This window comes from Stenotrophomonas sp. B1-1 (assembly GCF_010894375.1).
Taxonomy (GTDB): Bacteria; Pseudomonadota; Gammaproteobacteria; order Xanthomonadales; family Xanthomonadaceae; genus Stenotrophomonas.
Window position 1 is genome coordinate 1 of the sequence record NZ_JAAIUZ010000024.1, and the last position, 57671, is coordinate 57671.

The 57671-nt window shown below is 67.0% G+C and carries 57 protein-coding genes (1 of these 57 running past the window's edge); 51 read left to right on the forward strand and 6 right to left on the reverse strand.

The features are described 5' to 3' along the window. Nucleotides 1-111: 111 nt before the first annotated feature. On the reverse strand, nt 112-438 hold the full coding sequence (clpS, locus tag G4G00_RS17320) for an ATP-dependent Clp protease adapter ClpS (protein ID WP_108749599.1): 327 nt from the start codon (nt 436-438) through the stop codon (nt 112-114). A gap of 111 nt (nt 439-549) precedes the next feature. On the opposite strand from clpS, the gene G4G00_RS17325 reads away from it, so the two are divergent. The 7 genes from G4G00_RS17325 (at nt 550) to G4G00_RS17355 (ending at nt 5576) form a co-directional block, all read left to right on the forward strand. Further along, nucleotides 550-1044: a hypothetical protein gene (locus tag G4G00_RS17325; protein WP_164275316.1), complete on the forward strand. Its 495-nt coding sequence runs from the start codon at nt 550-552 to the stop codon at nt 1042-1044. Between the two features lie 19 nt (nt 1045-1063). Next, nucleotides 1064-1507, forward strand: coding sequence for an NUDIX hydrolase (locus G4G00_RS17330; RefSeq protein ID WP_164275391.1), 444 nt, complete (start codon nt 1064-1066; stop codon nt 1505-1507). Beyond that, nucleotides 1504-2646 (forward strand): tRNA 2-thiouridine(34) synthase MnmA, encoded by a 1143-nt coding sequence (gene mnmA, locus G4G00_RS17335; protein ID WP_164275319.1) that lies wholly within the window; start codon nt 1504-1506, stop codon nt 2644-2646. The genes G4G00_RS17330 and mnmA overlap by 4 nt, the downstream gene beginning before the upstream one ends. Further along, complete coding sequence (hflD, locus tag G4G00_RS17340; RefSeq protein WP_164275322.1) at nt 2643-3257, forward strand: high frequency lysogenization protein HflD; 615 nt, start codon at nt 2643-2645, stop codon at nt 3255-3257. The genes mnmA and hflD overlap by 4 nt, the downstream gene beginning before the upstream one ends. Before the next feature lie 222 nt (nt 3258-3479). After that, complete coding sequence (locus G4G00_RS17345; RefSeq protein ID WP_164275325.1) at nt 3480-4670, forward strand: methyl-accepting chemotaxis protein; 1191 nt, start codon at nt 3480-3482, stop codon at nt 4668-4670. A 5-nt stretch (nt 4671-4675) separates the two neighbouring features. Beyond that, entirely contained in the window at nt 4676-4981 is a 306-nt protein-coding gene (locus G4G00_RS17350; RefSeq protein WP_240336183.1) for a hypothetical protein, read from the forward strand. 67 nt (nt 4982-5048) lie between these two features. Further along, entirely contained in the window at nt 5049-5576 is a 528-nt protein-coding gene (locus G4G00_RS17355; RefSeq protein ID WP_164275328.1) for a hypothetical protein, read from the forward strand. Nucleotides 5577-5707: 131 nt separating this feature from the next. On the opposite strand, the gene G4G00_RS17360 is transcribed toward G4G00_RS17355, so the two are convergent. Then, nucleotides 5708-8446, reverse strand: a complete 2739-nt coding sequence (locus G4G00_RS17360; protein ID WP_108753058.1) for an EAL domain-containing protein — start codon at nt 8444-8446, stop codon at nt 5708-5710. A gap of 133 nt (nt 8447-8579) precedes the next feature. On the opposite strand from G4G00_RS17360, the gene G4G00_RS17365 reads away from it, so the two are divergent. Continuing rightward, nucleotides 8580-10682 (forward strand): PAS domain-containing sensor histidine kinase, encoded by a 2103-nt coding sequence (locus G4G00_RS17365; protein WP_164275330.1) that lies wholly within the window; start codon nt 8580-8582, stop codon nt 10680-10682. Between the two features lie 3 nt (nt 10683-10685). Further along, nucleotides 10686-12461 (forward strand): EAL domain-containing protein, encoded by a 1776-nt coding sequence (locus tag G4G00_RS17370; RefSeq protein ID WP_108749587.1) that lies wholly within the window; start codon nt 10686-10688, stop codon nt 12459-12461. A gap of 75 nt (nt 12462-12536) precedes the next feature. Here G4G00_RS17370 and G4G00_RS17375 read toward each other — a convergent pair whose 3' ends face one another. From G4G00_RS17375 to flgA, 4 genes are all read right to left on the reverse strand, one after another. Continuing rightward, entirely contained in the window at nt 12537-13754 is a 1218-nt protein-coding gene (locus G4G00_RS17375; protein WP_108749586.1) for an ATP-binding protein, read from the reverse strand. A 92-nt stretch (nt 13755-13846) separates the two neighbouring features. Beyond that, nucleotides 13847-14185: a flagellar protein FlgN gene (locus G4G00_RS17380; protein ID WP_108749585.1), complete on the reverse strand. Its 339-nt coding sequence runs from the start codon at nt 14183-14185 to the stop codon at nt 13847-13849. Continuing rightward, nucleotides 14182-14487: a flagellar biosynthesis anti-sigma factor FlgM gene (gene flgM, locus G4G00_RS17385; RefSeq protein WP_108749584.1), complete on the reverse strand. Its 306-nt coding sequence runs from the start codon at nt 14485-14487 to the stop codon at nt 14182-14184. The genes G4G00_RS17380 and flgM overlap by 4 nt, the downstream gene beginning before the upstream one ends. A 75-nt stretch (nt 14488-14562) precedes the next feature. Then, nucleotides 14563-15210 carry a flagellar basal body P-ring formation chaperone FlgA gene (gene flgA, locus G4G00_RS17390; protein WP_205515576.1) on the reverse strand — a complete coding sequence of 216 codons (648 nt, stop codon included), beginning with the start codon at nt 15208-15210 and terminating at the stop codon, nt 14563-14565. A 236-nt stretch (nt 15211-15446) separates the two neighbouring features. On the opposite strand from flgA, the gene G4G00_RS17395 reads away from it, so the two are divergent. The 42 genes from G4G00_RS17395 to G4G00_RS17600 all read left to right on the forward strand — a co-directional run. Next, a complete protein-coding gene (locus tag G4G00_RS17395; RefSeq protein ID WP_025879111.1) occupies nt 15447-16391 on the forward strand; it encodes a chemotaxis protein in 945 nt (314 codons plus the stop codon). Between the two features lie 205 nt (nt 16392-16596). Beyond that, nucleotides 16597-16992, forward strand: coding sequence for a flagellar basal body rod protein FlgB (gene flgB, locus G4G00_RS17400; RefSeq protein ID WP_075075988.1), 396 nt, complete (start codon nt 16597-16599; stop codon nt 16990-16992). Nucleotides 16993-16995: 3 nt separating this feature from the next. After that, a complete protein-coding gene (flgC, locus tag G4G00_RS17405; protein ID WP_108749581.1) occupies nt 16996-17403 on the forward strand; it encodes a flagellar basal body rod protein FlgC in 408 nt (135 codons plus the stop codon). 23 nt (nt 17404-17426) lie between these two features. Further along, nucleotides 17427-18110, forward strand: a complete 684-nt coding sequence (locus tag G4G00_RS17410; RefSeq protein WP_108753053.1) for a flagellar hook capping FlgD N-terminal domain-containing protein — start codon at nt 17427-17429, stop codon at nt 18108-18110. A 32-nt stretch (nt 18111-18142) separates the two neighbouring features. After that, complete coding sequence (gene flgE / locus G4G00_RS17415; RefSeq protein ID WP_108753052.1) at nt 18143-19366, forward strand: flagellar hook protein FlgE; 1224 nt, start codon at nt 18143-18145, stop codon at nt 19364-19366. Nucleotides 19367-19398: 32 nt separating this feature from the next. Beyond that, nucleotides 19399-20148 (forward strand): flagellar basal body rod protein FlgF, encoded by a 750-nt coding sequence (locus G4G00_RS17420; RefSeq protein WP_049461065.1) that lies wholly within the window; start codon nt 19399-19401, stop codon nt 20146-20148. A 103-nt stretch (nt 20149-20251) separates the two neighbouring features. Beyond that, nucleotides 20252-21037, forward strand: coding sequence for a flagellar basal-body rod protein FlgG (gene flgG / locus G4G00_RS17425; RefSeq protein ID WP_049461063.1), 786 nt, complete (start codon nt 20252-20254; stop codon nt 21035-21037). A 22-nt stretch (nt 21038-21059) separates the two neighbouring features. Continuing rightward, nucleotides 21060-21752, forward strand: coding sequence for a flagellar basal body L-ring protein FlgH (flgH, locus tag G4G00_RS17430; RefSeq protein ID WP_108753051.1), 693 nt, complete (start codon nt 21060-21062; stop codon nt 21750-21752). 44 nt (nt 21753-21796) lie between these two features. Then, nucleotides 21797-22897, forward strand: coding sequence for a flagellar basal body P-ring protein FlgI (locus G4G00_RS17435; protein WP_199911427.1), 1101 nt, complete (start codon nt 21797-21799; stop codon nt 22895-22897). A gap of 1 nt (nt 22898) precedes the next feature. Beyond that, nucleotides 22899-24095 carry a flagellar assembly peptidoglycan hydrolase FlgJ gene (gene flgJ, locus G4G00_RS17440; RefSeq protein WP_164275336.1) on the forward strand — a complete coding sequence of 399 codons (1197 nt, stop codon included), beginning with the start codon at nt 22899-22901 and terminating at the stop codon, nt 24093-24095. Between the two features lie 8 nt (nt 24096-24103). Then, nucleotides 24104-25981, forward strand: coding sequence for a flagellar hook-associated protein FlgK (gene flgK / locus G4G00_RS17445; protein ID WP_108771608.1), 1878 nt, complete (start codon nt 24104-24106; stop codon nt 25979-25981). Then, nucleotides 25981-27183 carry a flagellar hook-associated protein FlgL gene (gene flgL / locus G4G00_RS17450; RefSeq protein WP_164275339.1) on the forward strand — a complete coding sequence of 401 codons (1203 nt, stop codon included), beginning with the start codon at nt 25981-25983 and terminating at the stop codon, nt 27181-27183. Before flgK ends, flgL begins: the two co-directional genes overlap by 1 nt. Nucleotides 27184-27589: 406 nt before the next feature. Continuing rightward, a complete protein-coding gene (locus G4G00_RS17455) occupies nt 27590-28816 on the forward strand; it encodes a flagellin (RefSeq protein ID WP_164275342.1) in 1227 nt (408 codons plus the stop codon). Nucleotides 28817-28888: 72 nt separating this feature from the next. Further along, the gene (locus tag G4G00_RS17460; RefSeq protein WP_164275345.1) at nt 28889-30130 is read left to right on the forward strand and encodes a flagellin; all 1242 of its coding nucleotides are present in this window, start codon (nt 28889-28891) and stop codon (nt 30128-30130) included. Nucleotides 30131-30229: 99 nt separating this feature from the next. Continuing rightward, complete coding sequence (locus tag G4G00_RS17465; protein WP_164275348.1) at nt 30230-31477, forward strand: flagellin; 1248 nt, start codon at nt 30230-30232, stop codon at nt 31475-31477. Between the two features lie 439 nt (nt 31478-31916). Next, a complete protein-coding gene (fliD, locus tag G4G00_RS17470; protein WP_164275350.1) occupies nt 31917-33332 on the forward strand; it encodes a flagellar filament capping protein FliD in 1416 nt (471 codons plus the stop codon). Between the two features lie 129 nt (nt 33333-33461). Then, nucleotides 33462-33878, forward strand: coding sequence for a flagellar export chaperone FliS (gene fliS, locus G4G00_RS17475; RefSeq protein ID WP_164275353.1), 417 nt, complete (start codon nt 33462-33464; stop codon nt 33876-33878). Then, nucleotides 33875-34168: a hypothetical protein gene (locus G4G00_RS17480; protein ID WP_164275356.1), complete on the forward strand. Its 294-nt coding sequence runs from the start codon at nt 33875-33877 to the stop codon at nt 34166-34168. The genes fliS and G4G00_RS17480 overlap by 4 nt, the downstream gene beginning before the upstream one ends. Then, entirely contained in the window at nt 34165-34743 is a 579-nt protein-coding gene (locus tag G4G00_RS17485) for a PilZ domain-containing protein (protein WP_164275360.1), read from the forward strand. The genes G4G00_RS17480 and G4G00_RS17485 overlap by 4 nt, the downstream gene beginning before the upstream one ends. Before the next feature lie 91 nt (nt 34744-34834). Then, entirely contained in the window at nt 34835-35467 is a 633-nt protein-coding gene (locus G4G00_RS17490) for a response regulator transcription factor (RefSeq protein ID WP_049460605.1), read from the forward strand. 329 nt (nt 35468-35796) lie between these two features. Continuing rightward, the gene (gene rpoN / locus G4G00_RS17495; protein ID WP_108761952.1) at nt 35797-37206 is read left to right on the forward strand and encodes an RNA polymerase factor sigma-54; all 1410 of its coding nucleotides are present in this window, start codon (nt 35797-35799) and stop codon (nt 37204-37206) included. A gap of 14 nt (nt 37207-37220) precedes the next feature. Further along, entirely contained in the window at nt 37221-37598 is a 378-nt protein-coding gene (locus tag G4G00_RS17500; RefSeq protein WP_049460600.1) for a response regulator transcription factor, read from the forward strand. Next, nucleotides 37595-39103, forward strand: coding sequence for a sigma-54 dependent transcriptional regulator (locus tag G4G00_RS17505; RefSeq protein ID WP_164275362.1), 1509 nt, complete (start codon nt 37595-37597; stop codon nt 39101-39103). Before G4G00_RS17500 ends, G4G00_RS17505 begins: the two co-directional genes overlap by 4 nt. A gap of 178 nt (nt 39104-39281) precedes the next feature. Next, nucleotides 39282-39698 carry a hypothetical protein gene (locus tag G4G00_RS17510; RefSeq protein WP_164275365.1) on the forward strand — a complete coding sequence of 139 codons (417 nt, stop codon included), beginning with the start codon at nt 39282-39284 and terminating at the stop codon, nt 39696-39698. A gap of 419 nt (nt 39699-40117) precedes the next feature. Further along, complete coding sequence (gene fliE, locus G4G00_RS17515) at nt 40118-40483, forward strand: flagellar hook-basal body complex protein FliE (RefSeq protein WP_108749563.1); 366 nt, start codon at nt 40118-40120, stop codon at nt 40481-40483. 12 nt (nt 40484-40495) lie between these two features. Beyond that, a complete protein-coding gene (gene fliF / locus G4G00_RS17520; RefSeq protein ID WP_164275368.1) occupies nt 40496-42142 on the forward strand; it encodes a flagellar basal-body MS-ring/collar protein FliF in 1647 nt (548 codons plus the stop codon). A 7-nt stretch (nt 42143-42149) separates the two neighbouring features. Beyond that, complete coding sequence (fliG, locus tag G4G00_RS17525; RefSeq protein ID WP_108751550.1) at nt 42150-43136, forward strand: flagellar motor switch protein FliG; 987 nt, start codon at nt 42150-42152, stop codon at nt 43134-43136. Next, on the forward strand, nt 43133-43774 hold the full coding sequence (locus G4G00_RS17530) for a FliH/SctL family protein (RefSeq protein ID WP_108753037.1): 642 nt from the start codon (nt 43133-43135) through the stop codon (nt 43772-43774). Before fliG ends, G4G00_RS17530 begins: the two co-directional genes overlap by 4 nt. Then, the gene (locus tag G4G00_RS17535) at nt 43771-45153 is read left to right on the forward strand and encodes a FliI/YscN family ATPase (RefSeq protein WP_108749560.1); all 1383 of its coding nucleotides are present in this window, start codon (nt 43771-43773) and stop codon (nt 45151-45153) included. The genes G4G00_RS17530 and G4G00_RS17535 overlap by 4 nt, the downstream gene beginning before the upstream one ends. A gap of 3 nt (nt 45154-45156) precedes the next feature. Continuing rightward, on the forward strand, nt 45157-45624 hold the full coding sequence (gene fliJ, locus G4G00_RS17540; protein WP_108749559.1) for a flagellar export protein FliJ: 468 nt from the start codon (nt 45157-45159) through the stop codon (nt 45622-45624). Continuing rightward, on the forward strand, nt 45624-46811 hold the full coding sequence (locus tag G4G00_RS17545; protein WP_164275371.1) for a flagellar hook-length control protein FliK: 1188 nt from the start codon (nt 45624-45626) through the stop codon (nt 46809-46811). Before fliJ ends, G4G00_RS17545 begins: the two co-directional genes overlap by 1 nt. Nucleotides 46812-46961: 150 nt before the next feature. Next, nucleotides 46962-47477 (forward strand): flagellar basal body-associated FliL family protein, encoded by a 516-nt coding sequence (locus tag G4G00_RS17550; protein ID WP_164275374.1) that lies wholly within the window; start codon nt 46962-46964, stop codon nt 47475-47477. Nucleotides 47478-47487: 10 nt separating this feature from the next. Beyond that, nucleotides 47488-48492: a flagellar motor switch protein FliM gene (gene fliM / locus G4G00_RS17555; RefSeq protein WP_108749556.1), complete on the forward strand. Its 1005-nt coding sequence runs from the start codon at nt 47488-47490 to the stop codon at nt 48490-48492. Beyond that, complete coding sequence (gene fliN / locus G4G00_RS17560) at nt 48489-48824, forward strand: flagellar motor switch protein FliN (protein WP_108753035.1); 336 nt, start codon at nt 48489-48491, stop codon at nt 48822-48824. Before fliM ends, fliN begins: the two co-directional genes overlap by 4 nt. After that, a complete protein-coding gene (fliO, locus tag G4G00_RS17565; RefSeq protein WP_108749554.1) occupies nt 48821-49228 on the forward strand; it encodes a flagellar biosynthetic protein FliO in 408 nt (135 codons plus the stop codon). The genes fliN and fliO overlap by 4 nt, the downstream gene beginning before the upstream one ends. 1 nt (nt 49229) lies before the next feature. Beyond that, on the forward strand, nt 49230-50006 hold the full coding sequence (fliP, locus tag G4G00_RS17570; protein WP_108753033.1) for a flagellar type III secretion system pore protein FliP: 777 nt from the start codon (nt 49230-49232) through the stop codon (nt 50004-50006). Nucleotides 50007-50075: 69 nt separating this feature from the next. Further along, nucleotides 50076-50345 (forward strand): flagellar biosynthetic protein FliQ, encoded by a 270-nt coding sequence (locus G4G00_RS17575; RefSeq protein WP_005413254.1) that lies wholly within the window; start codon nt 50076-50078, stop codon nt 50343-50345. A gap of 13 nt (nt 50346-50358) precedes the next feature. Next, complete coding sequence (gene fliR / locus G4G00_RS17580) at nt 50359-51150, forward strand: flagellar biosynthetic protein FliR (RefSeq protein WP_108749552.1); 792 nt, start codon at nt 50359-50361, stop codon at nt 51148-51150. Nucleotides 51151-51318: 168 nt separating this feature from the next. Continuing rightward, on the forward strand, nt 51319-53436 hold the full coding sequence (locus tag G4G00_RS17585) for a bifunctional diguanylate cyclase/phosphodiesterase (protein WP_108753031.1): 2118 nt from the start codon (nt 51319-51321) through the stop codon (nt 53434-53436). A 243-nt stretch (nt 53437-53679) separates the two neighbouring features. Next, complete coding sequence (locus tag G4G00_RS17590) at nt 53680-55512, forward strand: AAA family ATPase (protein ID WP_164275377.1); 1833 nt, start codon at nt 53680-53682, stop codon at nt 55510-55512. A 2-nt stretch (nt 55513-55514) separates the two neighbouring features. Further along, on the forward strand, nt 55515-56168 hold the full coding sequence (locus G4G00_RS17595) for a 4Fe-4S cluster-binding domain-containing protein (protein WP_108753029.1): 654 nt from the start codon (nt 55515-55517) through the stop codon (nt 56166-56168). 4 nt (nt 56169-56172) lie between these two features. Continuing rightward, nucleotides 56173-57671, forward strand: partial view of an AAA domain-containing protein gene (locus G4G00_RS17600; protein ID WP_108753028.1) — the beginning only. 4825 nt of this gene lie beyond the right edge of the window; the window shows 1499 of its 6324 coding nt (coding positions 1-1499); its start codon is at nt 56173-56175; its stop codon lies beyond the right edge, outside the window.

Here is a 57671-nt window from a genome sequence, read left to right on the forward strand (position 1 = left end):
CCGAGCATGCTGAAAGTGGGTCAAGCCTGCTTCCAGCAGACTTGACCACGAACATAGGATCTCGACTCTACGGGGGCGTTGCGGCAGTCGAGCAAGCTCGACTCTACGGGCTCAGGCCTTTTCCATCGTGCACAGCAGCGGGTGCTGGTTCATGCGCGAGTACTCGTTGACCTGGGCCACCTTGGTCTCGGCCACTTCGCGGGTGAACACCCCGCAGACGCCGCGACCGCGGGTGTGGACGTGCAGCATCACCTGGGTGGCCTTGTCCAGGTCCATGGTGAAGAACTGCTGCAGTACATCCACCACGAAATCCATCGGGGTGTAGTCGTCGTTGAGCAGCATGACCTGGTAGAACGGCGGCGGCGCCACTTCCGGGCGCGCGGGCTCCACGGCAAGGCCGTGCTCGTGGTGGGAATCGGGGGAAGACTCGCGGGGCATCCGCCTATTATAAGCGCTGGCGGCCAGCCGCGTCGGCCTGCCGCAGAATGGACGACACGCACCGGCACCGTCACAATTACCGCCTTCCCCAACGTGTTTCACAGGAATTTCATGAAAAGGATCCTTCTGCCCGCCCTGCTGATCGCCCTGGCCACCCCGGCCATGGCCGCCGCGGCCAACGCCGCCGGCAACAGCACGGCCAAGGCCGATGCCGCCATCGGGCGCCACCTGGACAAGTTGGGCTATACCTACGAAGTTGACGAAGACGGCGATTACCAGATGGTGTTCGACGTGGAAGGCGACCGTACCCAGATCGTGTACGTGCGCTCGGCCGTGGAAGATTTCGGCACCCACAACATCCGCGAGATCTGGTCGCCGGGCTACACCGGCAAGAGCAAGCAGTTCCCGGCCGAGGTGGCCAACCGGCTGCTGGAAGATTCGCAGGACGCCAAGATGGGCGGCTGGGTGAAGCAGGACACGACCGCGATGTTCGTGGTCAAGATCGATGCCGATGCCAGCACTGAGCAGCTGAGCGATGCCATCGACGCGGCGATCCGTACCGCCGATGCGATGGAACTGGAACTGACCAAGAAGGACGACCTCTGAATTGAATACCCCGCAGGACATGCGCTGGGCACCCCACGCCACCGTCGCCACCGTGGTGGTCGATGGCGGCCGCGTGCTGCTGGTGGAAGAAACCATCGAGGGCCGCGCCGTGCTGAACCAGCCGGCGGGCCACCTGGAACCGGGCGAGAGCCTGGCCCAGGCGGCGCTGCGTGAAACCCGGGAAGAAACCGGCTGGACCGTGGCGCTGACCGATTTCATCGGCTGCTACCAGTGGACCGCCGGCGACGGCACCGTGTTCCTGCGGTTCTGCTACGCCGCCCGCCCGTTCAGCCATGATCCGGCGCAACCGCTGGATACCGGCATCGACCGTGCCCTGTGGATGACCCCCGATGAGCTGCAGGCCGCCAGCGAGCGCCTGCGCAGCCCGCTGGTCTGGCGCGTGCTGGCCGACTACCTGGCCGGCCAGCGCCACCCGCTGCACCTGGTGCAGGAGGTCGCATGAGCAGCCCACGGGTGATGGTCGGCGTGTCCGGCGGCGTGGATTCGTCGGTGGCCGCCTGGCGGCTGGTGCAGCAGGGCGAGGCCGTGGCCGGTCTGTTCATGCAGAACTGGGCCGACGATGGCAGCGGCGACTGCCGCGCCGAGGATGACCGCCGCGACGCGGTGGCAGTCTGCGGCCTGCTGGGCATCCCGTTCCACTTCCGCGATTTTTCCAGCGAATACTGGCAGGGCGTGTTCGAGCACTTCCTGGCCGAGTACGCGGCCGGCCGCACCCCCAATCCGGACGTGCTGTGCAACCGCGAGGTGAAGTTCAAGCACTTCCTGGACGCCGCCCGCGAGCTGGGCGCCGAGCGCATCGCCACCGGCCACTACGCACGGGTAGCCCAGCGCGGCCAGCAATGGCTGCTGCTGCGCGGTGCCGACCGCAGCAAGGACCAGAGCTACTTCCTGCACCAGCTGGGGCAGGCGCAGCTGGGCGCGACCCTGTTCCCGATTGGCGACCTGGAAAAGAGCGATCTGCGCCGCATCGCCCGCGACGTCGCCCTGCCCACCCATGCCAAGAAGGATTCCACCGGCATCTGCTTCATTGGCGAGCGCGATTTCCGCGAATTCCTGGGCCGCTACCTGCCCGCGCGCCCGGGCCAGATCCTGGACCCGGCCGATGGCAGCGTGATTGCCGAGCACCCCGGCGTGTTCTATTTCACCCTGGGCCAGCGTGAGGGCCTGAACATCGGCGGCGTGCGCGGCCGCCCGGCCGCGCCGTGGTACGTGGTGGGCAAGGATGTGGCCAGCAACGTGCTGTACGTGGACCAGGACCGGGAAAGCCCGTGGATGCTGTCCAACCGCCTGCGCTCGGAAACCGCGCACTGGATTGCCGGCGCGCCGCCGGCCCGGCGCTTCGAGTGCACGGCACAGACCCGCTACCGCCAGCCCGATGAACCGTGCACGGTCGAGGTGCTGGACGATGGCAGCGTGCTGGTCACCTTCGCCCGGCCCCAGCGCGCCGTCACCCCTGGCCAGTCGCTGGTGCTGTATGACGGTGAGGTCTGCCTGGGCGGTGCGGTGATCGCCGCCACCGATGCGCCGCTGGAACAGCGCCTGCGCACCACCCCTTCTCCTTTCGAGGTAATTGCTGCATGAGTTTCACTGTCGACGACCGCGTACTGGCCCTGGCCGGCATTGCCCAGGCCCTGCAGCAGGTCCGCCGTATCGCCGATACCGGCCATTCCGACGCCTCTGCCGTGCGTACCGCGGTGGACAGTGTGTTCCGCATCGATGCCGGCTCGCCGCAGGAGGTCTTTGGTGACCGCCACGCGCTGAAGAGTGGCCTGCGCCTGCTGCACAACTACTTCCGCAACCAGGGCCAGGACCCGGTGCTGCCCAAGCTGGCCCTGTCGGTGCTGCAGCTGGAGCGCCGCTTCGTGCAGGACGGGGCCACCGTGAACAAGGTGGCCTCGGGCATCGAGCGTGCCCAGCAGCAGGCCGCCGAGCTGGGCGACAGCGGCCACCCGGAAGTGCTGGCCAACCTGGGCGGCCTGTACGCCGACACCATCAGCCACCTGAAGCCGCGGGTGATGGTGCAGGGCAACCCGCATTACCTGGCCCAGGCCGGGGTAGTGGCCGAAATCCGCGCCCTGCTGCTGGCCGCCGTGCGCGCCGCGGTGCTGTGGCGGCAGGTGGGCGGCAGCTACTGGGACTTCCTGATCGGGCGCAAGGCCATGATCGAAGCGGTGGACCGCCTGCTGGCCTGAGGGCCGGGGGTCGGAGCCGGGGGTCAGAGCCCTTTCCTTGCCGGAAAGGGATCCGACCCCATCACCGTCTGCCCCGGGGTCGGATCCCTTTTCACCGGAAAAGGGCTCTGACCCCAGGACACCGGAAGGCGCCAGAAATCCGGCGCATTCAGAAAGCACATCGACGTTAAAGAGAAAGGGGGTACGGCCGATACATCCTCCGTGCACCTCCCGAGAACGTCCATGTACTCACGCATTTTCATCCGTCTGGCCGCCCCCCTGGCTCTGACCCTGCTGCTCCCCTTCGCCATCGGCTTCGAATGGCCGGCCGCCCTGCGCTGGGCGATCCTGACCACGATGACGCTGAGCTGGCTCGGCTTCGCGTGGTGGACCACCCGTGCCCAGGCCCACCGTTCCCCGGAACATGCCCGTGTCCTGCGTGAGCAGGACCAGCTGCTGACCGAACTGCGCAGCTTCGTCGGCAACGAGATCGACGGCTCGCGTGGCGAAGTCGAACGCGCCCGTGACCTGATCCGCCAGGCCGTGTCCAGCCTGGGTGGCAGCTTCGATGCCATGAACCGCAAGTCCCGCCAGCAGAGCCAGGCCCTGTCGCGCATCGTCGACCGCGCTGGCGATGAAGGCAGTGCCGGCCTCGACGTGGCCCGCTTCGCCCAGCACGCCAGCAACCGCATGGAACAGCTGGTGGAAGCGCTGGAACAGGTGAGCGGCCAGAGCAGCACCACCGTGCAGCACATCGACCAGATGGCGCAGCACCTGGACGGCATCTTCGCCCTGCTGGAAGACGTCAAGTCGATTGCCGACCAGACCAACCTGCTGGCGCTGAACGCGGCCATCGAAGCAGCCCGTGCCGGCGAAGCCGGTCGTGGTTTCGCGGTGGTGGCCGACGAAGTGCGCAATCTGTCCGAGCGCTCGACCACCTTCAACGAACAGATCCGCAAGCTGGCGCACAGTTCCAAGGACGCCATTGCCAAGGTGCGCGAGACCGTCTCGCACATGGCCTCGCGCGATATGGACCGGTCCCGCGAAGCGCGCCAGGAAGCGGCAACCATGCTCGACAACGTGGCGCAGATCAACGCGTCGCTGGGCGATGGCATGCGCGAAGTCTCCGAATGCGCCCGTTCGATCGACGGCAGCGTGGCCGAGGCCGTGCGCGCCCTGCAGTTCGAAGACATTGCCACCCAGGCACTGGGCGGCGTGCACACCCACCTGGATCGCCTGACCGCGATCAACCGTGAGGCGGTGGCCCTGCAGGAGCTGCTGCACCGCAATGGCGGCGTGTTCGACGAAGAGATCGCCACCGCACTGCAGCGCACCGGCAACCGCCTGCGCGACCTGCGCAGCGAATGGGAACGTCCGCCGCACAAGCCGGTTGCCCAGCAGAGCATGGGCGCCGGTACGGTCGAGCTGTTCTGACCCTGATGTCCGCTGCTTTTTCCGGCAGCGCCGAAGGCCCCGGTAGTCCCGGGGCCTTTGCCTGTACGCTAGCTCTGGACCACGCCGACCCGCGCAGCATGACCCTGATCCGCGCCCTGCCCCCCATCGATGCCAGCCAACGCCCGCGCAACCCCAGTGTGCGCGAGCAGTTGCAGCAGCTGGAGGACGTGGCGCGCGAGGAGATCCAGGAGCTGCAGCGCCTGGCCGATGCCCGCCCCGCCCCGCCGGCCCAGACCGACGCCCTGATGAGCCTGGCCTGGGATCTCGGCCTGGGCGGCGACGCGTTGTAGATCCACGCGATGCGTGGATGGGCCCGTGCCCATGGCATGATGCCCCGGTCCCGTTCATGGAAGACCGATGGCCATTGCCCTGATCGCATTGATGCTGCTCGAACTGCTGCTTCTCTTCGCGTGGGCGCCGCTCTTCTTCCGCACTGGCATCATGCTGTTCAACCAGCGCATTGCCGCTGCACCCGACGATCTGAAGCGACTTTCGCTGGGCGGGCTGGAATACGATCTTCCGACCGAACGGTGGGCGCGCCTGGCATTCCGCGCCCTGCCCGACGGCAGCGTTGCATTCCGTGAGAGCTTCGCGCCTGGCTTCGGCGGCCGCTACTTTCCCTTGCTGCACGGCCAGATCGTGGTGGACACGCGGTGCCGCGAAGTGCGTGTGCTCGGCCGCTGCAGCTGGTTTGCGACGGTCCTGACCGTACTGCTGGTGCCGATCGTGCTGCTGCGCCCGCTGGCGTGGCCGATATTGGCGGTGCCGCTGTTGTTCTATATCGGTTACCGCATCCAGCGACGGCGCTATGCCAATGTAGTGGAGGCGGTGCGCGCACGGGTGCGCAATGAGTTTCCCTGGCAGTTCAGGGACCCGCCCCGGTAGATCCACGCCATGCGTGGATGGGTGTCTGCGAGCGCACGCGTGCGTGCCAACCAAGGTTGGCACCTACCGTATATCCACGCCATGCGTGGATGGGTGATTGCGCGCGGACGCGTGCGGCGGCGGGGGTGGCGTCAGCGGGCCAGGGCGACTTCGCTGCCGGCGTGCTGCTGGCGCAGCCACTGGGCCAGATCGCGCGGGCTGAGCGGGCGTGAGTACAGGTAGCCCTGGATCTCGTCGCAGCCCTGGCGGCGCAGCATGTCTTCTTCCTGGTGCGTTTCCACGCCTTCGGCCACCACCTTCATGCCCAGCGCGTGGCCCAGGTGGACGATGGCCTGGGTCACTTCGGCCGTGCCCGAGTCGTGCAGCATGCCCTGCACGAAGCTGCGGTCGATCTTCAGCCGCCCCACCGGGAAACGATTCAGATAGTTCAGGTTGGAGAAGCCGGTACCGAAATCATCCACCGCCAGCGGTACGCCATGCCGTTCCAGCACATCGAAACAGTGGCGCAGGATGTCGGTGTCACGGATCAGCGCCGACTCGGTCAGTTCCAGTTCCAGCCGCTGCGGCGGCCAGCCGTGGGCGTGGCAGATCTCGATCACGCGTTCGGCAAAGCCGCGGTCGCGCAGCTGCACGGCCGACACATTCACCGCCACGCGTTCGAAGCACAGACCCGCGCGGTCCCACGCCGCAGCCTGGCGGCAGGCCTCGTTCAGCACCCAATCGCCGATACGGACGATTTCGCCGCACTTCTCCGCGATGGGAATGAACTCGGCCGGGCTGCAGTAGCCGATGCCGGGGCGGTGCCAGCGCAGCAGCGCTTCGATTGCCGGCGGTTCGCCGTTGTGTGCGTGCAACAGCGGCTGGTAGGCCAGGCTGAACTCTTCGCGCTCGATCGCACCGTGCAGGCCGTGTTCGATCTCCAGGCGGCGCTGGATGCGGGCCAGGGCGTCCTGGCTGTAGTACTGATACGTGTTGCGCCCGGCTTCCTTGGCCGCGTACATGGCCGCGTCGGCAGCGCGCAGCAGCGAATCGAAATCGGTCTGTGATTCACCCAGCATGGCGATGCCGACGCTGGCCCCGACCTTCAGTGTGGTGTCACCACGGCGCAGCGGCTCGGCCAGCGAGCCAATCAGCTTGCGTGCCACGTGGCCGGCATCCTCCGGTTCGGCCAGGTCGCGCAGCACCACGATGAATTCGTCACCACTGAAGCGGCCGAACAGATCGTTGTTGCGCAGGTTCTGGTGCAGGCGGGTGGCAGCGGCCTTCAGCAGCGCATCGCCGGTGGCGTGGCCGAAGCTGTCGTTGATGTTCTTGAAACCATCCAGGTCGATGAACAGCATCGCCAACGAAGTGCCACGGTCACGCGCCTCTTCGATGGCTTCGGCGGTCTGCTCGCCCAGCAGCACCCGGTTGGGCAGGCCGGTCAGCAGGTCGTAGTGGGCCAGCAGTTCGATGCGCTCGCTGGCCTCGCGTTCGCGGGTGATGTCACGGAACAGGACCACGTAGCGGGCCGGCAGGCCGTCGCGTCGATCCAGTTCGATCAGCACCTGCACCCACACACGCAGGCCGGACTGGCGGTAGAAGCACAGGTCCAACTGCTCGGGCAGCCCACCATTGGAAATGCGGCCGAGCGCGGCCTCGAACGCGTTGCGCGAGTCCTCGGTGTACAGCGCCAGCGCCTGGTCCAGGGTGATCGGTTCCTTGCGCAGGCCGTGGATGCGGTAGCACTCCTCGGTCCATTGCATGTGCCGGGTGGACACTTCGATTTCGCAGCCGCCAATCCGCCCCAGCGCCGACACGCGATTGAGCAGCTCGGTGCGCCAGCGGATGAGCGCGTCGGTCTGGTGTTGTTCGGTGATGTTCTGCACCTGGCCGAGCAGGCGCTTGGGCTGCCCGTCCATGTCCAGCAACGGCTGCATCCACAGGCGCAGGTGCTGCGAGGGCTCGCTGCCGCGGGTCAGTTCCAGGTCCAGGTTGGCGGCGCGGCCGTCGCGCCACAGGCGCCGCCAGGCGGCACGCAGCGCGCCGCGCGAGCGCGGATGCAATTGCTTCAGCCAGCGCCGCTGGCCGGGCACGCTGCCCTGCTCCAGCGCCAGCAGCGAGCGCAGCTCGGGCGACCACCAGAAGCGGTGGTTCTGCGGGTCGAACGACCAGCTGCCCATGCTGGCGATGCGCTGGGCTTCGCTCAGGTGCAGCTGCTGTTCCTGCAGCAGCGCTTCCAGCTGCTTCTGCTGTTCGATATCGGTATGGGTGCCGACCATGCGCAGCGGCTGGCCGTCGGCGGTACGTGCCACCACCCGGCCGCGATCCAGCACCCAGCGCCAGTGGCCATCGCCCTGGCGGAAGCGGAACTGCGCGCTGTACTGCTCGCTGTGCCCGCGCAGGTGCTCGTCCAGCACCGCGCGCACATCGGCGATATCGTCCGGGTGAACCCGGCCCAGCATCTCGGTAGCGCTTTCGTCGCCAAGGGCGGGCGTGCGCAGCACGCGGTCGGTGGGAATATCCCAGTCCCACAGGCTGTGGCCGGCACTTTCCAGGGCCAGCGCCCAGCGCCCGCCGCCGGTGAGCGGTACCGGCTCAGGCACGCTGAGGGTGAAGGCCAGCAGGTTGCCATTGCCATCGTGCACGGCGCGCAGGTGTCCGTCGTAGTGCCCCTGCGGCCCGCCGGGCAGCGAGCACGGCACGATGCCGCCGTCGGCTGCCAGCAGGCGCAGGTCTTCCAGCATGGGGGCATAGGCCGCCAAGGTGGCCGGCAGCCCATGTTCGCGCGCGGCCGGATTGGCCGCCAGCGGGCGGCCACTGCGGTCGACGATGACCAGTGCCGACGCGAGCGGATGCTGCAGCAGGCTGGCGATGATCCCTTGGTCCACGCGATCTAGCTCCGGAAAGACGCGCCCGACAGCGGGGCATGCAGTCCTTAACGGCCCGCCGCGGGGATAATTGAGTGGCCATCGCACACCCGCGCGGTAAGATGGCTGGCGCCCCTCCCTACTGCCCCTGTCCATGCCCGCAGACCCGACCGGCACCGACCCAGATTCCGCCCTGCGGATGGCGCAGTCGTTGCGGCGCGACCGTCGCCGGGTGGTGCTGAGCTATCTGATGATGGCGCTGGCCTGGATCATTGCCTCCGATGGCGCGGTGAACGGGTTCGTGCTGGACCCCCAGCAGGCCGCCTTCTGGCAGAGCGTGAAGGGCGCGTTCTTCGTATTCGCCAGCGCCGGCCTGCTCTACCTGCTGCTGCGGCCGCTGGCCGAGCACGTGCTGGCCACCCATGCGCGGCTGCAGATGTCCGAGACCCGCCTGCGGCAGATGTTCGAGGGCAACCCCGGGCCGATCCTGGTGTACGACCTGGACAGCCTGGCCATCCTGGATGCCAACCCCGCGGCATGCCTGGCCTTCGGCTGGGAACGCGAGGAACTGCTGGCCCGCACGATCGAGATCCTGTGGCCGCCCGGCCAGGACCAGGCGCTGCAGACCAAGCTGGAGGCGATCCGCGAAGCGCCCGAGCAGCTGTGCATCCTGCGCGCGCAGCTGCAGCTGCGCGACGGCAGCCTGCGGCAGATGGAGCTTCGTTCCAATGCCATCGACTATGACGGCCACAACGCCCGCCTGCTGATCGCCATTGATCGCACCGCTGAAGACCTGGCGCAGCTGCGCCGTGACCAGGCGCTGGCGCGGGTGGAGGAAGCCCACGAGCTGGCGCGCATCGGTGCCTGGGAACTGGACCCCGCCAGCGGCCTGGGCCGCTATTCCAACCAGGTCTACCAACTGCTGGGGCGGCGCCCGCCCGAGGCCCGGCGCTGGCACCGCTTTGACGAACTGCTGGTGCCGGCCGACCCGGCCACTGCCGCGCAGACCGAACAACTGTTGGCCGACCTGTGCGCCGGCGAACCGGTCCAGGTGGACGTGCTGCTGCCACTGCTGGCCATGGATGGGCGCGCCCTGATGGTGCACCTGCGTGCGACCAGCGGCCGCGATGAAGCCGGCCGCGAACGCGTGCTGGGCACGCTGCAGGACGTGACCGAGCGCGAGCAGTCGCGGCGCCTGCTGCGTGAGCGCGAAGAACAGTTCCGCGAACTGGTGCGGGTGCTGCCGGACGGCGTGGTGATCCTGTCCGAAGAACATGTGCTGTACGCCAACGCCTGGGCCGCCGCCCTGTTCGGCTACGGCAGCCATGCCCTGCTGGGCGAACCGCTGTCGGCGCTGGTGAACGGCGCCGATCTGCAGCGGGTGCGCGCCCAGTTGCGGGCCGGCCAGCCGCAGCACAGTCCGGGCCACAGCAGCGTGGCGGTCATGCAGCGCGCCGACGGCCGCCACTTCCATGCCGGCCTGGCGGTGGGTGAAGTGCGCTACGGTGGCCGCGACTGCAAGCTGCTGATCGTGCGCGACCTGAGTGAAGCCGAACGCACCCGCAGCGCGCTGGAAAACAGCAACCGCGAACTGCAGGCCATGGCCGGGCGCCTGTTCTCGCTGCAGGAAGACGAGCGCCGGGCGATCTCGCGCGACCTGCACGATGACATCGGCCAGGCGATCACTGCCATGAAGCTGTCGGCCTATGCCGCGCAGGACGAACAGGACCCCGCCCGCCGCGGCGAGGACCTGGCGCAGATCGTCAGCCTGGCCGACACCACCGTGGCCAAGCTGCGCGACATTTCCACCCTGCTGCGCCCGCCACAGCTGGATGCGCTGGGCCTGGAAGCCGCCCTGAGCTGGCAGGCGCGGGTGCTGTTCCGATCGTCGCCGGTGGAGCTGCTGGCCGACATTGACGCGCTGCCGACCCGCCCGGACAACAGCATCGAACAGGCCTGCTTCCGCATTGCGCAAGAAAGCCTGACCAACGCCCTGCGCCACGCGCGCGCCAGCCAGGTGCAGCTGCAGCTGCGCGACCTGGGCCAGCGCGGCCTGCACCTGCAGATCCGCGATGATGGCGAGGGCTTCGACCCCGATGGCCCGCGTGGCCTGGGCCTGATCGTGATGCGCGAGCGCGCGCAGAGCGTGGGTGGGCACGTGCATATCGCTTCGGCGCACGGCGCCGGCACCCTGGTCGATGTCCACCTTCCTTACCAGGCCGCCATGACGGCGGCCGTCGAGTCTCCGGAACACTGAACCATGTGGAACCCCAACCTGCCCCCGGTCAGCATTGACGACGCCCCCGACCGGCTGGGCGCCGGCAACCCCGAACTGCAGGCCATGGTGGCCGAGGCGGCCTCTGGCGGCACCCCGCTGATGCTGATGCACGTGGACATCGACCACTTCGCTTCGGTGAACGAGAACATGAGCGCCGAAGTGGGTGACCAGGCGCTGGTGCTGGTGGCCCAGCGCCTGCAGTCGTACCTGCGCGGGCGCGGGAAGCTGTGGCGGCACGGCAGCGATGAGTTCCTGATTGCCGTACCGCGCACCGCCGATCTGCCGCTGCCGGAAGACTTTGCCGAAGAGATCCGCCAGCAGATGGAGCTGCCGCTCTCTGTGCTGCCGTACACCCTGTTCATGACCGGCAAGCTGGGCGTGAGCCTGTGCCCGGAACATGCCAGCAGTGCATCGCGGCTGCTGGACCACGCCGAGGATGCGCTGTACCAGGCAGCCCGCGAAGGCGGCAACGCGGTGCGCATCCACGCGGTGGACACCCCGCCCAGCGCGCACAGTGAAAGCATCATCGCCCGGCAGATCGTCGATGCCATTCCCAATGGCGAACTGAAGCTGCGCTACCAGCCGCTGGTGAGCGCGCGCGATGGCCACGTGGTGGGCATGGAAGCGCTGCTGCGCTGGCAGTCGCCCACCCTGGGCATGCTGGTGCCGGAGCGTTTCATGCGCACCGCCGAGCGGCTGGGCATCATCGTGCAGATCGGCACGTGGGTGCTGGAAGGCGCCCTGAAACAGGCGCGTCTGTGGCGCGACCAGGGTTTCGACGATTTCACCATTGCAGTGAACGTGTCGACCCTGCAGCTGCTGCGCCCGAACTTCTTCGCCGAGGTAATGTCGCTGATGCAGGCCGCCGGCGTGCCGGCGCACATGCTGACGCTGGAGATCAACGAAAGTGCGCTGACCAACAACGTCAATTTCGTGCACGAAACCCTGGCCAACCTGCGCAATGAAGGCATCAGCCTGAGCCTGGACAACTTCGGCACCGGCGATTCCAGCCTGAGCGCGCTGGTGCGCTACCCGGTGGACAAGCTGAAGATCGACCGCAGCTTCATCAAGAGCGCCCCGGCCGGTAACCGCGAGGCGGCCATCGCCCGCGCCATCATCGCCATGGGCCACCAGCTGGGCATGACGGTCATTGCCAACGGCGTGGAATCACAGGCCCAGCTGGGCTTCCTGCGCCGCAATGACTGCGATGTGTTCCAGGGCTATCTGTTCGGCGAGCCGATGTCGGCCGATGCCGCCGGCATGACCCTGCGCCGCCGCTACCTGCGCCCGGAAGCCTTCGCCGAAACGCGCCCCGACCGCACCCTGCTGCTGCTGGATGACGAGGAAAACGTGCTGCGTTCGCTGGTGCGCCTGTTCCGCCGCGACGGCTACCGCATCCTGGCCGCCGGCAACGTGCGCGATGCCTTCGATCTGCTGGCGATCAACGACGTGCAGGTGATCCTGTCCGACCAGCGCATGAGCGACATGAGCGGCACCGAATTCCTGGGCCGGGTGAAGATGCTGTACCCGGACACGATCCGGCTGGTGCTGTCCGGCTACACCGATCTGAACACGGTGACCGATGCGATCAACCGCGGTGCGATCTACCGGTTCCTGACCAAGCCGTGGAACGATGATGAACTGCGCAAGCACATCCACCAGGCGTTCCGCACGTATGAAGAGCAGCGGCGCAGCAATGCAGGCCCGGCGCTGGCCGAGCCGCTGGAAGGTGGCGAGGATCGTTCGCCGTTGCGGTGACCGATCTGTAGAGTCGAGCCGTGCTCGACTGCGGCAAAAAGCAGTCGAGCATGGCTCGACTCTACAGAAGCGAGGTCAGCGCGGCTGCTTGATCGGCAGCACCACGCGGAAGCGCGAGCCCACGCCCGGGGTGCTGTCCAGATCGATGCGGCCGTGGTGCTTGTTGATGATGCTGTAGGAAATCGACAGGCCCAGCCCGGTGCCACTGCCCACCGGCTTGGTGGTGAAGAACGGATCGAAGATGCGCTGGCGCAGTTCCGGCGAGATGCCGCCGCCGGTGTCTTCGAACTCCACCCACACGGTCTCGCCATCGACGCCGGTACGCACGGTGATGGTGCCGCGCTCGGCAATGGCATGGCCTGCGTTGAGCAGCAGGTTCATGTACACCTGGTTCAGTTCCGAAGGCAGGCATTCCACCAGCGGCAGCTGGCCGAACTGGCGCTCCAGCGTGACCTTGTACTTGAGCTCGTTCCAGATGATGTTGATGGTCGATTCAAGGCCGGCATGCAGGTCCACCAGCTTCCACGACTCGTCGCGGCCGGAGTACGAGAAGTCCTTCAGGTCGCGCACGATGCGGGTCACCCGCTCGATGCCTTCGCGTGATTCGGCCATCAGCTGCGGCAGGTCGCGGCTGATGAAATCGATGTCCAGGCGGTCACGGATATCGTCGATTTCCGGAATGAGCGCCTTCGGATCGGGCGCGCGCAGGGCGCGTTCGTAGGCTTCGATCACCGTGAACAGACTGCGCAGGTATTCCTGCAGGCTGCCCAGGTTGGAGTGCACGTAACCGATGGGATTGTTGATCTCGTGCGCCACGCCAGCGGCCAGCTGGCCGATGGAAGCCATCTTTTCCGACTGCAGCAACTTTTCCTGGGTGCCGTTCAGACGCAGGTACGCCTGGCGCAGTTCGGCATGGCGCTGCTGCAGCTCGCGTTCGTAGTCTTCCTGCCCTTCAATGCGCTGGAAGAGCGCCAGGTAGTGGCTCTGGCCGCCCTCGCCATGGTGGTACAGATGGGCGATGACCACGCCCTCGCCCAGCGGCAGGCTGCCACTCCAGGCGCCCTGCTGCCGGGCCTGTTCAAGGGCGTCGGGGGGCAGCAGTTCGCGCAGGCGCTGGGCCGGTGCGGCCGCACTGTCGGCGTTGCCCAGCAGGTGCTGGGCGGCCGGATTGGCCAATGCCACCTGCCCGTCTGCGGTGAACAGCAACAGCCCTTCGCGCAGGCGTTCCAACAGGGCCTGCAGCACGGGCTGGGAAGGAAGGGGGGCGGTAACCAGGGCGTTGGCGGCGGACACGGCGACTCGGGGGCTTGCGAACAGGCGCCCAATATACGCGCTCCGGCTGCGGGTCACAGCCCGCCCGGTGGCGGCCAGTGGCCGCCGGGGAATCAGGCGACGGCCAGCGGCCGGCGCGCAGTGACGGTGTGCGACTGGCCCTTGGCGTCGTAAGCCGAGGCATCTTCGGTGCGGCCGAGCTGGCGCAGCGCCCAGTTGACCTCGCGGCGGCGACGCGACAGCAGCACGCCGTTGGCGCGGTTGCGCTCGGCCAGTTCCTGCAGCTGTTCGCCCTGCCCGACCGGCGGCGTGCCTTCCAGCGCACGCAGCGCTTCCAGCTTGGCCCCGGTGGCGCGGATCAACGCATGCACGTCGTGCTCGACCAAGGCCTGGCGTTCAACGTCCAGAGCCTCGGCAAGGCGCTGCAGCGGCTCGCTCATGGCCGCGCTCATCCCTGCAGCTGCTGGTCCAGCTCGAGCATGCGCGAAGCAATCGCGTCCGGATTGATCTTGTAGGTGCCGTTCTGCAGCGATTCGCGCACCGCAGCCACGCGCTGGGCGTCGATCGCCGGGGCGGTGCTCAGGTCGCGTTCGATGGCCTGCAGGTTGGTGGCTTCGCCGGTCAGGCGCAGGCTGTCAGCTGCTTCCACCGGGCGGGCAGCCGAATCGCTGCTGACGCCGGGCTTGCTGGCCGGGGTCGTCACGCCGCGCAGGGCCTGCGGGATCTGCAGATTGCCGTCGATTTTCTGGCTCATGGGGTGTCCTGGAGTTGCCGTACACAAGGGATAACGGCCGCTGGGCCGTGATCTTTAGGGATTTTCCAAACTTTTTCAACGCGCCACGATTACGTCACCGGCCGCATCCACCACGCCCTGCACGATGCGGCGGGTGGACAGGTTTTCGACCGAAACGCGGTCGTCGTGCCCGGCATCGCCCAGGGCGCGGCCGGCAATACGTACTTCCACGGCGCCGGTGCGGGCGACCAGGGCTACATTGTCTCCACGCTTGATGAGACGCTGTGCCAGCAGGTCATTGGCCGACAGCAGGCTGCCTGCCGCCAGCGGACGGCGCGCAATGCGCCCCACCGCCGCGGCCGGGTCGGCCAGCACGGCGCCGGCAATACGGGCCGCGTCACGCGTGGCAGTGTTGATATCGGCCGCACTGAGGGTTTCTCCAGTGGCGATGCCACGGGTCAGCACCAGCACGGTCTGGTTGTGCCGCACCTTCACCGGCACGAACAGGCGCCAGCCGCCCGCATCGGGGCAACTCACCTCGACGGTGGTATTGGCGGTGGGCTGCACTGCCAGCGGCTTGCCACACTGCGGCAGGCGCAGCGCATCGGCCACAATGGCCTCGCCTTCGCTGCCGGCCGCCAGGGTGGACAGCGCTGCGGCACGAATGCTGGCCACGGGCTGCCACTGCGCGGCCTGCGCCCACGGCGCGGCCATCGCGAGCGCGGCGGCTACTAGTAATGTCATCCGGCGCATGGCGCCTCCTGGGTTCGCTGGGACCTGGCCCGGAAGGATGCAAGCGCTGTGCCAGCCCGCCTCTGCAGCGTCGAGCGTGCTCGACGTCCTTCTGTAGAGTCGAGCCATGCTCGACTGCACGGCACATCAGTCGAGCATGGCTCGACTCTACAAGAGCCGGAAGTCGAGCATGGCTCGACTCTACAAAAGGTCTCAAGTTCGGCGGGCACCACGCCGATACAGCAGCCATGTCCCATGACCTGCTCAACCGGATCGACCAGCGGACCCGACTGGCCGGCCACAATCGCCTGGCGCTGCTGCTGTTCCGTCTCGGCGGACGTCAGCTTTTTGGCGTCAATGTCTTCAAGGTGCAGGAAGTGCTGCGCCGGCCCGAGCTGTTCCAGGTGCCTGGCTTGCCCGGCCAGTTCGCCGGCGTGGCCGACGTGCGCGGCCGCTCGGTGCCGGTACTGGATCTGGGCCTGGCCATCGGCCACCCCGAGCGTGAACCGGATGCGGACACCGCGCCGGGCTACCTGGTGGTGACCGAGTTCAACCGATCGATCCAGGGCTTCCTGGTCAGCGGGGTGGAACGCATCGTGAACATCGCGGTGGAGGACATCCACCCGCCGCCGGAGCTGGGCGCCGAATCGAGCTACCTGACCGCCGTCACCCGCTTCCAGGGCGAGCTGATCCAGGTGATCGACGTGGAAAGCGTGCTGGCCGACATTGCCCAGGTGCGCGGCGAAGCCGTGCTGGACCCGGCCATGGCCATGCCTGCCGACGCGCCGCAGCTGCAGGTGCTGGTGGTGGACGATTCGCGGGTGGCTCGCCAGCAGATCCGCAGCGTGCTGGACCAGTTGGGCGTGGGCGCCACCCTGCTGTCCGACGGCAAGCAGGCGCTGGACCATCTGCTGCAGATCCACGCCTCGGGCGAAAACCCGGCCGAACGCTACGCCATGGTCATTTCCGATATCGAAATGCCGGCCATGGACGGCTATACGCTGACGACAGAAATCCGGCGCCACGCCGGCCTGTCCGGGCTGTATGTGCTGCTGCACACCTCCCTGTCGGGCGTATTCAACAATGCGATGGTCGAACGCGTGGGCGCCAATGCCTTCGTGGCCAAGTATTCGCCGCACGAACTGGCGGACTTCGTGCTGGACCGCCTGCGCAAGGTGGCCATGGCGGCGTAAGGCCGCCCACAGGGTCGGATCCCCGCAGGGGCTCTGACCCCGCGCCCTCCGCCAGCCCCGATGGGGTCAGAGCCCCTGCGGGGATCTGACCCCTTCACGCTTCCCCTGCCCTGTTGGGGTCGGATTCCCGCAGGGGCTCCGACCCCTTCACGCTTTTGGCACACCGCTTGCAGCTTCCCGGGCAACGTTCCTGTGGGAGTGCATCGTGCGCAACCTGATTACCGATTACCTGGGCGTCCACGCCCAGGCCATGCCGTTGCGCGAACAGCGCATGAAGCTGATCGCCAGCAACCTTGGCAACGCCGACACCCCCGGCTACAAGGCCCAAGACCTGGACTTCGATGCCGCCCTGCGCCACGCCCAGGGCCTGGATGCCAACGGTCTGATGACCACCACCAACGAGCAGCACTACGAAATCAGTAGTGGCCTGAACCCGTTCCAGGTGGCCCGCGAAGGCGTGCAGCCCAGCCTGGACGGCAACACCGTCGACCCCGATGCAGAGCGCGCCGCCTATGGCCGTGCCGCCCTGGAATACCGCGCCTCGCTCAGCTTCGTCGAAAGCAAGGTGCGTTCCATGCTGACCGCGATCACGGGGCAATAAGCCATGAGCAATCTGCCGATCTTCGATATCGCCGGTTCCGCGCTGCAGGCGCAGTCGGTGCGCATGAGCACCATCGCCTCCAACCTGTCCAACGCTGACAGCATCGCCGGCTCGGCCGACGCGGTGTACAAGCCGCTGGAGCCGATCTTCCAGGCCGTCACCAGCAAGACCGATCCGAATGTCACCTCGGTGAAGGTGAAGGAAATCAGCCAGAGCGAAGCAGCGCCGATCAAGCGCTACGAGCCGGGCCACCCGCTGGCCGACGCCGAAGGCTACATCTACCAGCCCGACGTGGACCCGGTGGCGCAGATGGTCAACCTGATCTCGACCTCGCGCAATTACCAGGCCGGCGTGGAAATGCTGACCACCGCCAAGGAACTGGCCCTGGCCACCCTGACCATGGGCCGCTGAGGCCCGCTGTACCGGATACCGCCATGAGCACCGCCGTCAACAATCAGACCAACCAGGACGTCTACGCCGCCCTTGGCCTGAACGCCCCCAACAGCACCAACACCAAGAAAAAGAACACCCTGGACCAGGCCGATTTCCTGCGCCTGATGACCGAACAGCTGCAGCACCAGGACCCGCTGAAGCCGATGGACAACACGCAGATGGTCGCGCAGATGGCGCAGATGTCAACTGTGCAGGGCATCACCGATCTGAACACCACGGTGCAGGGCTTCCAGGCGTCCATGGCCAGCGACCAGGTGCTGCGAGGCGCCGCGCTGGTTGGCCACGAAGTGCTGGTGCCTTCCGAGAAGCTGGTGCTGGAAGAGGAAGGTGATGTGAGCGGCACCGTCGCTGCACCTGCCGCTGGCATCGTGACCGTCGACGTGACCGACGCCAACGGCGCCAAGGTGACCTCGATCAGCGTGGAAGCCAAGGCCGCCGGTGAAGTCGCATTCCAGTGGGACGGCAAGGATGCCAACGGCAACCGCATGGCGCCGGGCAAGTATTCCATCGTCGCCAACCACGTCGACACCGCCGGCACCAGCACCAAGCTGTCCACCTATGTGCAGGCGCCGGTTGAAAGCGTGACCGTCGGCTCTGACGGCCTGTATCTGAACCTGAAGGGCCTGGGCACGGCCCCGATCGACTACGTGCTCCGCGTCAGCTGAGCCGCACACCCCGCATCTACCAGGAGCATCCCATGGGCTTCAACATCTCGCTGTCCGGCATCAATGCCGCCAACTCCGACCTGAGCGTCACCGCCAACAACGTCGCCAACGCCAACACCACCGGCTTCAAGGAATCGCGCGCCGAGTTCGCCGATCTGTTCTCGGCCACCAGCTATGGCCTGGCCAAGAACCAGGTGGGTTCGGGCGTGCGCGTCTCCAACGTCGCCCAGCAGTTTATCCAGGGCAACAATGAACAGACCGGCCGTGGCCTGGACATGGCGATTTCCGGCGAAGGCTTCTTCACCATGAACATGAACGGTGCGCGGGTCTATTCGCGCGCCGGCAATTTCCAGACCGATCCGGCCGGCTACGTGGTGAACCCGCAGGGCGCCCGCCTGCAGGTGTTCGCGCCGAACGCCGATGGCACCAACTTCGATGCCGGCCGCCTGGTGGATCTGCAGTTGCTGACCACCGACAGCCCGCCCAAGCAGACCAGCGAAGTAAAGGTGGGCTTCACCCTGCCGGCCAACGCCAAAGTGCCGACGGTGAACCCGTTCGACCCCACCGACTCCAACAGCTACAACCACTCCAGCGGCGGCATTACCGTGTATGACTCGCTGGGCGTCAGCCACACCCAGGTGTCCTACTTCGAAAAGCTGGCCGGTGTGAACCAGTGGCGCGTGCACAACTACGTCGATGGCGTAGCCGCAGGGACGCCGACCGACCTGACCTTCGACAATGCCGGCAAGCTGACGGTGCCCGCCAATGGCCAGATCAGCCTGGGCACCTTCACCCCGCCGACCGGCGCTGGCGCGCTGAACATGACGCTGGACGTGTCCGGTTCGACCCAGTACGGCGAGAAGTTCGCCCTGCGCAACACCCAGCAGGATGGCTACGCGGCCGGCAAGCTCAACGAGGTCACCGTGTCGGAAACCGGCGTGGTGTTCGCCCGCTATTCCAATGGCGATGACAAGGCACTGGGCCAGGTGGCACTGACCACCTTCAACAATACCCAGGGCCTGGAGCAGAAGGGCAACAACCTGTGGGTGGAGACCTTTGATTCGGGCACCCCGCGCACCAGCCCTCCGGACACCTCGAACATGGGCAAGATCCAGGCCGGCGCGCTGGAATCGTCCACCGTGGACCTGACCGAGCAGCTGGTGAACATGATCGTGGCGCAGCGCAACTTCCAGGCCAACGCGCAGATGATCACCACGCAGGACCAGATCACCCAGACCGTCATCAACATCCGTTGATGAGCTGCTGACCCTGTCACGGAACTTCCCGCATGGATAAAGCCCTTTACGTGGCGATGACCGGTGCCCGCGCCTCCCTGCAGGCGCAGGGTACGCTCAGCCACAACCTCGCCAACTCGGACACCCCCGGCTTCAAGGAAGCGCTGGCCAACACCGAAGCCTTCCCGATCCGTGGGCAGGGCTACGCCTCGCGGGTGGATGCGCTGCACGTCGACGCCGGTTTCAACCGCAGCGCCGGCGCGCAGCACATCACCGGCAAGCCGCTGGACCTGTCGTTGCAGACCGGCACCTGGCTGGCCGTGCAGGCCACCGATGGCAGCGAAGCCTACACCCGGGGGGCCGCGCTGTCGGTCACCCCCAATGGCCAGCTGGTGACGTCCAGCGGCCGTGCGGTGCTGGATGACAACAACAACCCCATCGCCATTCCGCCCTACCAGGCAATGGAAGTGGGCAACGACGGCACGATCTCGATCATTCCGCAGGGCGAAGGCCCGCAGACCATGGCGATGATCGGCCGCATCAAGATCGTGCAGGCGCCGGACGAGCGCCTGGAACGCGGCCTGGACGGCCTGTTCCGCAACACCGACCCGCAGCAGCCCTTCGCCCAGGCGCAGGGTGCCACCGTGCACAGCGGCCAGCTGGAAGGCAGCAACGTGGACGCCGCCGGCGCGCTGGTGCAGATGATCCAGCTGCAGCGGCAGTACGAAATGCAGGTGCAGGTAATCAAGCACGGCGACGAGAACGCGCGCAGCGCCAACAGCCTGCTGCGCCTGGGCGGCTGACGGAATTCCGGCGCCGGCACGGGCCGGCGTTGGCACACCGCTTGCACAGCCTTCACCAACGGCCGCACCGCGCGGCCCGCTTCAGCCAGACAGGATTCCGAAGATGAACCAGGCATTGTGGATCGCAAAAACCGGACTGGACGCGCAGCAGACGCGCATGTCGGTGGTTTCCAACAACCTCGCCAATACCAACACCACCGGTTTCAAGCAGGACCGCGCCAGCTTCGAAGACCTGCTGTACCAGCAGGTGCGCCAGCCCGGCGGCGCCAGTTCGGCACAGACGCAGCTGCCGACCGGCCTGCAGCTGGGTACCGGCGTGCGCGTGGTGGCCACCTCGAAGAACTTCGAACAGGGCAGCCAGCAGCAGACCGGCCGCGCACTGGACGTGATGGTCAACGGCCGTGGCTTTTTCGAAGTGCAGCTGCCCGATGGCAGTTCGGCCTACACCCGCGATGGCTCGTTCAAGATCAACCAGGACAGCGAGCTGGTGACCAATACCGGCTACCCGGTGCAGCCGGGCATCCAGATTCCCGAAGGTGCGCAGTCGGTCACCATCGGCAGCGACGGCACCATCAGCGTGAAGATGGCCGACGACGCCGCATCGGTGGAAGTGGGCGCGCTGACCCTGACCGATTTCGTGAACCCGGCCGGCCTGCAGGCCCGTGGTGAAAACCTGTTCCTGGAAACCACCGCCTCGGGCCCGGCGCAGAACGGCAACCCCGGCCTGAACGGTCTGGGCACCGTGGTGCAGGGTGCGCTGGAAGGCAGCAACGTGAACGTGGTGGAAGAGCTGGTGTCGATGATCGAAACCCAGCGCGCCTACGAAATGAACGCCAAGGCCATTTCCACCACCGACGCCATGCTGGGCTATCTGAACCAGAACGTCTGATCGAGACCATCGGGATACCGCCATGTCGTCCATCACTACCCTCGCCCGCACCGCGCTGTGCTGCGCCGTTACTGCCCTGCTGGGCGGCTGCGTGATTGCCGGCGACGTGCGCCCCTACCCGGCCATGGCCCCGGTGCAGCCGATCGTGCCGATGCAGGCCGCGCCCACCGCCGGCGCCATCTATGCCGCCGGCCCGACGCTGAACCTGTATGCCGACCGCCGCGCCCGCGATGTGGGTGATCTGCTGACCATCACCCTGCTGGAAAACACCACCGCGCAGACCAGTGCCAACACCGCCACCAGCAAGGAATCGGGCCTGACCATCGGCTCACCTTCGCTGTTCGGCGCACCGGTCACCCTGGGCGGCAAGGACATTCTGAGCGCCAGCGCCAATGGCGAACGCGAGTTCACCGGCAAGGGCAACAGCGCGCAGAGCAACCGCCTGCAGGGCAGCGTGACGGTCACCGTGGTGCAGCGCCTGCCCAACGGCAACCTGGTAGTACAGGGGCAGAAGAACCTGCGCCTGAACCAGGGCGACGAACTGGTGCAGGTGCAGGGCATCGTGCGCCCCGGTGACATCAACCAGGACAACACCGTGCCGTCCAGCCGCGTGGCCGAGGCCCGCATCGTCTATGGCGGCCGTGGTGCCGTGGCGCAGTCCAACGCCATGGGCTGGCTGAGCCGCTTCTTCAATTCGGCGCTGGCGCCGTTCTGAGTACTGTCATGAACTCTCTCTTCTCTTCCACGTGGCAGCGACGCATGGCGTCGCTCTACGGAGCATTCTTCCTGCTGCTGGCCGTGGCGGCCCCCGCCAGTGCCGAGCGCATCAAGGACCTGGCCCAGGTGGGCGGCGTGCGCGGCAACGCGCTGGTTGGCTACGGCCTGGTGGTGGGTCTGGATGGCAGCGGTGACCGCACCAGCCAGGCGCCGTTCACCGTGCAGAGCCTGAAGAACCTGCTGGGCGAGCTGGGCGTGAACGTGCCGGCCAACGTCAACCCGCAGTTGAAGAACGTCGCCGCCGTGGCGATCCACGCCGAACTGCCGCCGTTCGCCAAACCGGGCCAGCCGATCGACATCACCGTGTCTTCCATCGGCAACGCCGTATCGCTGCGCGGCGGCTCGTTGCTGATGGCGCCGCTGCGCGGTGCGGACGGCCAAATCTATGCCATTGCCCAGGGCAACCTGATCGTGGGCGGCTTCGGTGCGCAGGGCAAGGATGGTTCGCGCGTGTCGGTGAACGTGCCCAGCGTGGGCCGCATTCCCGGCGGTGCCACCGTTGAACGTGCGCTGCCCGATGTGTTCGGCGCCAACGGCGAGATCACCCTGAACCTGCACAACAACGATTTCACCACCGTCTCGCGCATGGTTGGCGCGCTGAACAATGCCTTCGGTGAAGGTGCCGCACGTGCGGTGGACGGCGTGACCGTGGCCGTGCGCGCGCCGACGGATCCCGGTGCACGCATTGGTCTGCTGGCCCGCATTGAAAACCTGGAACTGACCCCGGGCAGCGCCCCGGCCAAGGTGGTGGTCAATTCGCGCACCGGCACCGTGGTGATCGGCCAGCAGGTGCGCGTGGGCCCGGCGGCGATCTCGCACGGCTCGCTCACCGTCACCATCCAGGAAAACGCCAACGTCAGCCAGCCCAACGCGCTGGCCGGTGGCCAGACCGTGGTAACCCCGCAATCGACCATTACCGCCACCAACGATGGCAGCCGCATGTTCAAGTTCAGCGGCGGCACCAGCTTGGACGAGATCGTGCACGCGGTGAACGCGGTGGGTGCCGCGCCGGGCGACCTGATCGCGATCCTGGAAGCCCTGAAGCAGGCCGGTGCGCTGAGCGCCGAGCTTGAGGTGATCTGACATGCGCATCACCCCCGCCCTTGAGCTGCACCCGACGCAGCAGAACGATCCGGCCAAGATCGACAAGGTCGCACGCCAGCTGGAAGGCCAGTTCGTGCAGATGCTGGTGAAGAGCATGCGCGATGCCAGCTTCGGCGATTCGCTGTTCCCGGGTGAAAACAAGGTCTTCCGGGACATGTACGACCAGAAGATTGCCGAGACCCTGACCCGCGGCAAGGGCCTGGGCCTGCACGAATCCATCGCGCGCCAGTTGTCTGGCAACCAGGGCGATGCCCCGGCGCTGGACACCCGCGTGGACCCGGCCAAGGCCAGCCGTGCTTACCAGTTGAACGCACCGGCGCAGGCGCCGTCGCTGCCGCTGGAGGACGCCAGCAACGCACTGCGCATCCTGCAGCAGATGTCCGCCGGCGTGCAGGACGGCGCGCAATCGTCGGTGGCACCGATGGAACAGGCGCTGGACCTGATTGCCGGCCGCGAAAGCAGCAGCGCGCACCGTGCGCTGGGCACCGAGGATCCGTACGCCAGCAATATCGGCGGCGCCGATTGGGCCGCCGCCAGCGACCAGTGGGCGCCCACGGCCAGCAACCGTGGCAGCACCGGCACCGCCGCCGACGCGCTGGCCAGCCGCACCGCCGTGGCCCAGCTGGGCGCGCACACGCCGGAAGGCTTCGTGGCCAGCATCTGGCCGCACGCGCAGAACGCGGCCAAGGAACTGGGCGTGGATGCCCGCGCCCTGGTCGCCCAGGCCGCGCTGGAAACCGGCTGGGGCAAGCGCCAGATCAAGCATGCCGACGGCAGCACCTCGCACAACCTGTTCGGCATCAAGGCCACGGGCTGGAAAGGCCAGAGCGCGGTGGCAGGCACCCACGAATACGTGGATGGCGTGCGCCGTAACGAAACCGCCAGCTTCCGCGCCTACAGCTCGCCGGCCGAAAGCTTCGCCGATTACGTGCGCCTGCTGAAGACCAGCCCGCGCTACCAGCAGGCCCTGCAGGCCGGCACCGATGTACAGGGCTTCGCCCGTGGCCTGCAGCGTGCCGGCTATGCAACGGACCCGAGCTACGCCGCCAAGATCGCCGCCATTGCCGGTGGCCCGACCATCGAACGCGCGGTTGCCGCGGTGACCGATGCCGGCGCCCGCCTTGGCCAGACCTTCGCCAGCACCGCAACCGCGGCGCTGGGTATCACCCGCCGTTGAGGAACCCCATGTCCAGCGTCCTTTCCACCGGTACCAACGCCCTGCTCGCCTTCCAGCGTGCCCTGGCGACGACCAGCCACAACGTCGCCAACATCAACACGCCCGGCTACAGCCGGCAGAAGGTCGACTTTGCCACCGCCACCCCGCAGAACTTCGGGTATGGCGAGGTTGGCAACGGTACCCGCATCGTCGATATCCGACGCGCCGCCGACCAGCTGGCGATCTCGCGCCTGCTCGACAGCAGCGGCGAGCTGGCGCGGCTGCAGCAGCTTTCCACCATGGCCGACCGCGTTGATGCGCTGTTCTCGGACACCGCCACCAACGTGTCGGGCATGTGGTCGAACTTCTTCGACACCGTCAGCGGCCTGTCGTCCAACGCCGCCGGCACCGCCGACCGGCAGAACATGCTCGACAGCGCCAACGCGCTGGCCAATCGCTTCCAGCAGCTCAACACCCATCTCAACAATCTCAATGGCGAGGTCAACAATGGCCTGATCGGTGGCGCCACCGAGGTCAACCGCCTGGCATCGGAGATCGCGCAGATCAACGGCGCCATCGGCACCAACATCGCCGGCGCCTCGCCGGACCTGCTGGACCGCCGCGACCAGCTGGTCGCGCAGCTGGTGGGCTACACCGGTGGCACTGCCGTCATCCAGGACGGTGGCTTCATGAACGTCTATACCGCCGGCGGCAACGCCCTGGTGGTGGGCACGACGGCATCGAAGGTGACCACCGTCGCTGATCCCTACCAACCCGAGCGGCTGCAGCTTGCCCTGCAGACCCAGAGTGGCACGATCACCCTGGACCCGAAGGCCGTAGGTGGCCAGATCGGCGGCCTGATGGAGTTCCGCGACACCGTACTGACCCCGGCCCAGGCCGAACTGGGCAAGATGGCTGTCGGCCTGGCCGAGACCTTCAACAGCAGCCACCGCAACGGCGTGGATCTGTATGGCCAGATGGGCGGTGACTTCTTCAATCTGGGCGCCCCCCGCGTCACCGGCAACACCGCCAACACCGGCACCGCGAGCATCAGCGCCAGCTACGGTGACCTGTCCAAGCTGGACGCCCAGAACATCGTGCTGAAGTACGACGGTACCCAGTGGCAGGCCAGCCGCGCCGATACTGGCGCCACCATTCCCATGACCGGCACCGGCACCGCTGCCGATCCGCTGGTGATCAGCGGCGTGGAGCTGGTGGTGGGTGGAACCCCGGCCACCAACGATCGCTTCCTGCTGCAGCCCACCGCAGGTGTCGCCGGCAGCCTGAGCGTGGCAATCACCGATGCCTCGCGCATTGCCGCGGCGGCCGCGATCAAGGGCGCGGCTGCGCTGGCCAACACAGGCACCGGAAAGCTCAGCGGCGTGACCGTCACCGACGCCAGCAATGCCAATCTGCGCAATCCGGCGGCCATCGTGTTCACCTCGGCCACCACCTACACCATCGATGGTGGCGCACCGCAGACCTACACCCCCGGCCAGACGATAAGCGCCAATGGATGGAGCTTCGTGCTGGATGGCGCGCCCAAGACCGGCGACACCTTCAACATCACCCCCACCCCTGCCGGCTCATCGGACAACAGCAACGCCATCGCCCTGTCCAAGGTGGAAGATGCCAAGGCATTCAACGGCGGCACGGTCACCCTCAACGGTGCATTGGGCGGGCTGACCACCCAGGTGGGCGCCGCCGCGCGTTCGGCCGAATACTCGCTCAGTGCCCAGCAGGTCATCACCGACCAGGCGCAGTCGGCGCGCGATTCCATTTCCGGGGTCAACCTGGACGAAGAGGCCGCTGACATGCTCCGCCTGCAGCAGGCCTATCAGGCGGCCTCACAGCTGATCTCCACCGCCGATAACATGTTCCAGACCATCCTGCAGGCGGTGCGCTGATGAACAACCGCATTTCCACCGGCATGATGTTCAGCCAGTCCGTGTCGCTGATGATGTCCAAGCAGGCAAAGCTGAGCCACCTGGAACAGCAGATCGCCACCGGCAGCAAGATCGTCACCGCCAAGGACGACCCGGTGAACGCCGGCGCCGCCGTGGGGCTGGATCGCACTCTGGCGGCGCTGGAACGCATGAAACTCAACGCGGGCAACGTACAGAACCGGCTGGGCGTGCAGGAAAACACCCTGGCCCAGGTGGGCGACATGATGGGCCGTATCAACGAGCTGACCATCTACGCCAATAATCCGGCGCTGGCCCCGGCCGACAAGCAGTCCATGGTGACCGAAATCAAGGCAATCCGGGACAACCTGCTGTCACTGGCCAACTCGAGCGATGGCACTGGTCGCTACCTGTTCGGTGGTACCAATGACAGCAACCCGCCGTTCTCGCAGGTGGGTGGCAGTGTGGTCTACAGCGGCGACCAGACCCAGCGCCAGGTGGAGGTCGGACCGGACACCTACGTGCGTGATGCCCTGCCCGGCAGCGAGGTCTTCCTGCGCATCCCCACCGGCGACGGCTTTGTCGATGGTGGCCCGGCCGCTGGCAACACCGGTACGGGCGTGCTGACCAACATCACCCGTGACGGCACTGACAACTGGAACGGGCAGGCCTTCAGCGTGCGCTTCACCGCTGCCGACACCTACGAGGTGTTGGATGCGGGCGGTACGGTGGTGGGCAATGGCACGATGAAGTCCGGCGATGATCTGGTGGTCAACGGTGTGCGCCTGCACATCGATGGCAAACCTGCCGCCGGTGACAGCTTCTCGGTCACCCCGTCCAGCAGTCGCGACATCTTCGGCACGCTGGATTCGCTGATCGGCGCGCTGGAAGCCGACACGGGAACGCCGCAGACCCTGGCCGTACAGCAGAACGCGCTGCAGAGCAGCCTGCGGGATGTCGCCCGGGCCGCCGAGCGGATGATCGACGCCCGCGCCTCCGGCGGCGCACAGCTGAAGGCGCTTGACAACGCCGCGGACATGCGTGAATCCAATGGCGTGACCCTGAAGACCACCCTGTCGCAGATGCGCGACCTGGACTACGCCGACGCGCTGAGCCAGTACCAGCTCGAGAATACTGCGCTGCAGGCCGCGCAGACCCTGTTCGCACAGATGCAGCAGATGTCGCTGTTCAACAAGCTCGGCTGAGCCGACGGGGCCTGGCCCCTTCACCGCTGACCCCCTCAAGGCCGCGATGCCCAGCATCGCGGCCTTTTTCGTTTGTGTTGCTGGAGCGCAGGAGCGCCGGGCCATGCCCGGCGAAGCACATCTCCATTCAGCTTGGTCATGCAGCGCCGATACCTCTACTGGCGCCGGTCGAATCCACCCCGACCGCCCTTTCCGGGGTCCTCCCCCGCCCTGTCCCAGGGCAGGCAGATCCCCGGAAAAAGCAGCCCCACGCGACGAATTACAGCCCCGACGAAATTCCCGCCTAAAGGTTGTTGACAAAGCGCCGATATTCATTTGGCAACGGCGAAGCACACAGCCAAACAAAAAAAACAGGCGGCGCTTCGTTTCATTCACCAACGGGTTCCATATAAGAGGAGACGACCCCATGGCACAGGTAATCAACACCAATACGATGTCGCTCAACGCTCAGCGCAACCTGAGCACCAGCGGCAACTCGCTGGCCACCACCATCCAGCGCCTGTCGTCTGGTTCGCGCATCAACAGCGCGAAGGACGACGCCGCCGGCCTGGCGATCTCGGAGCGCTTCGGCACCCAGATCCGCGGCCTGGACGTGGCCATCCGCAACGCCAACGACGGCATCTCGCTGGCCCAGGTCGCCGAAGGTTCGCTGAGCGAAGTCGGCAACAACCTGCAGCGCATCCGCGAACTGGCCGTGCAGGCCTCCAACGCCACCAACTCGGCCAGCGACCGCAAGGCCCTGCAGGCCGAAGTGACCCAGCTGGTTTCGGAAGTGGACCGCGTTGCCAAGCAGAGCGACTTCAACGGCACCAAGCTGCTGGACGGCAGCTTCACCAGCCAGCTGTTCCAGGTGGGCGCCAATGCCGGCCAGGCAATCGCGATCAACAGCGTAGTGGATGCCAAGGCCGACACGCTGGGCGCGGCCACCTTCGCCAACGTCTACACCACCCAGGCCATCGCAGCTGACAAGGCTGCTGCGGATACGACCTTCTCCGGCCTGCAGATCGACATCACCCCGCCGGGCGCTGCCGCCGCCACCACGATCAAGGTCGCAGACTTCACGGTCAAGGCTGGCGAATCGATCACTGCTGCAACCGCCGCTGCGGTGAACAGCAAGCTCGGCGAAACCGGGGTCATGGCCAAGCTGGAGGCCGGCAAGATCTCCCTGCACTCTGCCGCCGCAGGCCAGACCTTTGCTTTGTCGGTCAGCGCCACCCCGACCACCGGCGCAACGGCTGTGGATGCAACGTTCGCAAACATCGGCCTGCAGCAGGTTGCCGCCGGCACCGGTGGCACGCTGACCGGCGCAACCGCCCGCCACGTCGAAGACCTCAACGTAAGCACGGTCGAGGGTGCCCAGCAGGCCCTGTCGATTGTCGACAAGGCCTTGGAATCGGTGAACAGCGTGCGCGCCGACCTCGGCGCCATCCAGAACCGCTTCACCTCGGTTGTCGCCAACCTGCAGACCTCGACAGAGAACCTGTCGGCCTCGCGCAGCCGCATCAAGGACACCGACTTCGCCAAGGAAACGGCAGAGCTGACCCGCACCCAGATCCTCCAGCAGGCCGGCACCGCGATGCTGGCCCAGGCCAACCAGGTACCCCAGAACGTGCTCAGCCTGTTGCAGCGCTGACATGAGCCGCCCCCGAAGCACGTCGGGGGCGTCTAACCCAACTCACGTGCAACCGCTCAAGGACCTCTCCTCATGGCACAAGTCATCAACACCAACACGATGTCGTTGAATGCTCAGCGTAACCTGAGCACCAGCGGCTCCTCGCTGGCCACCACCATCCAGCGCCTGTCCTCCGGTTCGCGCATCAACAGCGCCAAGGACGACGCCGCCGGCCTGGCGATCTCGGAGCGCTTCGGCACCCAGATCCGCGGCATCGACGTTGCCATCCGCAACGCCAACGACGGCATTTCGCTGGCCCAGACCGCAGAAGGTTCGCTGTCGGAAATCGGCAACAACCTGCAGCGCATCCGCGAACTGTCGGTGCAGTCGGCCAACGCCACCAACTCGGCCAGTGACCGCAAGGCCCTGCAGGCCGAAGTGACCCAGCTGGTTTCGGAAATCGACCGCGTTGCCAAGCAGTCGGACTTCAACGGCACCAAGCTGCTGGACGGTTCGTTCTCCAGCCAGCTGTTCCAGGTCGGCGCCAACGCTGGCCAGGGCATCGCGATCGATAAGATCGTCAACGCCAAGGCGGATTCGCTGGGCGCTGCCACTTTTGCTGGCGTGTTCAAGGGCACCGCACTGGCAGCCGCCGCGGACAAGCCGACCGTTGACACCACCATCCAGTCGCTGCAGATCTCGGTTACCCCTGCAGGCGGCACCGCAAAGGCCATCGATCTCGGCGACTTCAATGTGAAGGCGGGCGAGTCCGTGACCGCTGCCACGGTGTCGGCCATCAATGCCAAGATCGGCGAAACCGGCGTTTACGCCGAAGCTGACAAGACGACCGGTCAGATCTCGCTGACCTCCGTCAAGGCCGGCCAGCAGTTCGCCGTCGCCTTCGCCGGCACTGCAGGCACTGCGCCCACCGGTTCGACCGGCGTAGCCGCCACTGCAGCCAACACCGGCCTGACGCAGACTGGCACCGGCGGCGGTGTCATCGCTGCGGCAGCAACCGCCACCACGCTGAAGGACCTGTCGATCACCACCGCAGCAGGTGCACAGCAGGCGCTGGACGTGGTTGACAAGGCGCTGGAGTCGATCAACAGCAGCCGTGCGGACCTGGGCGCCATCCAGAACCGTTTCACCTCGGTCGTTGCCAACCTGCAGACCTCGACGGAAAACCTGTCGGCATCGCGTAGCCGCATCAAGGATACCGATTTCGCCAAGGAAACCGCCGAGCTGACCCGTACCCAGATCCTGCAGCAGGCCGGTACGGCCATGCTGGCCCAGGCCAACCAGGTGCCGCAGGGCGTGCTCAGCCTGCTTCGCTGATCGGCAGTCCGCACATTGATACACCTCCGGGTGCCGGCTGAGCCGGTGCCCGGAGTCCGAGTCTGATTCACGTTCCACCTCCGCCAAAGGAAAAGCACCATGGCACAAGTCATCAACACCAACACGATGTCGTTGAATGCTCAGCGTAACCTGAGCACCAGCGGCTCCTCGCTGGCCACCACCATCCAGCGCCTGTCCTCCGGTTCGCGCATCAACAGCGCCAAGGACGACGCCGCCGGCCTGGCGATCTCGGAGCGCTTCGGCACCCAGATCCGCGGCATCGACGTTGCCATCCGCAACGCCAACGACGGCATTTCGCTGGCCCAGACCGCAGAAGGTTCGCTGTCGGAAATCGGCAACAACCTGCAGCGCATCCGCGAACTGTCGGTGCAGTCGGCCAACGCCACCAACTCGGCCAGTGACCGCAAGGCCCTGCAGGCCGAAGTGACCCAGCTGGTTTCGGAAATCGACCGCGTTGCCAAGCAGTCGGACTTCAACGGCACCAAGCTGCTGGACGGTTCGTTCTCCAGCCAGCTGTTCCAGGTGGGTGCCAATGCCGGCCAGGGCATCGCGATCGATAAGATCGTAAACGCCAAGGCGGACTCGCTGGGCGCCGCGACCTTCGCCGCGGGCTACACGGGCACCGAACTGACTGGCACCGACGACAAGCCGACTGTGGATACCACCCTTCAAGGGCTGCAGATCAAGGTTGCAGGCCCGGGGGTCGCGATTGGTGATGCGAAGGCAGTCGATCTTGGCGACATCAGCGTCAAGGCTGGCGAGTCCATCACGTCCGCAACCGTCTCGGCTATCAATGCCAAGATTGGTGAGACTGGCGTCTATGCCGAGGTCGACAAGGACGGTGCAATTTCCATGACTTCGGTGAAGGCAGGCCAGCAGTTTGTGGTCGACTTCGGTGGTGCGAAGGGCACCGTTCCCACCGGCTCGACTGCCGTCGATGCCGATGGGGACAATACTGGGTTGACGGAAACGAGCACCGACGGCGGCACGATTGCTACGGGTGCAAAGGCCTCCACGCTGAAGGACCTGACGATCACCACCGCCGCGGGTGCACAGCAGGCACTGGATGTGGTCGACAAGGCACTGGAATCGATCAACAGCACCCGTGCAGACCTGGGCGCCATCCAGAATCGATTCACCTCGGTTGTCGCCAACCTGCAGACCTCGACCGAAAACCTGTCGGCATCGCGTAGCCGCATCAAGGATACCGATTTCGCCAAGGAAACCGCCGAACTGACCCGTACCCAGATCCTGCAGCAGGCCGGTACGGCCATGCTGGCCCAGGCCAACCAGGTACCGCAGGGCGTGCTCAGCCTGCTGCGCTGATCCACGGCAAGAAGGCGCCGCTACCGTCGGTTCACACCGACGGTAGCGGCAACCAGAAGGACAAGGCCATCGCAGATGCCGGCCATGCCCGGCCCGGGAACACCCCGAACCGGCTTGGCATCGCCCGCCCCTGCGGACCTCTCTTTCAGCGCTGTACTCTTGACTGTACGTACCGGGTGGCTTCGTCTCCCCCCGATTGTCAGTAGCCTGATCCCTCCCCTACCTTGGGGGAGGGCTTTTTGCAGACTCCCGGCAGCCCGCGGTGAACACACCCGCACCCTGCTCCTACCCTCCTGCAACCGGCGTGCCAGAACCGCCTTGTGGGCAGTGGCACAGGACATGCATCAACGAAGTCCTCAAGACCCGGCGGCACAGGCCGCTATTTTCGTTGACAACGGCCCACCGCTCCGCGCGTGGTCCGGCTACCAGGAGAAACGACGTGGCAGACTTTGGATACGGTGGCATTGGCTCGGGCCTGGATATTTCCGGCATGGTCAGCCAGTTGGTGGCAGCCGACCGCAAGCCGGCAGACAATGCCCTGAACCTGCAGCAGTCCAAGGCTAAGCTGCAGCTGTCGTCGGTGGGCACCATCACTGCCGCGTTCGACAAGCTGAAGACCTCGCTGACCGCCCTGAAGGCCTCCACCGCCTTCGACACCCGCACCGTGACCGCCAGCAAGGGCGGCACCAACAACGCTGACGAGATCCTGACGGCGTCTGTGGCGCTGTATGACGTGGGCACGACCAAGGCCGCTGCGTCCAATGGCACGCACAAGGTGAACGTGCTGGAACTGGCGACCGCGCACAAGCTGATTGCCGATACCTCGGTACCCAAGACCCAGGCCTTCGCCGCCGGAACCTTGACGCTGACGGTTGGCGTGGGCGACAAGGCCAAGACCATGAATGTCGAGGTCGAGGACGGTGACACCCTGTCGACGATCCGCAACAAGATCGATGCCGCCGGCCGCAAGGAAGGCGTGCAGACCACGCTGATCAGCTCGGGCGACAACCAGTACCTGTCCATCGCCCAGGAAAAGACCGGCGCGGCCAACGCCATCAAGCTGGAATACGCGGGTAGTGATCCGGGCCTGACCTCGCTGGTCGGCAGCCTGAAAGAGAACACTGCTGCGAAGGACGCCAAGCTGACCATCGACGGCGTGGAGGTTGTCAGTGCCAGCAATACGGTGGCTGACGCGGTGCCCGGTCTGACCCTGAACCTGAAGATGAAGGGTGAAAGCACGGTCACGATCAGCACCGACACCGCTGCTGCCACCAAGGTCATGCAGGAGTTCGTGACCGCGTACAACGCGGCGCTGGCGGCCATCAACACCGAAACCGCCTACGACACGAAAACCAAGGAGGCGTCGTCGCTGACCGGCGATGCGCAGATGCGCGGCGCCATGAGCCAGCTGCGCGCGCAGATGAGCAGCATCCTGAAGGACCTGTCGGCCGACGGCCTTGACCCGAAGACCCTGGGCCTGCAGACGCGCGGCTACCCCAATGCCGACGGCAGCCTGGTGCTGGACACCACCAAGTTCGCTGCCGCACTGGCCAACCAGCCGGAGCGGATCCGCCAGGCCATCACCGGCGACACCGGCGGCGCCGGCAAGCTCTACACGATGGTCGACGGCTATGTCAGCACCACGGTCGGCAAGGAAGGCGCCTTCGTGTCGCGCACCAACAGCCTGAACAAGACGCTGACCGACATCGACAAGCGCCGCGCCGACCTGGACACCCGCATGGAAGGCGTTGCAGAGCGCTACAAGAAGCAGTTCCTGGCGCTGGACACCCTGATGGGCAAGCTGCAGCAGAGCAGCAGCGCCCTGTCGCAGCAGTTGGCCCAGCTGAGCGGCTGATTGCAGGCGAACATGGCTCAAGTTTGGCCACGTTCGCACCGATAACAGAAGCATCAGCAATCACCGCAGTGCCGCCGGCACGGATCCTGACGATCCGTCGGCGGTACACAGCGCAAGGGAGAATCACGAATGTACGGTTCCAGCCGTCAATACGCCGAACAGTATCGCCAGGTAGGTGTGACCAGTGCGGTCGCCGATGCCGATCCGCACAAGCTGGTGGCACTGCTGCTGTCTGGCGCGCTGGAGCGCGTGCGTCGTGCAATGGCCAGCCTTGAACGGGGCGACCAGGCCGGCAAGGGCAAGGCGATCGGCGAGGCCTGTGCGATCGTCGGCCACCTGAATGGTTCGCTCGACCATGAAGCCGGCGGCGAGATCGCCGGCAACCTGTCGTCCCTGTACGACTACGTGCTGCAGCGGCTGACCGAAGCGAACCTGCACAATGATCGGGTCGCCCTTGATGAATCGCTGCAGCTGTTGAGCGAGATCGACGGGGCGTGGAACGCGATTCCGCAGGAACAGCGCCGTCCGGCGGCGGTGGCGCCGTGAGCCTGAGCGATCTGCACGCGCAGCTGGACGCCTTTGAAAAGGCATTGAACGAAGATGCCTTCGAGCGGGCCGACAGCCTGCTGGACGGCCACGATGGCACCCTGCACACCCTGCTCAGCCAGCCGCTGACCGGTGCCGACCACGCCCCGCTGTCGGCACTGCTGGAACGCCAGCAGAGCCTGCTGGGCCTTCTGCGCCAGCGCCGCGATGCAGTGGCCGTACAACTGCAGGATGGCCAGCGATCCCTTCGCGCAGCCCATGCATACCTGCAGGCAGAATCGCTGGCATGACCCTGCTGCCGACCACCTCGCTGCACCACCCGGCCGAAAGCGAGCTGTTCGACGAAACGCTCAGCTGCGAACTGGCCCTGCCTGCCGAGTTCCAGGCCGGCAGTGCGCTGGGCCGTACCGGCAATGCCGAAGCCTTGCTGCGCAGCCTGGCCCTGGTGGAAGACAGCAGGGTGGACGAGCACGAGGAGCGCAGCGAAGCCACCCTGCAGCTGCAGCGCCTGGAAGCCAAGCTGGACCTGACCATGGTGCTGCTGGGCCGGCTGGTACGCCAGCAAGGGCACGACCTGCCCCTGCGCCCGGTCCGCTGGTCGCGCCGTGGCATCCGCCTGCAACTGGGCCCGCGCAGCGGCGCCAGCCCCGGCCAGGCCGGCGTCGTGCGGCTGCAGCCCAGCGATTGGCTGCCCGACCATATCGACCTGCCGGTGGAGGTGGTGGCCGAGGCCGCCGACGGCAGCGGCGGCCACTTCCTGTGGCTGCGCTTCAGTCATCTGGGCGATGGCCTGGAAATGGCCATGGAACGCCACCTTTTCCGTCTACACCGTCGACAGGTTGCCGAAGCGCGCCGGACGCGCTGAACGCCGTCACCGTAGTGCGTGGCCGACGGGCCTTGGCGGGCCCGTTCAGCTAAGTTAAGGTGGACTCCCCTCACGGACCTGCTGCGTGCCTGTGCGAGTTCTCATCGTCGACGATCACACCCTGGTTCGCGCTGGCCTGGCGCGGCTGTTGCAGGGGTTTGCCGACGTGCAGCTGGTGGCCGAAGCCAGCAACGCCGAACAGGCGCTGCAGCTGGCCCTGCAGCATGCACCGGACGTGGTGCTGATGGACCTTTCCCTGCCCGGCCGCACCGGCCTGGAAGCGCTGAGCGACATCCGCCTGCGCGCACCCGGCACCCGGGTGGTGATGATGACCATGCATGACGATGCCGCCCATGTGCGCGATGCATTGGACCGCGGCGCCGTGGGTTTCGTGGTGAAGGATGCCGCGCCGCAGGAACTGGAACTGGCCCTGCGCGCCGCCCATGCCGGCCAGGTGTTCCTGAGCCCGCAGATCTCGGCCAAGATGCTGGCGCCCATGCTGGGCCGCGAAAAGCCCACCGGCATTGCCGCGCTGTCGCCGCGCCAGCGCGAGATCCTGCGGCAGATCGGCAAGGGCGAAAGCAACAAGGAAATCGCCGCCGACCTGGGTATCAGCGTGAAGACGGTGGAGACCCATCGCGCGCGCATGATGGAATCGCTGGGGTGTCGCCGCGCCAACGATCTGCTGCTGCTGGCCGCTCGCCACCAGCACGAGCTGGAATGATCGTCCGCCGGAAAACCCGCGCCTTGCGCGTTGGTCGACCAACGGTCGACCCTACCGACCCGGGCCCTGCATCGGCGACGACTTCCCGTCACCCCGACGGACCCTGACAGGTTTCCGTACAGCCCGACCCACCTTTGCCCGGCCTGGCACACCAGCAATCAACGATTTAGCCGCGGCCATCGTCAACTTCCCGCGCTTTCGTAGGGAATTCCCCTACAGCGTGTCGGGAACTCAACCAAGCGCCTCAGGAACCCCCCGATTCCGGACCTGCCGGATCAAAAGCAAGATGTGTTCCACAAGGCGCCGGGGAGCGGTGCCGGGGAACCACGATGAAGGCTGCACTCTCGACCCAGCTGGGCCAACAACTACACCTGACGCCGCAGCTGCTGCAGTCGATCCGCCTGCTGCAGCTCGATGGCCTGCACCTGGAACAGGAAATCCAGCGCCTGCTCGATTCCAATCCGCTGCTGGAAATCGAAGAAGCCGAGGCGCCCGTTGCCGACGCCAGCGATGCCACCGCCACCACCCTGGAAACGGCGGCGTTCGACGAGCTGCCCGAATCGTCCATGTGGGACGTGGCCGGCACCAGTTGGCAGGACGGCGATGATGACCGCATGGCGCGCATTGCCGCCGGCGAATCCAGCGACCCGCAGCTGCGCGTGCTGCAGCGCCTGGCACTGGACCTGGACGACCGTGGCCTGGCCATCGCCGCGTTCTGGCTGGAACACTGCGATGACGCCGGCTACCTGCAGGCCCCGCTGGCCCAGCTGCACCTGCTGGCCAGCGCCCAGTTCGATGTCGACGCCGCAGGCGTGGAAGCCATCCGCCAGCAGCTGCTGCACGGCGAACCGGCCGGCATGGCCGCACAGGACCTGCGTGAATGCCTGCTGGCCCAGCTGTACAGCCTGCAGGGCCTGGTACCGGGCCGTCACCTGGCCGGGCGCATCCTGGAAGGCGCGCTCGACGCCCTGGCCGCCCACGACTACCTGGCCCTGGCCCGCCAGCACGATGCCGAAGTGGACGACGTGCGCGAAGCGGTGCGCCTGATCCTGTCGCTGCAGCCGCGCCCGGGTGACAGCCTGCAGACCGACAGCAACGTGGCCGTGGTACCGGACGTGGTGGCCTGGCATGCCGACGAGCAGTGGAAGGTGGCGTTGAACCCGGCCACCAGCCGCCGCGTGTCCATCAACAGCCAGTACGAACAGGCCCTGGCCGACACCGCCGATGCTGCGCCTGCCCTGCGCGAAATGCTGCAGGAAGCCCGCTGGTTCAGCCGCGGCCTGTCCATGCGCTACGACACCCTGCTGCGCACCGCGCGGGTCATCGTCGAACGCCAGGCCGCCTTCCTGGTACGTGGCGACGAAGCCATGGCACCGCTGACCCTGAAGGAAGTGGCCGAAGAAATCGGCATGCACGAATCCACCGTTTCGCGCATCACCACCGGAAAGTACCTGCAGACCCCGCGCGGCACCTTCGAACTGAAGCACTTCTTCGCCGTGCGCCTGGAAGGTGCCAGCGTGTCCGGGCAGGCCGTGAAAGCCATGGTGCGCCGCCTGATCGACGCCGAACCGGCCGGTCGCCCGCTGGCCGACGAGGCCATCGCCGGCCTGCTGTCGCGACAGGGGGTGAACATTGCCCGCCGAACCGTCGCAAAATACCGCGAACAACTGGATATCGCTCCGGCCCGCGAACGGCGCCGGATCAGCGCCAGGCAACCCCAGCTGGCCCGGGTGGGCTGAAAAGGATGTTGGACATGAACAAGCTCACAGTGCTGCTGGTCGATGACCATGAAGGTTTCATCAACGCCGCCATGCGTCATTTCCGCAAGATCGACTGGCTGCAGATCGTTGGCAGCGCCGGCAACGGCCTGGAAGCGATCGAGCGCTCGGAAAGCCTGCGCCCGCAGGTGGTGCTGATGGATCTGGCCATGCCGGAAATGGGCGGCCTGCAGGCCACCCGCCTGATCAAATCGCAGGATGATGCCCCGTACATCGTGATTGCCAGCCACTTCGACGACGTCGAGCACCGCGAACACGCGCTGCGCGCCGGCGCCGACAACTTCGTCAGCAAGCTGTCCTATATCCAGGAAGTCATGCCGATCCTGGAAGGCCTCAGGGAGGATAGATCGTGAGCGAATCGCGCATCCTGGTACTGGACAACGATGCCGTGCGCGCCGAGCGCACCGTTGCCCTGCTGGAATTCATGGATTTCAACCCGCGCTGGGTCTCCGACGCGGCCGATTTCGACCTGGGCCGCCAGCGCCAGAACGACTGGATGGCGGTGATCGTCGGCAGCCTGGACGAAAGCCCCGCCAGCACCGCGCTGTACGCGTGGCTGGGCGGCAGCAGCCTGCCGCCGCCGGTGCTGCTGGCCGATGGCGATGCCGCCACGTTCGCCCACCAGCATGGCCTGCACGAAGCCAACATCTGGCCGCTGGAAGCGCCGCTGCGCCACGCGCAGATGGAAGCCCTGCTGCGCCGTGCCAGCCTGAAGCGGCTGGATGCCGAGCACCAGGCCGGCGCCGTGCAGGACCAGGGCCCGACCGGCACCGGCCCGGCGGTGACCACCCTGCGCACCATGATCGAACAGGTGGCCGCCTTCGACACCACCGTACTGGTGCTGGGCGAATCGGGCACCGGCAAGGAAGTCGTCTCACGCGCGATCCACCAGCGCTCGCCGCGCCGTGACGGCCCGTTCGTTGCGATCAACTGCGGCGCCATTCCGGCCGACCTGCTGGAAAGCGAACTGTTCGGCCACGAAAAGGGCGCCTTCACCGGCGCACTGACCGCGCGCAAGGGCCGTTTCGAAATGGCCGAGGGCGGCACCCTGCTGCTGGACGAAATCGGCGACATGAGCCTGCCGATGCAGGTGAAGCTGCTGCGCGTGCTGCAGGAACGCAGCTTCGAACGCGTGGGCGGCAACCAGACCATCCGCTGCAACGTGCGCGTGGTCGCCGCGACCCATCGCGATCTGGAAACCCGCATTGCCGAAGGCAAGTTCCGCGAGGATCTGTTCTACCGCCTGAACGTGTTCCCGATCGACGTACCGGCTCTGCGCGAACGCCGCGAAGACCTGCCCGCACTGGTGGAAACCATCGCCGCGCAGCTGGCCCGCACCGGCCGTGGCGAAGTGCGCTTCACCCCCGAAGCCCTGCAGGCGCTGGCCGGCTACGAATGGCCGGGCAATGTGCGCGAACTGACCAACCTGGTCGAGCGCCTGGCCGTGCTGCACCCGGGCGGCTCGGTGCGCGTGCAGGACCTGCCGGCCCGCTACCGTGGCGACGCCGCGCTGGCCCCGGTGGCGCCTGCCCCCGCCCCGGCGCCGGTGGCCACAAGCGAGGACCGCCTGGACCTGCGCAGCTTCTCCTTCCACACCCCCGGCAGCGGCAGCCAGCCGGCACTGGAACACGGCATCGCAGTGAACCGCGCCAACGCCCCGGCAGCCCTGCCCGACGACGGCCTGGACCTGCGCAACCACATGGCCAACATCGAACTGGGCCTGATCAACGAAGCCCTGGAACGCACCCAGGGCGTGGTCGCTCACGCCGCCCAGCTGCTGGGCCTGCGCCGCACCACCCTGGTGGAAAAGCTGCGCAAGTACGGCATCGAACGCGAACCGGCCGAACTGGCCAGCTGACCGCCGGCACCGGGGTCAGATCCCTCCCGAAGGGAGGGCTCTGACCCCGCGCGATCCCGGAGGGGTCGGATCCCTTTCCGCTGGAAAGGGATCCGACCCTTTTGCATTTGCACGTTTTCCTAAAGACATCGGCATCGCACTGCGGACCATGGCAGGGACACCCTACGGAGGTTCCGCCATGCATCGTTCAGCAATACTCATCGCCCTGCTCTGCCCGACCCTGGCCACCGCCGCCAACTGCACCCTGCCCGCTACGCTGGACCAGCGCCAGTTCACCAACCTCAGCGATCCACTGTATGCGCCCGAGAACCCGAACGCCGGGCGTATGGTGCAGGTCAGCTTCGGCACGAGCGCTTACACGCTCGATGTACTGGGCACCGATATCCGCATCGGCGGCAGCTACCGCTACCAGCGTCTGGCCCCGCACGCCGCGGAAATCCAGATGGTCGAAGCCCACCCCGACGGCCCAGCCCGCTACACCCTGCTGCTGACCTGCCTGACCCCGAACCAGGGCCGCTTCATCTACACCCAGCACGACGGCCCCATCGTGCCCCGGCAGCGCCAGAATTCCGGCCGCTGGACCCTGCAGCCCTAGGCCAGAAAACCGACGCCGGTTAAATGACACCGCACCATCCACGCATGGCGTGGATCTACTGTGTCGACCAAGGTCGACACCTACCAGAGCGCGATGCCGTTCCGACAGGTCGCAGAGAACTGTCGAAGGCGGGGTGGGTCCGGTTGCGGGGGCGTGAGCGCCATGGATGGCGCGGCTAAGCCCCCATGGACGGGTTTACGGCGTCCCCCGCATCCGGACCCACCCCGCCATCCCCAGGAAACCAGCTTTTGACGTTGCTTCAGTCGAGCATGGCTCGACTCTACAGCGGGTGCAGGGCTGCAAGCCCCGCCAGGAACACACCCCCACCCTCACCACTCTGAATCAAAAACCGGTTTCGGCACGCCGCTTGCACTGCTTCCAGACGAAAGCCCCCATCCCTGTTTCTGGAACCGTTGCAGATGTCCCACTCCGTCACTTCGATCCTTTCCCAGATCCGCTCCTATCAGACCCAGATGGGACAGCCAGCGCTCAACCCGCTGGCCGAAGCGCCGCGCAGCAATGCCCTGCCCAACGCGGTGCTGGATGCCCCGCAGGTGCAGCCGCCCAGCTTCACCGAAACCCTGCGCGGCGCCCTGTCCAGCGTGAACGACGCCCAGCAGACCTCCGGCGCCCTGGCCAAGGCCTTCGAAATGGGTGACCCCAGCGCCGACCTGGCCAAGGTCATGGTCGCCTCGCAGCAGTCCCAGATCGCCTTCCGCGCCACCGTGGAAGTCCGCAACCGTCTCGTCCAGGCCTACCAGGACGTGATGAACATGCCGCTGTAAGGATCCAACCGCATGGCACTGACGCTCTCCAAGGAATCCCTGAACGCCGAGAAGGCCGGGCAGTGGTTCGATCGGCTGCAAAGTCTGCAGATCACCCGCCGCCTGGGTCTGATGGCGATGATCGCCGTGGCGGTGGCGGCAGGCCTTGCCGTGTTCTTCTGGGCACAGAAGCCGGGCATGGTGCCGCTGTATACCGGCCTGGACCAGAAGGCCACCGCCGAAGCCACCGACCTGCTGCGCGCCGCACAGATTCCGTTCGAACTGGATCCGGCCACCGGCGGGATCGTGGTGCCGGAAAAGAACCTGCACGATGCGCGCCTGAAGCTGGCCGGTTCCGGCCTGACCGACAGCGGCAAGCTGGGCTTTGAACTGATGGAGCGCGACCCGGGCTTCGGCGTCAGCCAGTTCGTGGAAAGCGCGCGCTACCAGCACGCGATGGAAACCGAGCTGTCGCGCACCATCAACACCCTGCGCCCGGTGCGCGATTCGCGCGTGCACCTGGCCATTCCCAAGCCCAGCGCCTTCACCCGCCAGCGTGACGTCGCCAGCGCCTCGGTCACCCTGGAACTGCGTGGCGGCCAGCAGCTGGAACGCAGCCAGGTCGATGCCATCGTGCACATGGTGGCCGCCAGCATTCCCGACCTGGCCCCGGAACGGGTGACCGTGGTCGACCAGAGCGGTCGCATGCTGAGCGTGAGCGACCCCAACAGCGAAGCGGCGGTCAATGCCGCCCAGTTCGAACAAGTGCGACGCCAGGAAACCTCGTTCAACCAGCGCATCCGCGAACTGCTGGAACCGATGACCGGCCCTGGCCGGGTGAATCCGGAAGTGAGCGTGGACATGGACTTCTCGGTGACCGAGGAGGCGCGCGAACTCTACAACGGTGAGCCGCAGAAGCTGCGCAGCGAGCAGATGAGCGAGAACACCAGCACCACGCCGGGCCCGCAGGGCGTGCCGGGCGCGACCAGCAACAGCCCGCCGGGCCAGCCGGCCGCACCGCCCACCGCGCAGACCCCGACCGAAAGCAGCAAGAACGCCACCCGCAATTACGAGCTGGACCGCACGCTGCAGCACACCCGCCAGCCGGCCGGCCGCATCAAGCGCGTGTCGATAGCGGTGCTGGTGGACAACGTGCCGCGCGCCGGGGCCAACGGCAAGGTCGCACCGCAGCCGCTGTCGGCCGCCGAACTGACCCGCGTGGAAGCGCTGGTGAAGCAGGCCGTGGGCTTCAATGCAGAACGCGGCGATACCGTGTCGGTGATGAACGCGCCGTTCGTGCGCGACACCACCCCGGTGGAAGGCCCGGCCTGGTGGGAACTGCCGTGGGTGCATGATGCCGGCCGCATGCTGCTGGGTGCCATCGTGGTGCTGGCGCTGCTGTTCGGCGTGCTGCGCCCTGCCCTGCGCGCCATCACCGGGCAGACCAAGAAGGACGACGACGCTGCACTGGAACCGCACAGCGCGGACGTGCAGCTGGTGGATGACGATGGCACCCCGCTGCCGGCGCTGGGCGCCGACCGGGTCAGCCTGGGCGGGGCCGAGGCACTGGCCCTGCCGGTGGATTCATATGAGGAACGACTGCGGATGGCCCGTGAAGCCGTAAAGACCGACTCCAAGCGCGTGGCCCAGGTGGTCAAGGGTTGGGTGGCCAATGACTGAGGCACAACTGACCGGCGTGCAGCGCGCTGCCGTGCTGCTGTTGTCCCTGGGTGAACTGGATGCGGCCGAGGTGCTGCGTCATATGGAACCCAAGGAGGTGCAGAAGATCGGCATCGCCATGGCCACCATGACCGACATCACCCGCGAACAGGTGGAACGGGTGATGGACCAGTTCAGCCAGGAGCTGGGCTCGAAGACCTCGCTGGGCGTGGGTTCGGACGACTACATCCGCAACATGCTGGTGCAGGCGCTGGGCAGCGAGAAGGCCGGCAACCTGATCGACCGCATCCTGCTGGGCCGCAACACCACCGGCCTGGACGCGCTGAAGTGGATGGACCCGCGCGCGGTGGCCGACCTGGTGCGCAACGAGCACCCGCAGATCATCGCCATCGTGATGGCTCACCTGGAAACCGACCAGGCCGCCGATGCGCTGAAGCTGCTGCCCGAGCGAACCCGCGTGGACGTGCTGCTGCGCATCGCCACCCTGGACGGCATTCCGCCCAACGCGCTGAACGAACTGAACGAAATCATGGAACGCCAGTTCGCCGGCAACCAGAACCTGAAGTCGTCCAACATCGGCGGCGTGCAGTGCGCGGCCAATATCCTCAACTTCATGGACAGTGGCCAGGACCAGGCGATCCTGGGCGAGATCGCGCGCATCGACGCGCCGCTCAGCGGCCGCATCCAGGACCTGATGTTCGTATTCGACGATCTGGTGGATCTGGACGATCGCGAAATGCAGCTGGTGCTGCGCGAAGTCAGCGGCGAGCGCCTGGGCCTGGCCCTGCGCGGTGCCGACATCAAAGTGCGCGACAAGATCACCCGCAACATGTCCCAGCGCGCCGCCGAAATCCTGCTGGAAGACATGGAAGCGCGTGGCCCGGTGCGCCTGTCCGACGTGGAAGGCGCGCAGCGCGAGATCCTGGCCATCGTCAAGCGCATGGCTGATGAAGGCACGGTCACCATCGGCGGCAGCGCGGAGGCCATGCTGTGAGCAATGTCGTGCGCTGGCTCGCCCCGGACCTGCTGGCCCAGCCCGAACCCGAGCTGGAGCAGGAGGATGTGTTCGAACTGACCGAACCCGACCCGGATCACGAGCCGGAGCCGGTGCTGCAGCTGCCCACGCTGGAAGAGATCCAGGCGATCCAGGACAGCGCGGAGAAGGAAGGCTTTGCCCAGGGCCACAGCGATGGCTATGGCCAGGGCCAGGCCGAGGTGCGCCGCCTGGTCGCGCAGATCGAAGGCATCCTGGACAACTTCAGCCGCCCGCTGGTGCGTCTGGAAAATGAAGTAGTCGGCGCGCTGGGCGAGCTGGCCGTGCGCATTGCCGGCGCGCTGGTCGGCCGCGCCTACGAAGCCGACCCCGCCCTGCTGGCGCAGCTGGTGGGTGAAGCCGTGGACGCGGTGGGCGGCGCCACCCGCGAGGTGGAAGTGCGCCTGCACCCCGATGACATCGCCGCGCTGTCGCCGTTGCTGACCCTGTCACCGCAGCAGCGGCTGGTGCCCGACACCAGCCTGAGCCGCGGCGACCTGCGCGTGCACGCCGAAGCGGTGCGCGTGGATGGCACTTTGGAAGCACGCCTGCGCGGCGCCCTGGATGCGGTGATCCGCCAGACCGGAGCCAATGCATGAACACCGAACCGCACCTGCCGCCGCCGGCGGACTGGACCGTGGCCCGCAACCTGCGCCTGGCCGGCCGTCTGGACAGCCTGCGCGTGGACACCGCACACGGCCGCGGCCTGATCCGTGAGGGCGTGCTGCGCCGCGCGGTGGGCCTGACCCTGGAAGCGGTGGGCTGCGAAGCTCCGCTCGGCGCCAGCTGCAAGGTGGAAGTGGTCGATGGTGGCTGGGTGGATGCCGAAGTGGTCGGCTTCGCCGGCGAACGCACCTACCTGATGCCCAGCGCCGAACTGCACGGCCTGCTGCCCAACGCACGCGTGGTGCCCTCGGCGCGCCGTGGCGGCGTGGAAGTGGGCGAAGGCCTGCTGGGCCGGGTGATCGACAGCGACGGCGTGCCGCTGGATGGCAAGGGCCCGATCCGTGCCGAAGGCCATGTCGGCATGGCCGGCGTGTCGATCAACCCGCTGGCGCGCGAACCTATCACCCAGCCGCTGGACGTGGGCGTGCGCGCGATCAATGCGCTGCTGCCGATCGGCCGTGGCCAGCGCGTGGGCCTGTTCGCCGGTTCCGGTGTCGGTAAGTCGACGCTGCTGGGCATGATGACCCGCTACACCGCCGCCGACGTGATCGTGGTCGGGCTCATTGGTGAACGTGGCCGCGAAGTACGCGATTTCGTTGAAACCACCCTGGGCGAAGAAGGCCTGCGCCGCGCGGTGGTGGTGGCCAGCCCGGCCGACCGCCCACCGCTGGCGCGCCTGCACGGCGCCTACCGCGCCACCGCCATTGCCGAATGGTTCCGCGACCAGGGGCTGAACGTGCTGCTGCTGATGGATTCGCTCACCCGCTTCGCCCAGGCCCAGCGCGAGATCGGCCTGTCGGTGGGTGAACCGCCCACCACCCGCGGCTACCCGCCGTCGGTGTTCGCCAAGCTGCCGGCGCTGGTGGAACGTGCCGGCAACGGCGCCAAGGGGCGCGGCTCGATCACTGCGTTCTACACCGTGCTGACCGAAGGCGATGACCCGCAGGACCCGATTGCCGACGCGGCACGCGCGATCCTGGACGGCCACATCCTGCTCTCGCGCCGGGTGGCCGACAGTGGCCTGTACCCGGCCATCGACGTGGAATCGTCGGTCAGCCGCGTGGTCACGGAAATCGCCGACGAGCCGTGGCGCCTGCGCATCCGCAAGTTGAAGCGCCTGGTGTCGGCCTACTCGGCCAACCGCGATCTGATCGCCATTGGCGCCTACCAGCGCGGCAACGATGCTGCGACCGACGAAGCACTGGAACGCTGGCCGGAAATCATGGAATTCCTCGGCCAGGACGTGGCCAAGGCCGCCGATCTTCCGCACAGCCAGGCCGCGCTGCAGCGCCTGGTGGAACAAGAGAACTAAGCCATGACACAGTCCAAGCGCATCGACCCGCTGCTGAAGCGGGCACAGGAACACGAAGACGCGGTGGCCCGCGACCTGGCCGAGCGCCAGCGCGTGCTGGATACCCATCTGTCGCGGCTGGATGAACTGCGCCGCTATGCCGAGGAGTACGCAAACGCACAGATGGCCGCCACCAGTCCGGCGCAGCTGCTGAACCGCCGTGCCTTCCTGGACCGCCTGGACAGCGCGGTGGAACAGCAGCAGCAGACCGTGAACGGCAACCGCGAAAAGGTGGAAGCCGAACGCGCGCGCCTGATCCTGGCCAGCCGTGACAAAGCCGTGCTGGAGCAGCTGGCCGCCAGCTACCGTGCACAGGAAAAGGTGGTGACCGACCGCCGCGACCAGCGCGAGATGGATGACATCGGCGCACGCCGCGCGCGCCTGGCGCAGGCCGCAGACCCGGACAGCGACCCGCAGGGAGGCCGCGCGTGATGCCTTCCCTGTTGACCGGCAACAGCACCGCCGCCGGCACCACCGGTTCCACCGGCAGCAGCTCGCGCAGCAGCCGCAGCGACAGCAGCAACGGCAGCGGCAGCGGTTTCGACCAGATGCTGCAGGGCGGCGGCAATACGCCTGCGGCCAAGACCGCCAGCACCCCGTCGAAGCCGGCGAACAAGGCGAGCAACACCGACGCGGGCAACGCAGATGCGCGTACCCCGCCAGCCAGTTCAACCGATGCAACCGCCCCCGATGCGGCAACGACCGAGGTGGCCGCCAGCACCACTGACACCCCCGCGCCGGCCACCGACAAGGACGCCGCGACCGACAGCGACGACGCGCCCTGGCCACCACTGGGCCTGGCCGGGCTGGCGCTGATGGTGGCGCCGGTCGCCGATCCCAGCGCGCCTGCATTGCCCACCGCCACGGGCACCGATGCCGACGCGCTGCCCAGCGCCGCGCCTGCGGCGCTTGCCACGCTGCCCGCCGCGACCACCACCGCTACGCCGGCCACCGCGCCTGCGGCCACGGGCGTAGCCACCACCACTACCGCAGCGGATGCCGATGGCGAAGCCATCGAACTGCCGCTGCCCGGCACCGTGCTCGCACAGACCGCGCTGGATGGCGCAGACGATGCGGACAGCCTGTTCGGCAGCGATCGCAGCGTGACCGCACCATTGCAGGTGGCCCTGCCCGCCGCCCTGCAGGACCTGAAGGCCGCGTTGGCCAGCACGCCGGTGTTCAACGGCGAACCCACTCCCACCCCGGTGCTGGGCGATGATGGTTTCGACCAGGCCATCGGTGCACGCGTCGGTTGGCTGGCGGACCAGAAGATCGGCCACGCCCACATCACCCTGAACCCGGAAGACCTGGGCCCGGTGGACGTGCGCCTGCAGATGAACGGTGACAAGGTGCATGCCAGCTTCAGCAGCCCGCACGTGGATGTGCGCCAGGCGCTGGAAAGCAGCCTGCCGCGGCTGCGCGAACTGCTGGGCGAACAGGGCTTCCAGCTGGCCCACGCCGATGTGGGCCACCACAACAGCGGCGACGGCGGAACGTCGGGCCAGAACACCGGCAGCGGCAGTGGCCGGATCGGTGACGGAGAACCGTCGCTGGGCGACACCATGGTGTCGGCGGCGCAGCTGATCCGCCAGCGCGGATTGCTGGACGCCTACGCGTAACCGGTAGCGCCGGGCCATGCCCGGCGGCACCCCGATAGTCCGCCGGGCACGGCCCGGCGCTACCGACGGAATTCCGTCGCCCCCCTTCCCCACCCTTGCGGCACACCCCTTGCATGGCCCTGTGAAGCAACCCCTGAGGAGCTTCACCCCGTGGCCGCAGCCGCTGACAAAACCAAGAAGACCGCCGACAAGGACAAGAGCGCCAAGCCGCGCAGTCCTCTGCTCATCACCGCCCTGGTGGCCGTCCTGGCCGCAGGTGCCGCTGGCGCCGGCGTCTGGTTCTTCACCCAGAGCAAGCACGAACCGGCCACCGCCGAAGCCCCGAAGAAAGGCGCCACCCCGGCCCCGGCCCAGTACTTCGCGCTGGAACCGGCCTTCGTGGTCAATCTGAACGGCCCCATTGATGGCCCGCGCTACCTGCAGGTGGAAGTGCAGCTGATGACCCGCGACGCCGCCGCGCTGGAGGCGATCAAGACCCATGCGCCGGCACTGCGCGCCAACCTGCTGATGCTGTTCTCGCAGGTCAGCCCCGAGCAGATTGCCGACGTGTCCGGCAAGCAGAAGCTGCAGGGCGAAGCGCTGGCCGCCGTGCAGAAAGTGCTGAAGGCCGAGACCGGCAGCAACGGCGCCGACGATCTGCTGTTCACCAGCTTCGTGACCCAGTAAGGGCCTACCGATGAATGACCTGCTGTCCCAGGATGAGATCGATGCCCTGCTGCATGGCGTGGACAGCGGCGCGGTCGAAACCGATCCGGAGCCGCCGTCCGGCGAAGCACGTTCCTACGACTTCGCCAGCCAGGACCGCATCATCCGCGGTCGCATGCCCACGCTGGAAATGGTGCACGAGCGTTTCGCCCGCCTGTGGCGCATCGGTCTGTTCAACCTGATCCGCCGCTCGGCCGAACTGTCCGTGCGCGGCATCGAGCTGATCAAGTTCAACGACTACATGCACTCGCTGTATGTGCCGACCAACCTGAACCTGATCCGCTTCAAGCCGCTGCGTGGCACCGGCCTGATCGTATTCGAGCCGACCCTGGTGTTCGCCATCGTCGACAACTTCTTCGGCGGCGACGGGCGCTACCCCACCCGCATCGAAGGCCGCGAATTCACCGCCACCGAAATGCGGGTGATCCACCTGCTGCTGAAGCAGACCTTCGCCGATCTGCGCGAAGCCTGGGCGCCGGTGATGGAAGTGGATTTCGAATACATCAATTCGGAAATCAATCCGCACTTCGCCAACATCGTCACCCCGCGCGAATACGTGGTGGTGTGCCGCCTGCACGTGGAACTGGACGGCGGTGGCGGCGATATCCACGTCACCCTGCCGTACTCGATGCTGGAACCGATCCGCGAACTGCTGGACGCCGGCATCCAGAGCGATCGCAACGACCGCGATGCCAGCTGGGGCGTGATGCTGCGCGAACAGCTCAACATCGCCGAAGTGACGCTGTCCAGCGTGCTGGCCAGCAAGCGCATGACCCTGCGTGACCTGACCCAGCTGAAGGTGGGCGACATCCTGCCGATCGAGCTGAACACCCAGGTGCCGCTGTGCGTTGAAAACATTCCCGTGTTCACCGGCGAATTCGGCATCGCCAACGGCATGAACGCCGTGAAAGTCACCGCTACCCATCCGCCGGGGACCCGCCCGCGCGTACCCGTCATCCAGGAAGACCCGCAATGAACGATATCGACGCCCTCGAACCGACCCCGGCCCAGTTCGGCAGCCTGCAGGCCGATGAAACCCAGGGTCCGGACCTGAACCTGGACGTGATCCTGGACGTGCCGGTGACGCTGTCGCTGGAAGTCGGCCGCGCCCGCCTGCCGATCCGCAACCTGCTGCAGCTCAACCAGGGCTCGGTGGTGGAACTGGAACGCGGCGCCGGCGAATCGCTGGACGTGTTCGTCAACGGCACCCTGATCGCCCACGGCGAAGTGGTGGTGATCAACGACCGCTTCGGCGTGCGCCTGACCGACGTGGTCAGCCCGAGCGAGCGGATCCGGAGACTGCGTTGAGCCTGCTGCTCGCCACCGCGCAGGCCGCTGCGAAGGCAACGCCGCAGATCGGCCAGCATGCCGCCACCGCACCGAGCCTGTTCGGTGCGGTGCTGGCCCTGCTGGCCGTGCTGGCCCTGGTGATCGGCCTGGGCTGGCTGCTCAAGCGCCTGCCCGGCAGCGGCTTCCGCCCGGCCGAAGGCATGAAGCTGGTGGCCAGCCTGACCGTGGGCGCCAAGGAGCGCGTGGTGGTAGTGGAAGTGAACGGCCAGCAGCTGCTGCTGGGCGTCACCGCCGGCAGCATCAACACCCTGCACACCCTGTCCGAGCCCCTGCCGCCGCCGGCGCCGGTGCGCGTGCCGGACCTGAAGAACCTGCCGAATTTCGCCCAGCTGCTGCAACAGCGGCTGCGCAAGGACCCCTGACATGCGCGTGACCCGTTCCCGCTTCGCCACCCTGATGCCGTGGCTGATCCTGATCGCCCTGTGCCTGCTGCCCGCGCTGGCGTTTGCCGCGCCGGGCGCACCGCCGTCGCTGCCCGATGTAAACGTGGGCAAGATCGGCGGCGCGCCGGTCAGCCTGCCGCTGCAGACCCTGCTGCTGATGACGGCGATCACCCTGATCCCGTCGATGCTGCTGGTGCTGACTTCGTTCACCCGCATCATCATCGTGCTGGGCCTGCTGCGCCAGGCGCTGGGCACCGGGCAGACGCCGTCCAACCAGGTACTGCTGGGCCTGGCCCTGTTCCTGACCGCGATGATCATGCTGCCCACCTGGGACAAGGCGTGGAGCGCCGGCATGGCGCCGTACCTGAACGGCGATATCGACTTCCAGACCGCCTGGACGCTGACCACCCAGCCGCTGCGCGCCTTCATGCTGGCGCAGATCCGCGAAACCGACCTGATGACCTTCGCAGGCATTGCCGGCCACGGCACCTATGCCAGCCCCGATGCGATTCCGTTCCCGGTGCTGGTGGCCTCGTTCGTCACCAGCGAGCTGAAGACTGCCTTCGAGATCGGCTTCCTGATCTTCATTCCGTTCGTGATCATCGATCTGGTGGTGGCCAGCGTGCTGATGTCGATGGGCATGATGATGCTGTCGCCGATGCTGGTGTCGGCGCCGTTCAAGATCCTGCTGTTCGTGCTGGTCGATGGCTGGGTGCTGACCGTGGGTACGTTGGCGGCCAGCTTCAATCCGGCTTGATTGCAGCAACAGCAGTCGAGCACAGCAGTCGAGCATGGCTCGACTCTACCCAAAGCAAATGGAACAACGATGTCTCCCGAACTTGCCCTGACTGAACTGCGTGGCGGCCTGATTACCGTGCTGTGGGTGGCCGGCCCGCTGCTGCTGACCGTGCTGGTGGTTGGCGTGGTGGTGGGCGTGGTGCAGGCCGCGACCCAGTTGAACGAGCCCACCATTGCCTTCGTCGCCAAAGCCGCAGCGCTGACCGCCGTATTGTTTGCGCTCGGCAGCCTGCTGATCGGCCACCTGGTCGAGTTCACCACGCTGCTGTTCCAGCGCATTCCACACCTGATCGGCTAGGAACCGCGCCGCCATGGACGCCGCCACCCAGATGGCCGCCGACGGCCTGCAGGCCTTCGGCATGATCGGCACCGTGCTGTGGACACTGCTGCGCTTCGGCGCGGTGGCCATGGCCATGCCCATGGTCGGGACCCGCGCGGTGCCGGCCCGCGTGCGGGTAATGCTGGCAGCCACGCTGTCCATCGCGCTGGCCCCGCTGCTGCCGCCGGTACCGGACTGGACCGGCTTCGACGCCGCCACCGTACTCACCATTGCCCGCGAACTGGCCATCGGTGTGTCCATCGGCTTCCTGCTGCGGCTGATCTTCGAAGCCGGCGCGCTGGCGGGCGAACTGGTCGCGCAGGGCACCGGCCTGGCCTTCGCGCAGATGAGCGATCCGCTGCGTGGCGGCACCTCGGGCGTGATCGGGCAGTGGTTCTACCTGCTGTTCGGCCTGCTGTTCTTCACCGCCAACGGGCACCTGGCGCTGATCTCGCTGGTGGTGGACAGCTACCGCGCGCTGCCCATCGGCGCGCCGCTGCCCGACCCGCATGCCTTCTTCAGCATCGCCCCCACCTTCCTGCTGACCGTGCTGCGCGGCGGCCTCACCCTGGCCATACCGCTGGTGGTGGCCATGCTGGCGGTCAACCTGGCCTTCGGTGTGCTGGCCCGCGCCGCGCCCGCACTGAACCCGATCCAGCTGGGCCTGCCGGTATCGCTGCTGCTGGGCCTGTTCCTGCTGGCCCTGCTGGCCGGTGAAATGGGCCCACCGGTGCAGCGCATGTTCGACGCTGCGTTCGAGGCCGCTGGCGCCGTCACTCAGTGAGAACTTCATCACATCTTGTTGATTGCCCTGCCCCCCCTGTAACGCGTTACAGTGAATGGGCGGCGACCAGGGGGACGCCGCGCGCGGCCCGCATTGTGTACGGCCGCTTGCCGTAGCCTTGCCCCACCGTAGTTTTTCCGTTGACAGGCAGGTCCGGGAGACTGACGAATGCTGGTAGGCACGTACAACCCATGGCTGGTGGCCACCTCGCTGCTGGTTGCCGTCATGGCTTCGTATACCGCCCTGGCCATGGCCGGGCGCACGGTGACTGCACCTGGCCGCGGTGCCACCTGGTGGTGGCGGCTGGGCGGCGGGTTTGCCATGGGGCTGGGCATCTGGTCCATGCACTTCATCGGCATGCTGGCCTTCGACCTGCCCATTCCGCTGGGCTACGACCTGCCCATCACCCTGGTGTCGCTGGCGCTGGCCATCGCCTCGTCGGTGTTCGCGCTGTGGCTGGTGTCACTGCAGACCCTGCCGCATGGCCGCCTGGCCGGCGGCGCGGTGCTGATGGGCACCGGCATTGCCAGCATGCACTACGTGGGCATGGCCGCGCTGCGCATGCAGCCGGGCATCGACTACCAGCCAGTGTGGCTGGCGCTGTCGCTGCTGGTGGCCGTGGCCGCATCGTGGACCGCGCTGTACGTGGCCTTCCGGCTGCGCGCACAGAACACCCGCAACGTTGATCGGTTGACCGCCGCCGGCCTGCTGGGCCTGGCCATCGTGGGCATGCATTACACCGGCATGGCCGCCGCCCGCTTCCCGGAAGGCAGCGTGTGTGGGGCCGCCGTTGGCGACGGCCTGCGCAGCACCTGGCTGGCGGTGATGGTGGTGGTGCTGACCGTGGCCATTCTGGCGGTGGTGCTGGTGGTGTCCTGGCTGGAACAGCGGGTGGAGGCGCAGCTGCTGCGGCTGCGTAATTCGCTGCTCAGCACCTCGCTCACCGACGCCCAGCAGGAACTGACCCAGGCCGCCCTGCACGACCCCCTTACCCGCCTGCCCAACCGCCTGCTGCTGCAGCGCCGGATCGTGCAGGCGCTGGCCGAGGCCGAACAGCGCGGCAGCCGCTTCGCGGTGATGTTCATGGATCTGGACGGCTTCAAGCAGGTGAACGATGCCTATGGCCACCAGGCCGGCGACGCCCTGCTGGTGGCCGTGGCCGAACGCACCCGCCAGCTGCTGCGGCCCAACGACATGCTGGCGCGGCTGGGCGGTGACGAGTTCGTGCTGGTGGTTCGCATCGAACACGATGAAGACCTGCCGACCCTGGCCCGGCGCATCCTGGAAGCGGTGGGCGGCGGCCCGCTGCTGCCCGACAACGAACTGCAGGTGACCGCCAGCATTGGCGTTGCCATTTGTCCCGACCACGCCGCCAGCGAACGCCAGCTGATGGCCTTTGCCGATGCGGCGATGTACCAGGCCAAGGAGTCGGGCCGCAACGCCTTCGTGCTGTTCTCTGACTGGATGAACGACAGTGCCGAACAGCAGTTCCGGCTGCTGGCCGACCTGCGCCGGGCGATCGGTACCGACCAGTTGTTCCTGCACTACCAGCCGAAGATCCGCGTGGCCTCGCAGGCCGTGGCCGGCGCCGAGGCGCTGATCCGCTGGCGCCATCCCGAACAGGGCCTGATCCCGCCGGACCGCTTCATCCGCCTGGCCGAGCGCAGCGGTGCCATCCACGATATCGGTCGCTGGGCGCTGGAACAGGCCTGCCAGCAGTTGCGCCGCTGGCACGATGCCGGCCATGACGGCTGGTCGATGTCGGTGAACCTGTCGCCGGTGCAGTTCAGTTCACCGCACCTGCTGCGCGATGTGGAAGACGTGATCGAACGCTACGCCATCACCCCGCGCCACCTGGTGCTGGAAATCACCGAAAGCACGGTGATGCGCGATACCGATACCAGCCTGCGCCTGCTGCAGAGCCTGTCGGCGCTGGGCGTGGGCATTTCCATCGATGATTTCGGCACCGGCTATTCCAGCCTGCTGTACCTCAAGCGCCTGCCGGCCACCGAAATCAAGATCGACCACGCCTTCGTGCGCGATCTGGAACACAGCCCGGAAGACGTGGTGATCGTCTCGGCCATCGTGGCCCTGGGCCACGCGCTGGACATGGACATCGTGGCCGAGGGCGTGGAAACCGCCCCCCAGCGCGCCTATCTGGAACGGCTGGGCTGTGATTACCTGCAGGGCTACCTGCTGGGGCGCCCGGTGGACCCGGCCCGCTTCATGCAGCTGCACGACCTGCCGCGGCCGCGGGTAGAGCTGGCCAACCCACCGCCGCGCTGACGCGTCCGCCCGCCGGGCATGGCGCGGCGCTACCGCCCGGCTCTGGTAGGTGCCAACCTTGGTTGACACTTCCCACCTCCGCCGGGCATGGCCCGGCGCTGCCACCCCGCTCTGGTAGGTGCCAACCTTGGTTGGCACATTCGCGCCCTTCCCGCGCTGGGAAGCCAGCCGCGGCCAGCGCAGCTGGCAATTGCCCGGCATGCGCAATACGCTTTCCCGGACATCGGTGAATGGAGTATGCGTATGTCAGGGAAGAGTTCATTCGAAAGTCCGCGCTGGCACCGTGACCTGCTTCGCTTCCTGCCGCTGAAGAGCCAGTTCGTGCTGTCCGGCAATGTGCGAGATCTGCAGGCCGGCGAACTGCAGCCCGGCCTGGTCACCGCGCAGGGCTTCAACCAGCACCTGTGCACCACCCTGCTCGACGAAGGCTTCAGCCACGTCCTCGGCTGGGACCCGCTGGCCGGCTTCCGCGTTCTGAGCCGCGCAGGCGCAGAGCCCACCGACGGCGATGCCTTGCTGCGCGAGCTGGGGCTGACCCCAGCCAACGGCGCCGCGCCGGCCGGCATCGACCTGCTTTCCGCCACCCTGCCACGCTTGGTCAGCCGAAGCGGCGATCCCATTGCGCTGATTGTCGATTTTGCCTCGCGCTTGACCGTACGCAGCGACAATCTCAGTGCCGCCGAACACCAGTTGTTCACCCAGGCCTTGGTGCTGGCCCACCAGGCCCGCAGCCGTCCGGCCACAGCGGCGCGCAGACCGTTCTTCAACAGCATTCTGTGGATCGTGGAGAAGGAAGGCGATCTGCCCGATTGGCTGGTGGTGGCCAACCCCCGCATCCGCGCAGTTTCCGTCGCAAAGCCCGACCAGCAGGTACGCCGCGCACTGGCGCCCGCCCTGCTGAAGGGTTTGGCCGGTGCGGCTACGGCCACGCCCGATGCCATGGCAAAAGCGGTCGATGCCTTTGTCACCGAAACCGAGGGCCTGCTGCTGCTGGACCTTACCGCCATCACGCAACTGGCCCGGGTCGAGAACGTGGGCATGGAACAGATCAGTGACGCGGTACGCCGCTACAAGATCGGCGTCACCGAAGACCCTTGGCTTCGCATCGACCGCCCGCGCATCCGTGCAGCGCAGGACTATGTGCAGCAGCGGGTGAAGGGCCAGGACCACGCCGTGACCCACATGCTGGACATCGTCAAGCGCGCGATGACCGGCGTCGGCGCGCGCCGCAAGGGCAACCGGCCACGCGGCGTGGCCTTCCTGGCCGGGCCCACCGGTGTCGGCAAGACCGAACTGGCCAAGACCGTCACCAGCCTGCTGTTTGGCGACGAGGGCGCGTACATCCGTTTCGACATGTCCGAGTTCAGTGCCGAGCACGCCGACCAGCGGCTGATTGGTGCCCCGCCCGGCTACGTGGGCTACGACGTTGGCGGCGAGCTGACCAATGCCATCCGCGAGAAGCCCTTCAGCGTGGTCCTGTTCGACGAGATCGAAAAGGCCCATCCGCGCATTGTCGACAAATTCCTGCAGATACTCGACGATGGTGTGCTCACCTCCGGTCGCGGCGACCGCGTTTATTTTTCCGAGGCGCTGATCGTCTTCACCTCCAATCTTGGCATCTATCGCCAGGGCGAACATGGTGAACGGGTGGCCAATGTGCTGCCCGGCGAAGCGTTCGAACAGGTGCAGGAAAAGGTCCACGCCGAGATCGACCGCCACTTCAAGCTGGTGCTGAACCGGCCGGAGATCCTGAACCGCATCGGCGAGAACATCATTGTTTTCGATTTCATCCGCGTTGAGGTCGCCGTGCAGATCTTCGAGCAGATGGTGGATGCCACCCTGCACGACCTGCATGCCCAGCAGTTGACGGTGACCCTGGCCGCAGAAGCGCGCGCCACGCTGCAGGCGCAGTGCCTGCAGGACCTGTCCAACGGCGGCCGCGGTATCCGCAACCAACTGGAGGCGCGTCTGCTGAACCCGCTGGCACGCAGCCTGTTCGACCAGGACGCGCAAGCCGGCGAGCACTTCGTCATCACCGCCGTGCAGCCTGGCGGGCTGGCCGTGGAACGGGCCTGAGCATGCAGGTCAGCCTGTCGCGCGTGCATTTCCCCATCACCACACTGGGGCCGGGCCACAGGCTGGGCATCTGGTTCCAGGGCTGCAGCATCCGCTGCCCCGGCTGCATATCGGCCGATACCTGGGGGCCGGGGCATCGCCGCATCGAGGTGGACGTGCTGCTTGAGCAGCTTGCACCGTGGTGGCAGCAGGCCGACGGGGTGACCATTTCCGGCGGCGAGCCGTTCGACCAGTTCGATGCACTCCTGGCCCTGTTGCGCGGCCTGCGCTCGCGCGGCCCGGGCGACATCCTGGTCTACAGCGGCCATGCGCTGGAAGCGTTGCAGGCGCCACTGCACCGTGCAGCAGGCCTGATCGACGGCCTGATGAGTGACCCCTACCTGGCGGATGCCGGGCAGACCCGCGCGTTGCGTGGAAGCGACAACCAGCGGTTGAGCCTGCTGACCGACCTTGGCCGTGATCGGCTGTCCGAGCTTGAGCGCCCGATCCTGCCCTCCGACAAGGTGCTGGACATCATGTTCGACGAGGACGGCAGCCTGTGGATGGCCGGCATCCCCCGACACAACGACCTGCTGCGCCTGCGCGGAATGCTGCGCGCGCAGGGTCATCACCTGCAGACCAGCGCGCACGCCCCCAGCGGCGAAGACGTGGAGTAACCGCATGATCCGATTCTGCCCCAACTGCCACACCGAACGCGGCCTGCATGAACTGTTCTGCGACGGTGCAATCGGCGCGCAGCCCTGCGGCTGGGACCTGGCAGGCGAGCCCATCCATGCTGATGGTTGGCGCCCGCGCACCGTGCGCACCCAGGATGAGGTCGCCGAAGCGCCGCACGACACGCGGGTGGAGGCCCACTGCAGCAACGGCCACGCACTGGAACCCGGCGACCTGCTGTGCCTGCAGTGTGGTGCCGAGCCCGCCCCCGCAGACGCAGGCGGCGCACCGTCCGTGGTCGAAGATGCCAGCGGCGGCGAAGCCGATACAGGCACCGGCGAAACGGTGATCGACCAGTGGCGGCTGCTGCGCCAGATCAGCAGCACCGATGGCATCCGCGAGCGTTACCACGCCGAGCATGCGCAGAGCGGACAGGTGGCGGTGCTCACCCTGTACCGCGCGGGCGCAGAGCCTGACCCTGCCGTCTATGATGTCATTCGACGGTTGCCGCGCGACCACGTGCCGGACATCATCGCGACCGGCCGTTGGGACGACCGTGCCTACGAGGTGGTGGAAATGCTGACCGGCGGCAGCCTGGCCGACCTCGGCAGCGTCATCGCCGATGGCGATGCCGTGCGCCACGTGGTGCGCGAGCTGGGCCAGGCCCTGCATGCGTTCAACGAAGCAGGCCTGCGCCACCGTGACCTGCGCCCGGCCAGCCTGTTGGTGCGCGCGCGCGCGCCGCTGGACATGGTCATCAGCGGCTTCGGCTCGGCGCGCTTGTCCGAATACGATCTGGACATCGTTTCGCCGCTTGAAACAAGCCGCTACATGGCACCCGAAGCCATCGCCGGGGGCGTCGCCGCCGCGTCGGACTGGTGGAGCCTGGGCATGATCCTGCTGGAGCAGCTGACCCAAGGCCGCTGCTTTGAAGGCACCCACGCCAACGCCTACCTGATCCACGTGCTGGCCAATGGTGTACCGATTCCGGCGGACATCGATCCTGACCTGCAGCTGCTGCTGCGCGGCCTGCTGGTGCGTGACCGCCACCAGCGCTGGCAGTGGCCGGAGGTTTCGGCCTGGTTGGCCGGCCTTGCCGTCGCCGCGCCACCCTCGGCCACGCAGGAGCGTGACGAGGGAGACGGCGCCAGCCTGCGCCTGGGCGAACGACGCTTCCAGCGGCCTGCGCTCTTCGCCCTGCAGGCCGCACAGGCCGAGCACTGGAACGAGGCACGTGACAGCCTGTTGCGCGGCGTCATCGTCACCTGGGCCGACCAGGCCGGGCTTCCTCCCTCCACGGTGTCGGCACTGCGCCAGGTGGTCCAGCACGAAGGCGTGGAGGAGGATTTCCGGCTGATGCTGGCACTGAAGATCCTCAATCCGGAAATGCCGCTCATCCATCGCGGCAGCATCGTCACCCCGGGCTGGCTGCTGGAGAACCCGCTGGAAGGCTACCGCCTGATCAGCGGCTCGGTACCGGACCTGCTCGAACAGCTGCAGACCGA

Bases quoted from the DNA above. Each gene is read 5' to 3' on its own strand.
- flgC (WP_108749581.1), top strand. From the start codon at position 16,996: ATGAGCAATCTGCCGATCTTCGATATCGCCGGTTCCGCGCTGCAGGCG.
- G4G00_RS17595 (WP_108753029.1), top strand. From the start codon at position 55,515: ATGCAGGTCAGCCTGTCGCGCGTGCATTTCCCCATCACCACACTGGGG.
- fliS (WP_164275353.1), top strand. From the start codon at position 33,462: ATGTACGGTTCCAGCCGTCAATACGCCGAACAGTATCGCCAGGTAGGT.
- G4G00_RS17355 (WP_164275328.1), top strand. From the start codon at position 5,049: ATGGCCATTGCCCTGATCGCATTGATGCTGCTCGAACTGCTGCTTCTC.
- G4G00_RS17325 (WP_164275316.1), top strand. From the start codon at position 550: ATGAAAAGGATCCTTCTGCCCGCCCTGCTGATCGCCCTGGCCACCCCG.
- flgA (WP_205515576.1), bottom strand. From the start codon at position 15,210: ATGACATTACTAGTAGCCGCCGCGCTCGCGATGGCCGCGCCGTGGGCG.
- rpoN (WP_108761952.1), top strand. From the start codon at position 35,797: ATGAAGGCTGCACTCTCGACCCAGCTGGGCCAACAACTACACCTGACG.
- fliR (WP_108749552.1), top strand. From the start codon at position 50,359: ATGGACGCCGCCACCCAGATGGCCGCCGACGGCCTGCAGGCCTTCGGC.
- flgL (WP_164275339.1), top strand. From the start codon at position 25,981: ATGAACAACCGCATTTCCACCGGCATGATGTTCAGCCAGTCCGTGTCG.
- fliF (WP_164275368.1), top strand. From the start codon at position 40,496: ATGGCACTGACGCTCTCCAAGGAATCCCTGAACGCCGAGAAGGCCGGG.
- G4G00_RS17330 (WP_164275391.1), top strand. From the start codon at position 1,064: ATGCGCTGGGCACCCCACGCCACCGTCGCCACCGTGGTGGTCGATGGC.
- flgH (WP_108753051.1), top strand. From the start codon at position 21,060: ATGTCGTCCATCACTACCCTCGCCCGCACCGCGCTGTGCTGCGCCGTT.
- flgM (WP_108749584.1), bottom strand. From the start codon at position 14,487: ATGAGCCAGAAAATCGACGGCAATCTGCAGATCCCGCAGGCCCTGCGC.
- fliJ (WP_108749559.1), top strand. From the start codon at position 45,157: ATGACACAGTCCAAGCGCATCGACCCGCTGCTGAAGCGGGCACAGGAA.
- G4G00_RS17410 (WP_108753053.1), top strand. From the start codon at position 17,427: ATGAGCACCGCCGTCAACAATCAGACCAACCAGGACGTCTACGCCGCC.
- G4G00_RS17485 (WP_164275360.1), top strand. From the start codon at position 34,165: ATGACCCTGCTGCCGACCACCTCGCTGCACCACCCGGCCGAAAGCGAG.
- flgG (WP_049461063.1), top strand. From the start codon at position 20,252: ATGAACCAGGCATTGTGGATCGCAAAAACCGGACTGGACGCGCAGCAG.
- G4G00_RS17435 (WP_199911427.1), top strand. From the start codon at position 21,797: ATGGCGTCGCTCTACGGAGCATTCTTCCTGCTGCTGGCCGTGGCGGCC.
- G4G00_RS17590 (WP_164275377.1), top strand. From the start codon at position 53,680: ATGTCAGGGAAGAGTTCATTCGAAAGTCCGCGCTGGCACCGTGACCTG.
- fliN (WP_108753035.1), top strand. From the start codon at position 48,489: ATGAACGATATCGACGCCCTCGAACCGACCCCGGCCCAGTTCGGCAGC.
- G4G00_RS17370 (WP_108749587.1), top strand. From the start codon at position 10,686: ATGTGGAACCCCAACCTGCCCCCGGTCAGCATTGACGACGCCCCCGAC.
- G4G00_RS17420 (WP_049461065.1), top strand. From the start codon at position 19,399: ATGGATAAAGCCCTTTACGTGGCGATGACCGGTGCCCGCGCCTCCCTG.
- G4G00_RS17575 (WP_005413254.1), top strand. From the start codon at position 50,076: ATGTCTCCCGAACTTGCCCTGACTGAACTGCGTGGCGGCCTGATTACC.
- G4G00_RS17465 (WP_164275348.1), top strand. From the start codon at position 30,230: ATGGCACAAGTCATCAACACCAACACGATGTCGTTGAATGCTCAGCGT.
- hflD (WP_164275322.1), top strand. From the start codon at position 2,643: ATGAGTTTCACTGTCGACGACCGCGTACTGGCCCTGGCCGGCATTGCC.
- G4G00_RS17380 (WP_108749585.1), bottom strand. From the start codon at position 14,185: ATGAGCGCGGCCATGAGCGAGCCGCTGCAGCGCCTTGCCGAGGCTCTG.
- G4G00_RS17585 (WP_108753031.1), top strand. From the start codon at position 51,319: ATGCTGGTAGGCACGTACAACCCATGGCTGGTGGCCACCTCGCTGCTG.
- G4G00_RS17350 (WP_240336183.1), top strand. From the start codon at position 4,676: ATGTCCGCTGCTTTTTCCGGCAGCGCCGAAGGCCCCGGTAGTCCCGGG.
- fliM (WP_108749556.1), top strand. From the start codon at position 47,488: ATGAATGACCTGCTGTCCCAGGATGAGATCGATGCCCTGCTGCATGGC.
- G4G00_RS17460 (WP_164275345.1), top strand. From the start codon at position 28,889: ATGGCACAAGTCATCAACACCAACACGATGTCGTTGAATGCTCAGCGT.
- G4G00_RS17455 (WP_164275342.1), top strand. From the start codon at position 27,590: ATGGCACAGGTAATCAACACCAATACGATGTCGCTCAACGCTCAGCGC.
- flgJ (WP_164275336.1), top strand. From the start codon at position 22,899: ATGCGCATCACCCCCGCCCTTGAGCTGCACCCGACGCAGCAGAACGAT.
- flgK (WP_108771608.1), top strand. From the start codon at position 24,104: ATGTCCAGCGTCCTTTCCACCGGTACCAACGCCCTGCTCGCCTTCCAG.
- G4G00_RS17545 (WP_164275371.1), top strand. From the start codon at position 45,624: ATGCCTTCCCTGTTGACCGGCAACAGCACCGCCGCCGGCACCACCGGT.
- G4G00_RS17345 (WP_164275325.1), top strand. From the start codon at position 3,480: ATGTACTCACGCATTTTCATCCGTCTGGCCGCCCCCCTGGCTCTGACC.
- G4G00_RS17535 (WP_108749560.1), top strand. From the start codon at position 43,771: ATGAACACCGAACCGCACCTGCCGCCGCCGGCGGACTGGACCGTGGCC.
- G4G00_RS17510 (WP_164275365.1), top strand. From the start codon at position 39,282: ATGCATCGTTCAGCAATACTCATCGCCCTGCTCTGCCCGACCCTGGCC.
- G4G00_RS17365 (WP_164275330.1), top strand. From the start codon at position 8,580: ATGCCCGCAGACCCGACCGGCACCGACCCAGATTCCGCCCTGCGGATG.
- fliE (WP_108749563.1), top strand. From the start codon at position 40,118: ATGTCCCACTCCGTCACTTCGATCCTTTCCCAGATCCGCTCCTATCAG.
- fliP (WP_108753033.1), top strand. From the start codon at position 49,230: ATGCGCGTGACCCGTTCCCGCTTCGCCACCCTGATGCCGTGGCTGATC.
- mnmA (WP_164275319.1), top strand. From the start codon at position 1,504: ATGAGCAGCCCACGGGTGATGGTCGGCGTGTCCGGCGGCGTGGATTCG.
- G4G00_RS17395 (WP_025879111.1), top strand. From the start codon at position 15,447: ATGTCCCATGACCTGCTCAACCGGATCGACCAGCGGACCCGACTGGCC.
- clpS (WP_108749599.1), bottom strand. From the start codon at position 438: ATGCCCCGCGAGTCTTCCCCCGATTCCCACCACGAGCACGGCCTTGCC.
- flgE (WP_108753052.1), top strand. From the start codon at position 18,143: ATGGGCTTCAACATCTCGCTGTCCGGCATCAATGCCGCCAACTCCGAC.
- G4G00_RS17500 (WP_049460600.1), top strand. From the start codon at position 37,221: ATGAACAAGCTCACAGTGCTGCTGGTCGATGACCATGAAGGTTTCATC.